Source organism: Maribacter dokdonensis DSW-8, from assembly GCF_001447995.1.
Taxonomy (GTDB): Bacteria; Bacteroidota; Bacteroidia; order Flavobacteriales; family Flavobacteriaceae; genus Maribacter; species Maribacter dokdonensis.
The window spans coordinates 1-57,671 of record NZ_LDPE01000006.1; the positions used below are offsets into that span (position 1 = coordinate 1).

Below are 57,671 nucleotides of genomic sequence, written 5' to 3' on the forward strand. Positions count from 1 at the left end.
AATTTCTGGTGGTAACGCTATTACCTTGAATGTAAATGATGCTGATTCAAATGCATCAAACGAAATTCAAACTATTACGTCTACTGATGGTTCGGTAACGGTTACTCCAAATGGAATCAATTATAACCTATCCGTGCCAACGGCAAACGGTGCAGAAACCATAGTGGAAGCGGCACCGGATACAGATATCAGTGTTACTGGAACTGGTACGTCGGCTGATCCATATTTAATTGCCAATACAAGACCGGATATTTTCTATCCGCCTTCTATTGAGGTAGATGTGGCAACAACGGGTACAGGTAGAACAATTGATTTACATGCGGAGTATTTAGCTCAGTACGGTACACCGGCAGTGGTTAGCGCAGGTGCCCCAACAGCAATACCAACTTATGCGAATAATGAATTGTATTATTATGTAACATATTATGATACAACTGTATTTGCAAATGTTAGTGTGAACGCTACGGGTATAATGACTTACGATGTTATAGCGGCTCCAACAGATTATAATACACTGATCAATGTAGTTTTTGTAGCTCAATAATTAGCTAATTGAAACAAAGATCCCAAATCGATTTGAAAAAAAATTATACATATAGAACTATAATCCTAAGCATTGTTTTTACAATGCTGGGGATTTTTGTCTCAAACGCGCAGTTTTTATTGCAGGCTCCAACAGATAGTGATCAAAATAACTTTCGTTGGTACGAAGCCTCGGATACTGCAACAGTTTTGGGTACAGATTCTTTTTACGAAGTAACCCAACCTGGTATTTACTTTGCAACATACGATGGTACTTTATGTGGTTCTAATGCAACGGGTTATTTTATTGTAACGGATTGTAATAATCCTGAGAATGAAGTAACCATGGATATTACCAACAATGTATCTACCGGAGCTACGGTAAATTGGAGTCCGGCTATTACGGGAGATCAATTAAGGCCAATGGTAATTGCAACCGATGCTGTTGTAAAATATACGGCGATGGTAACCAAGGCGGGCAATACGTTCAACCTCCCTAATTTTACTGTGGTTTGTTTACCACAAGCAGCAGACTTAGAAGACGATTTTGTAACCACTGATGAAGAAGTACCTGTAGTTATAGATATTTATGGTAATGATGCCGATTTACCCGATGTTGGTGCTTTAACAGCGACCGATCCTTCTAATGGTTCGGTAACCATTGATGATGGTGGTACACCCAATGATCCTTTAGATGATATTGTAACCTACACTCCATATACAGATTTTAATGGTACAGATAGTTTTGACTATACCATTTGTAATGCTTATGGAGATTGTAGCACAGCTACAGTAACCATTGAAGTTTTACCGGTTTTAGATACCAACGATGATTCCATTGCAATTGATATAAATGCAATTACTGCCATAGATACATGGCAATTGAACGATAATGATTTGCCAACAGATGGTTCGTTCAGTGTTACACAACCCACCAATGGTTCTGTTACCGTTGATGATAATGGTACGCCAAATGACCCATCAGATGATATTCCTACGTATTTTCCTAACAATAATTACTTAGGTACAGATGCTTTTGACTATACGGTTTGTGATACTGTTGGTAACTGTAGTACATCAACCATTACAATTATGATAAATCCATTAGGTGTAGATATGGATAGTGATGATGATGGTATTGTAGATAGCTTTGAAGATTTAAATTTAGATGGTGATAACGATCCATCTACCAACCCGACCGATACGGACGGAGACGGATTCCCAGATTATTTGGATATCGATGCAGATGGTGATGGTATACCCGATAATGTTGAAGCTCAGGCAACTGCTGAATACATACCACCATCAGGGATCGATGCGAATACCAATGGTTTAGATGATGCCTATGAAGCTAATGGTTTAACTGGAATATTCCCAGTAGATACAGATGGAGATAACCTGCCGGATTATTTAGATGAGGATAGTGACAATGATAATGTACCGGATGCCATAGAAGGTCATGACTATGACCATGATGGTATTCCAGATGTTGTAGCAATTGGATCTGATAAGGATAATGACGGTTTAGATGATGGATATGAAGGAGCAATTTCTGTAGATGCCGATGTCAACGATGAAATTGATGACCCGTATGCACAACTTCCTAATACCGATAGTGATGAAGAATCAGATTATAGGGATACGGATGATGACGATGATGGTATTGAGACTCGTGATGAAGATTTAAATCTAAACGGGGATTATGCAGATGATGATACGGACGGTGATGGTATTCCAAATTACTTGGATTCAGATTTAGGTCAATTAGAAGAAGAAATTGAAGTTTTCAACGTTATTACACCTAACGGTGATGGTATTCATGATGTTTTAAGAATAAACGGATTGGAAAATTATCCTAATAACACCTTGAAAATCTATAACAGATGGGGAGTATCGGTTTATATGACCAAGGCATATAATACAGAAGGTAATGTCTTTGATGGTACTTCTGAAGGAAGGGTAACAGTAGATGTTGATCGTAAATTACCGGTAGGTACATATTTCTATATACTGGATTATGAACTGCCTAATGGAGAAACCGAAACATTGTCTGGTTACATATATATAAATAGATAAGAACAATGCTTAAAGATTTTATATACAATAATAAAGTACAACTACTAAAACGGGTTTTCACCATAGTGATGCTTGGTCTTGGGGTATTTTGTTACGGCCAGCAAGACGCGCAGTACACACAGTATATGTATAATACCATTAGTGTGAATCCTGCATACGCCGGCTCTAGAGGGCATATAAGTATAGGTGCTTTACATAGATCTCAATGGGTGGGCTTAGATGGTGCACCAACTACACAGACTTTTAATGCACATTCCCCAATTGGATATAGAGGTGTAGGCTTAGGACTATCTATTGTTAATGATGAAATAGGACCTACGTCAGAAACTAATTTTGATATCGATTTTTCATACACCGTATGGACTTCAACCGAGGGTAGATTAAGTTTTGGTTTAAAAGCAAGTGCTAACTTGTTGGATATTAGGTTTTCAGAATTAAATCAATATACTACAGATCCTACTTTACAGCAAGATATAGATAATAGGCTTTCGCCAAATATTGGAGCGGGGGTGTACTATCATACAAATAGGTTCTATGCGGGTTTGTCCGTACCAAGATTTCTAGAGACCACACACTTTCAAGGGTCTAATTTATCTACGGCAAAAGAACAAATGAACCTTTATTTGATTACCGGTTATGTTTATGATTTAAACGAATTTTTAAAATTTAAGCCAGCACTGCTTGCCAAAGTGGTAAGAGGAGCACCTTTACAAGTAGATTTATCGGCGAACTTCATGTTGAACGATAAATTTATTTTAGGAGCGGCCTATAGATGGGATGCCGCCTTTAGTGGTATGGCTGGGTTTAATGTATCAAACAAATTTTTAATTGGTATAGCATACGATAAAGAAACAACAGAACTTGGTAATACAGCTTTTAACGATGGATCCTTTGAAGTTATTTTCAGATATGATTTCATAACTACCAAGAACAATTTAAAATCTCCTCGTTTCTTCTAGTATTTTCTTTTTATACATCATTACGTAAAATAAGTTAAACGCCTTATTTTTACGTTATGAAGGAAGAACAGGTAATTCTCGTAAATCAAGATAACGAACAAATTGGTACCATGCCCAAAATGGAAGCCCATGAAAAGGCGGTGTTGCATAGGGCATTTTCAGTATTTATTGTCAATGACAACGGAGATATCATGTTGCAACAAAGAGCGGCATCAAAATATCATTCTCCGTTACTGTGGACCAATACATGTTGTAGCCATCAGCGCGTTGGTGAATCTAATATTGAAGCCGGCAAAAGAAGGTTGCAGGAAGAAATGGGATTTCAGGCTGAATTGAAAGAATTATTTTCTTTTATATACAAAGCTCCTTTTGATAATGGATTAACGGAACATGAATATGATCATGTAATGTTGGGTAGTTTTAATTCAGAACCTAACATAAATCCTGATGAAGTAGAAGCCTGGAAATGGATGTCACCGGAAGCTGTAAAAGAGGATATTTCTAAAAATCCCAACGATTATACAGCGTGGTTTAAGATTATCTTCGATAAGTTTTACGAACATTTATTTAATACGCCGGCGAAATGATGAAGGTTAAGGTAAGTAGAAAAGCACATTTTAATGCTGCCCATAGATTATATAGGAAAGATTGGGATGATAATAAAAACACTGAAATTTTCGGTAAATGTAATAACCCTAATTTTCATGGTCATAACTATGAAATGGTTGTGAGCGTAACAGGTGAAATAGATCCAGAAACAGGTTTTGTAATGGATATGAAGGTGTTAAAAGATTTGATCAAAGTTGAGATTGAAGATTATTTAGATCACAAAAACCTTAATATTGAGGTAGAAGAGTTTAAAAGCTTAAATCCTACGGCTGAGAATATTGCAGTAGTTATTTGGAAAAGATTGCGTTCGCATATTCAAAAAAGTCATGAGCTTGAAGTTGTTCTTTATGAAACACCAAGAAACTATGTTACATTTTCTGGATAAATTTAAAATGTAAGAAAAACCTTAATTTTTCGTTATTAGTTTAATTTAGTAGACCAACAAAAAAACAATCAATGATACATCCATTAAAATTTAAGCCTATTTTAAAAGAAAGGCTATGGGGAGGCACCAAATTAAAAGAGGTGTTTGGAAAACCAATAGAGAGTGATATTACTGGTGAAAGCTGGGAATTATCTACCGTGCCAGGAGATATTTCGGTGGTGGCCAATGGAAGTTTAGAAGGTAAATCGCTTCAAGAATTAATAGATTCCAATGGCGAGGAGTTGTTAGGGAAAAGCGTCTTTGAGCGTTTTGGAAAGGAATTTCCCATTTTAATAAAATTCATTGATGCAAAACAAGACCTATCTATTCAATTGCACCCAAATGATGCCTTGGCAAAAGAACGTCATAACTCTTTTGGAAAGACAGAGATGTGGTATATTATGGATGCAGATCCTAAGGCAGAGCTTATAGTTGGTTTCAATAAAGATGTTACCAAAGAAGAATATGCTGAAAGTGTTGCTAATGATACCCTACTTGATCTTCTTAATTATGAGCAAGTTAAAGAAGGGGATACATTCTTTATCAATACCGGAAAAATTCATGCTATAGGGGCAGGGGTAATGTTGGCAGAGATTCAGCAAACTTCAGATGTTACCTATCGTGTTTTTGATTTTAATAGAAAAGACAAAGATGGAAACCTTAGGGAGTTACATACAGACTTGGCATTAGATGCTGTAGACTATGAAAAGAAAGACGATTTTAAAGTTTCTTATAGCCAGGAAAAGAATGAAGTAAATACCATGGTAGATTGCCCATATTTTAAAACGAACTTTATTGAGCTTACTGAAAACTTGGAATTGGATACGGTAAATAGAGATTCGTTTACCATTTTTATGTGTGTTGGCGGTGAAGCTAAGATCAGTACTGCAGAAGGTGAAGTAGCTATTAAGAGTGGTGAAACGGCACTATTACCAGCATCTACACAGAAAATTTCATTACAATCTACAGGAGCTAAATTGTTAGAGGTTACTATTTAAGCTGTAATTAACAATACGGCAAACCAAAAATTGTACTTTTGTAAAAAATAATTAGAGATGGCAAGTATTAAAAATTTAAAGAAAGATATTAATAATGTTCTTGGTGACATTATAGAAGGTGTTTATATAGTAGAGGCAACCAACGGTACTACGCATTCAAAAGAGGGTACTGCCATTATTGATGAGGCAATAGCAACATTTGATGAATTGGTGGCTAAAGTCAATAAGAATGATGTTGAGAACAAAAAAGCACATTTCAAAGAAGTAAGAAGTGATTTGGAAACAAAAGCAACTAAATTGGTAGAAGACCTAAACAAGTTGGCTTAATTCAAAATTCCTTTAGAAATAAAAAAGCATCCTAATCATTAGGATGCTTTTTTAGTTATACCAATTTGGTAATTGTATTAATTCTTTCCAAGTAGTGCAGCTAGCTCTTTACCATATTTAGATGCTGCCACCTCTGGTGATAGCACACTATATATAGAATCTAAATATTTCTTGTTGGCATCTGGTATTTCCTTAAGTGCAACATAAGGCGCAATAAAGGATGATTTGTTGTTAAGAGCAAAATTAATGGCAAAAGCATAGCCGCGTTGTAAATTTCTATTGCTGATATTTTCTAGGGAATCAATACTCACAGCACTTACGTCACCCTTTGCTTGCGCGGCATTCATCATAATTTCAATATTTCTCTTATTAATGCCAGACATGGTCTCTCTGTATTCTTCAAGTCTTTTTTGAGTTTCAGAGCCGGTAATTTTAGCTGTGGTATCAAATGTATTCCAATCGGAATTTATGGTCATCGTACCTGGTTCCGCAAAGAAAGTAATACGGTCATTGATATCGTTATTATCTTTCTTATCTAAATACAGATAAAATATTTCAGGACTGGATAATTTGGTTTTGAAAGAGAAATTTCCATCTCCGTTAATGGCAACCGAATCTACAGTAATTAAAACTGAATCTGGTACATGTTGCAGGTAAAGCGTACCTTTTTTTAAACCTTTTATTTTACCGTTTACAATTAGAGTTTCTTTTGTGTCATCACCACAAGAGCTCAACGCCAATAGTGCAGTAATTACGAATAATATTTTCTTCATTCTTCTGATTTAGGGCGCAAATATCTATAAAATTTGATAATTAAGAACGCCAACTTTTTAATTTGTTAGTAACTAAGGTCTGTTTATAAGCTTGAAGCCACTTCCATCAAATATGCACATAGCAATGCGCCACCTGTACCTACAACGTAGCCTAAAACGGCCAATAGTACTCCTACCGAGGTCAATGAAGGGTGAAATTCAGCAGCTACAACAGGTGCAGAAGCAGCGCCACCAACATTCGCCTGACTACCTACAGCTAGAAAGAAATACGGAGCTTTTATCAATTTAGCCACTAATATCATTAATCCTGCGTGAATGCTGATCCAAATAAAACCAACGGCGATCAATCCTGGATTTTCAAGAACTTTGCCAAGGTCCATTTTCATACCAATAGTGGCAACCAAAATATAAATGAACATTCCACCAATTTTGCTGGCACCCGCCCCTTCATAATTTTTAGCTTTGGTGAAAGAAAGTGCTATACCTAAACCAGTAGCGATTACCACCATCCAGAAAAAACTAGAACCTAAGAAGGATAAAAAACTCTTTTGGTCGCTTACTACATCAAAACTAGTGGTTAAATATGTGCTCATGTAATCACCAAAAAAATGAGCGATACCTACTGCTGTAAATGCCAAGGCAAGCATGATCATATAATCGTTCAAGGTAGGTACACGGGTAATTTTCTCCGTAAACTCGGTCACCTTTATTTTTAAGGTTTCAATAGCAGAAGTATCTGCTTTTAACCATGTATCAATTCTTTTGGTTTTACCAACTCCCAATAATACAATGGCCATCCAAACATTGGCTACCACAATATCAATTAATACCATGCCACCATATTTTTCAGGGTTATATTGAAAAATTTCTAGCATGGCAGCTTGGTTGGCACCACCACCGATCCAACTACCGGCAATTGTAGATAGTCCCCTCCAGATAGCATCAAAATCGTTACCGCCTACTGTATCGGGTGAAAAGATAGATACAATAAGAATAGCAATGGGACCACCGATAATAATACCTGCACTACCGGTCAAAAACATAATAATTGCCTTAGAGCCTAAGTTGCTAATAGCTTTAATATCTATACTTAAGGTCATAAGTACCAAGGCAGCCGGTAAAAGATATCTACTTGCCATAAAGTATAAATTGGAGATTTCATCGGAAACTATGCCGGTACTTGTCAGTATTGCAGGTAATAAATAGCACATAAGAACAGCCGGTACTATGGAATAGAACTTGCTCCAGAAGCCCGTTTTTTTATTTGATGTGTAAAAGATGAAACCTAAGCATAGTGCTAAAAGTCCAAAAACTACAGTGTCATTTGTTATTATGGGCTGGGCAATTAAGTGTGGCATATACATATAAGTAAGTTGCTAGTTTCAAATATAGTTAATTCACTAAGTTTTCTGCAATGTAATGCGCTACACCATCTTGGGTGTTTTCTAAAGTTATATAAGTTGAAATAGCTTTTACTTCTTCTCTTGCATTTGCTACAGCAACACCGCAGCCTACATTTGAAAGCATATCTATATCATTATAATTATCGCCAAATGCGATTACATCTTGCAATGTTTCATGGTCTTTTAATAGCAGCTGTATAGCAGATAGTTTTGAAACTTCTTTTGGGGCAATCTCAATTAAAGTATCGTTAGAACGGTAAAGATTCAGTAATGCACCCAATTTTTCATTAAGAATAGGCATTAATTCATCTGCACTTTCTTTAGTACACATAAGCATAATTTTGTGAGCACCTATTTTTCGTTCATTCCAATCGCTTAAAGTAGTATCGGTATCTTGAAAAGTAGGGGTAGATTTAGTGTATTTAATTTCTTTTTCTACACGTACCGATGTTCTTGGAACGTACCATTCATTTTTATAATATAGTCCTAAGTCTGCATTAAGCCCTTTACACAACAAATAAATTTGGTTTAAAACGGAAATAGGTATGAATACAGATGTAATTTCAGTATTGCCAGATAGTACCAAAGCGCCATTATAACATATTATAGGCTGTTCTTTAATACCTAAATCTTCTTGAATGTAATACATAGCACTGGGCATTCTTGCGGACACTAGTATTATGTTGGTTTCATGTTTAATTTTATTGATCTGTTCAATAAGATATTTAGAAACGTCACTTTTAGAATATAGCATTGTACCATCTAAATCTGAGCATAGGAATTTGAATTTCATTTTAAATATTTAACCAGTAGGTAAGTTTTAAGTTGATAGAACGATATTTGGGTTCAAACGAATTGACAAAATAATTGTCATTATACACTATAAATAAATCTGACAATGGAGCAAAACGCCATTGCAACCTAGAGTTAAAACCTAAATTATCTCTTTGGTTACTATATTGTACCAGCGTAGACCAAAATATAGACTTGCTAAAGGTAACATCTATTTTAGGACTAATTAGCCAAATATCTGTACTTGAATAGGGTTCCGGTAACGATATTTTATCATAGTTCATGGCCAATGACAAAAAAACTTTGGGTTGAAATCTTAAAAACATTTCAGCTCCCAAAGAAAATCTATCTCCATTAAAAAAGCTTCCTAATGTAGGTTCAATGCTATAAGCAAATCTTTTTCTGCTGTCAGATTGGTATTCCAATGAAATAAAATTATAATGATAGCCAAGCATTCCGGGTAGTGGTATGGCATCATCTAAGTTGGTTGGGTCAAAATCTTCGAATAAATAGGTGTAGGAATGGGTGTATGATACATTTATTTCTGATTGGTCATTAAATTTAGATTCCCAAGCCCCCATAAGGTCATAGTCTGTATGTAAAAAATCATTTTCTGGACTCCAGGTCAACACTGGGAAAAATTGAAAACTGTGACTCTGTAAAGCACTGTTTTCCGGCCAAAAGACACGCTCAAACATTGTGGCTGTCTTAAAAATATCTGTTCTACGAATAAAACCAAGATCAGACCTAAAGTCTTCACCTATATAAACTAAGTCCTCAAAAAAATTCCAGTTTCTAGAATTGTATTGCATAAATGCTCCTGACGAAAGATTTGCCTTGCCTGCATCATGTGCAAATGATTTATGTAGATAGAATTTACCATTCCATATATTGTTATCCGATATTAAGTTATAATCAATACCGGCAACCCTATTATAGCGATCTTCATCATCTTGAAAATCATAGTCCTTAAACGTTTGTCTATTGATAAAGAACATTCCAATATTGGAACGTCCAAAAACATTTTGCTGAAGCGCCAACATGGTGTTGTTGTTCGAAGCTATATTTTCTTCAATATCTTCAGCGGTCTGTAGATTTAGAAAACCCAATCTAAGCCCTTTATTGATCTTGCCGCTTAAACGTACACCGCCAATTATTTTATTTTCTATAGTATTGTCTGCAGTATCTTTGGCTATACCTATACGTCTCGAGAAGAACGGATTTGCATCTCTACCACCACCAAAGCTGCCAAAAAGGTCACTGTTGTCAATAAAGAACTGTCTTTTTTCGGGCAGGGAAACTTCAAATCTGGTGAGGTTCGTAATCTGGTCGTCTACCTCTACTTGAGAAAAATCGGGATTTACCGTTACATCTAAATTCATACTATTGCCAATGGCAATTTTGGCATCTCCACCTACATTAAGTTTTGTATTGGCTTCATCCAATTCAAAGTCCTTTTGTGACCCCATATTTATATACGGAATAACAGCAAGTGGCGTACGGAATTTACCCAATGGTTGTTCAAAAATCATATCACCCATAAAGGTGAGACCGTAAATATTCTGATTTTGGGGAATATTTGTCCAAGTACTGTTCTCGTTAGATTGTGTATCAAATCTATAACTATTAAAACGCCATTTTGTTTCTCCTTCTTTAAATTTGAAGGCAGTTAATGGTATTACCATTTCAGAAGTGTAGTAATCTTCATATATTTTAGAATCTCCCCGCCATTTCACATCCCAAGAAATAGTAAATCCGTTAAGGTTTAGTCCACCACCTGAAACTAGACCTTCTCGTCTTACACCGTAAGGGTTTATACCGAATAGAAAAGCATTGTTTCCATCATTGAAAGTATCAAAGAGCAAGGTAATGTTATCACTGTTGCCAGCTCTAAAATCTCGTTTTAGCGATTGTATTGAATAATCTTGGCCAGCTGTGTAAATGGTTATTCCAACGTAAAGATTCTTGTCGTCATAAAGCATTTTAATTTCTGATTGCTTTTTAGATTGTACAGAATCTGTTGGGAAGTATTGCCAAAATTTATCCGCTTTGTCTGCCTCTATCCATACGGGTTCATCAAGAATACCATCGGGAGTTATGTTGGCGGTTATTTTTTTTACAACAAATGATTTGTTGTTGGTTTGGGCATTTAAAAGTACGCAAAAAAGTATAAGCACTAGAGTACTTAGGTATTTGGTCATTTTGGTAAAAGTTTGGTAGTCAACCAAATTTAAGTTTTTGTTTGTTAAATAAGTTGTATATCTATAATAAAAACACAAAAAATGTAACTAAAACCCAATTTTAATACCTAAATGATTTTAACCTTTAAACTTTTTACTCTTCTTTTTATTGGGATTCTTAAATAGACGTTTGAAAAAACCATCGCGCTTTATTGGGTCGCAATTTAAAGCTTCTTGTACCGTAACAGTCGGTTTTGGAAAGGTCGGTTTTGTATATGTATTAAATTGCTTGTCCTTATTCAATTCTTTCATCCAAAGTCCAAACAAGGGTAGGGCGGCATTGGCACCTTGTCCAATGCTTGTATTGCTAAAACCAATTTCGTGTTGATCTAGGCCTACCCAAGTAACATGTACAAGTTTAGGGGTAAGGGCAACAAACCAAGCATCTTTATTATTCTGTGTTGTTCCGGTTTTACCGGCAATATCATTTTTGAGTCCATAGGTGCTTCTAAGTCTTGCTGCAGTTCCAGAATTAACGGTAGATTTCATCATTTCTATCATTATCTGTCCGGTTTCTTTTGAAAATGCTGACTTTTCGTTTAATTCAGAATTAAATTCAACTAAAACCGAGTCTCTATGATTAGAAATACTTTTGATCAGGTTTGGCTCAATGTGTTTTCCGTTATTGGCATAGCTGGTATAGGCCTGTGCTAAATCAATGATTTTTATTTCTCCTGTTCCAAGCGCAATAGAAGCTTCTTTAGGCAGTTCACTGTTAATGCCCATATTTTTTGCCATGAGAAGAACGTTGTCAATTCCTGCCTTTTCCAGAACTTTTACGGCAATAGTATTAATAGAGTTGCTAAGCCCTTCTTCCATAGAGTAGTTAAGGTAAGCTTCATCCTTATCACCAGAATTGGAAGGAGACCAGCCTTTTAAATTATCATATGCTATTTCTTCGGAAGAGAAATAGGTACAGGGTGAAATGCCTTGGTCTACTGCAGTGGTATACACAATGGGTTTAAAAGTAGACCCTACCTGGCGTTTACTTTGAGAAATATGATCATACTTATATTGCTCAAAATTAATACCACCAACCCATACCAAGATGTCACCATTTGTGGGGTCTACCGCAAGTGAACCGGTATTTAAGAATTTGGTATAGTGTTGAATACTATCCATAGTACTTGCCATTTGTTCTTCGTCACCTTGCCAAGATTTAAAAATTCTTTTTTGCTTGTCTTTAGATAGGCTATCAATAATCTGCTTATGAGTTAATCCGGATTTTTGTAATCTTTTATAGGTAGAAGTTCGCCTGGCAATTTTTTCCATCAACTTTTTATCCTTTAACCATGGTGCATTGGTACCGTAGCTTTTTTCAAAACTATTTTGAAGCTTAGACATATGTTCTACCATTACATCTTCAGCTAATTGTTGCATCTTGTAATTAAGTGTAGTGTAAATTTTGAGTCCAGAGGTATAGATATTATAATCTGTTCCACTTTCATTCTGTTCAGCGATCCAACGCAACATTTTTCTACGAACTTCTTCCCTAAAGTAGGGTGCAATGCCAGCGTTGTAATCAAATTCCCTATAATCTAGATCAAGGTCTTCTTGAGAAAATTTTGTAACCTGTTCTTCCGTAATAAAATCATTGTTGTACATGGCACGTAATACCAAATTACGTCTGCCCAAACTTTTTTCTGGAAAAATTCTAGGGTTGTAGCCATACGTAGCTTTTAACATACCCACCAAAGTGGCCGCTTGTGGAGCAGAAATATCCTTGGTTCTGGTATTAAAGAATTTAAGTGCAGCGCTTTCTATGCCAAATGTATTATCACCAAATGAAACGGTATTAAGGTAATTGGTCAGTATTTCTTTTTTAGAATAAGTTTTCTCCAATCGTTTGGCAATGATCATTTCCTTGACCTTATTGACAACTATATTTGTTTTATTTCTTTCTTTTCTTGGGTACAGGTTTTTCGCTAATTGTTGGGTTAACGTGCTGCCCCCGCCAGATGAATTATCTCCTAAAAGTATAGTTTTAAAACCTACCCGAACAAGACTTCTAATATCAATACCAGAGTGCTCATAAAAACGTTCGTCTTCAATGGCGACTAAGGCATGAATTAAATGCTCAGGAAAATCCTCATACGCCACCGGTTGCCTATCATATAAATAATATTTACCGATCAATACACTATCTGCGGTAAATACTTCTGATGCCATTTGATATTGAAAATTGGAAAGCTCCTTTTTTGAAGGAATTTTTCCCCATAACCCAATATTTATACTACCGATAAAAAGCATAAACAATGCAAAAAGACAGAGAATACCTAAGCCTATAATTTTAAGTAATCCTTTTTTTCTATTTGTGCTGCTACGTTTCTTCTTCATCATTTATGCAAGTTCTGATATAAATTTAATCTTACCAAGTTTTAACAATACCTTAAATTCTGATGCACTATTTTTGGGCAAAATTTAGACGATGAAGTATATCTTTTTTTTATTGGTACTAGCAGCCAATGTTACATTTGCAAATGATATGTATTGGTCAAAAACCGGGCATAGGGTAGTAGGTGAAGTTGCAGAGCAGCATTTGACTAAAAAAGCAAAGAGGGCGATCAATGATTTATTGGAAGGTGAAAGTTTGGCTGCTGTTGCAAATTTTGCAGATGAAATAAAATCTGATCGTGCCTATCGCAAATTTAGCGCATGGCATTATGTAAACATTCCTTTTGGGAAAACTTATGATGAAATAGAAAAGAACGAATATGGTGATTTGGTACAAGGGGTGAAAACCTGTTTGGAAATCATTAAGGACAAGAATAGTAGTAAGGAAGACAAGGCATTTTATCTTAAGTTTTTGGTTCATCTTATTGGTGATCTACATCAACCTATGCATGTGGGTAGGGCAGAGGATAAAGGAGGTAATGATATACAATTGCAATGGTTTGGCAATGGTACCAATTTGCATAGGGTTTGGGATTCCAATTTGATAGACGAAAATGGAATGAGCTTTACAGAGCTTGCTGTGGAATATCCTAAAATGTCCAAGCAAAAAATTAAGTTTTTGCAAAAAGGATCTTTACTAGATTGGGTTGAAGAATCTCACTTATTGGCAGAGAAAGTATATGCCTCAGTAGAGGTTGGGGAAAAATTAAGCTACCGTTATAGTTATGACTGGTGGCACACCGTAGAAGATCAATTGCAAAAAGGAGGCGTTAGGTTAGCGGCGGTTTTAAATGAAGCTTTTAAATAATTAGCGCTTAGATATTTTATTGCCAGAGATGTTTCGTTGTCTAGAACATCGAAATCTATTCGTATCATCTGTACGAAGTTTGGCGTGTTTTGTAGCACGACCTTGAACACGTTTACGCCACATTCTAAAACTGCTTGGTTTCATTTCGCGACGCATAACTTCAATAGTTTCTTGTTCGCTAATACCAAATTGAAAAGTTATGGCTTCAAAAGGAGTACGGTCTTGCCAAGCCATTTCAATAATACGGTCTAATTCTCTTTCTGTAAATTCTTTATTCATAGCGTGATAAAGGTACTACATGAAATGATAAAGTAGAAACTTGTTCATATTTTGTTGTAGCTCAAAAAAAGTAAACAATAGGATAAAAAAACAAATCCGGATAGTGTATGAAAACACCATCCGGAAGCTATAAAATTTTGATACTATATATAAGGTATAAAACTTACACCAAAACATTCTTTAATTCATTTCTATATTCTGAGGGGTTTTGCCCTGTAAATGCCTTGAACGATTTATTAAAATGAGAAAAGTTGTTGAAACCACATTCAAAACAAACTTCAGTAATGCTTAATGGTTTTTCTGCCAAAAGTTTAGAAGCGTGTACCAAACGGTATTCATTTACAAATTGTACAAAGGTCTTATTGGTGATCTTTTTAAAGTATCTACAGAAAGAGGGTATGGTCATACTGACCATAGATGAAATTTGCTCTAAGGTAATTTCTTCCCTAAAGTTATTCTTGACAAAATTAAAAACGATATTTATCCTGTCATTATCCTTTACATCTGTAGCAAAAGAGAATCCTTCTGCGTTCAACAAACGCATATCGTCAGAGTTGCCCAAGTCGTTCAATATATTAAGTATGGAAAGTAAGCGCTGAAAATCCGTCTGATATTCTAACACTTCCATTTTATCACCAATCTTTCTTTTGGTTTTTCCAGAGAAAGCAATTCCGCCACTGGCGCTGTTAAAAAGCTTTTCAATTTTCTTCATTTCAGGAATCTTAAAGAAATCTGTTCCAAGAAAATCGGTTTTCATTTGCACAACGGTTTCACTGGTGTTACCGGTAAGTGCATCGGTAAACCCGCAATGTGGTAAATTACTACCTATTAATATAAGGTCGCCATTTGTATAATAAGATACGTGACTACCTATTTGTCTCTTTCCTGAGCCACCATTAACATATACCAGTTCAAGTTCTGGGTGGTAATGCCACAGGTTATTTCGGTTAATTCTGTTCTCATCAAACTTTTGGTAAGTAAATGAATGACCAAAATCTGGTTTAATGGCTTCAAATGTAGGTTTATGTTTTACCATGGTAATACTTGTTTGTACTATAAAATTAAACATCAAGTTTTAGATGTTCTTTGCAAAATTAACTAAAATATGTGTAATCTTAACATAGAGGTAATAACGAGTATGTAAGTAGGTTAAAATAGAACATAAATTGGGAAAATATGATGTAGTAAGAGCTTTATAACGGCTGTATGTTTGTAGTGTAAATTATAATGAACCCGTAAAATAATTTATTATGAAAAACCTAGTAAAATTCACAACAGTTGTTGCCTTTATGTTCGCTACAGTAGCAGGCATGGCAAGAGAGCCAAAGTTAAACCTATTATCTGCAGGAAAAGCCAAGAGTGTGGTTTTAACGATGGATGCATCTTCTAATGGTGTACAGGTTAAGTTAATGGATTCTGATTTAAATGTTATTTATTCAGAGAAAATGACACAGGGTCATTTTAGCAAGAAATTAAATTTAAAAGATTTGACAGATGGTGTATACTTCCTATCTGCCGATGATAACATGACAAAATATTCATATACTATTGTTTTAGATAACAATGATGTGAAAATCGTAGAATCTGATGAAGATATCAAGCCTTTCTTTAGAAAGACCGATAACATGATCTTCATGAACTATTTAAACTTAGACAAGTCTAAATTATCTATAAAGATATACGATACAGAAAGTAGAACAGTATTTACACAAGAAGTAGCAGACGAAATGATCGTTGAAAAAGCTTTCAATTTCGCAGATGCTTTCCCAGGTACTTACACTGTAACAGTGAAGTCAGCTGGTAAAACATATACTGAAGAGTTTGTTGTTAATTAAGTTGATTTAAGTTGATTAAGAAGGGGACGGGAGCGTCCCCTTTTTTGTTTTCTATAGTTTTAAGTACGTAAATGCCCAGTACATAAGGGCAAATTGTATTGGTAGTCGCAATAAAAGTGCCCATTTAGGAAAACCGGCACTAGCCTTTTCACTAGACAACATATAAAAGTGAACCAATAAAAATACTGCTAACATCGCTATTAAACCATAAATAGCAAGGTCTTTTGTTTCTTTGAAAAACAACCCTACACCTAAAATAATTTCAGCAATACCACTTAATAAGACTAAAGCTTTATGAAACGGAAGGTACCTGGGCATTATTCTCAGGTATACCTTGGGTTTTATAAAATGTAAGGTACCTGCAATAATATAAATTGCGCCCATTACATATAAATGCCAAGGATATGTCATAAGTGAATAAAGTTATGCTTTTGTATTAGCTGAAATCCAGTTCATTATTTTTTCTTCTAGAAGTGCTAATGGAACACAGCCAACTTCAAGAACTTTTTCATGAAAAACCTTGATGTCAAAATCTTTACCAAGGTTGGCTTCAGCTTTTGCCCTAAGTTCTAAAATTTTAAGCTGCCCTATTTTATAGGACAAGGCTTGACCAGGGTTTGCCATATATCTTTCAATCTCTGCAGTAATACTAGCTTCGGATTCAGCCTCGTTATCCAAAGAATATTGAATTGCTTTTTCCCTAGACCACCCTTTAGAGTGTAGACCGGTATCTACCACCAAACGAACGGCACGATGCATTTCTGCACCAAGCATCCCAAAATATTGGTAAGGGTCTGTGTAAAGTCCTAATTCTTTACCTAAAGATTCGGTATATAATGCCCAGCCTTCGCCGTATGCACTGTACCATAACGTTTTTCTAAATTGAGGCAAGCTCTCATTTTCTTGGGTCAGCGAAATCTGAAAGTGATGACCAGGTATGGCTTCATGTAAAAACAGATCTTCATCAGAATACGTATTGTAAAAAGTAACATCTGGTATGGGAACATAGAAAATACCTGGTCTTGTGCCATCTAAAGACCCGGGATTGTATTCTGCGCTGGCAGATGCTTCTCTGAAAGCCTCTGTTCGTCTAACCTCGAACGGAGTTTTCGGTTGTTTACTGAACAAGGCATTTACCTTGGGCATCATTTTTTTATGAATGTCGTTAAAATTATCAATAACCTGTTGGGGGTCTGTAAATGGCATTAACTCTTTTTTAGTGCGAACTTCATTAAAAAATGCTTTTAGATCCCCTTTAAAGCCAACTTGTTTTTTAACGTTTTCCATTTCTGCACTAATTCTGGCAACCTCTTTTAACCCAATTTCATGAATTTCATCTGCCGTTAAATTAGTGGTAGTGTATAATTTAATTTGGTGCGCATAAAAAGCATCTCCATTGGGTATACCTTGTATACCACTGGTTTCTCTGCCGGCATTTAGATATTCGGTTGCCATAAAATCATGCAATTCTTTGTAGGCAGGAATAATTTTGTTGTTAATGATTTTCGTATAGGTATCCGTCAACCTTAATTGATCTGATTCGCTAAAGTCAGCTGGAAAGTTCTTAATTGGAGAATAGAACAAATTGTTTTCTAACTTGGCATCTGCAACACTGGCTAACTGCGGTAAAACTTTTTTGATAAGTGATTTTGGCAGAACATTTTTAGCCTTTATACCCTCTTGCATTTTAGTTTTTGCAGATTGAAGCCATACCACATAATCTTCTAAACGCTTGCTCCAGTTTACGTAGTCGTCGGTTGTTTTAAATGGCTGTGCACTTGTACCACCTGCTAATTGCCCCATCATAAGATTCATTGACCACATTTGATCAATAGGCGTATAATTTTCAAAAGCAAGACCTTCTAAGTTTACCTTACACTCCCATTTAAGAATTGCTTTGGACATTTGCTCACTTTCAGAAAGTTTTGCGTCTTCAAATTTTTCAGCTCTTTCTAAATACGTTTGGTAATAGTTTACCAATTCCTTCTTAAACGAATCAGAAAGAAAATTAGGTAGGGTGTCATTATATCTATTATCACCTTGAAAAGTGGCGTTCAGCGGATTCAGTTTTAATCCGTCGTCATAATAATGAGCCAATAAAGTTATGAAGCCAACATTATGAACGGTAGGATTTGTAGAAACCTCTCCATTAGTTTTTAATTGGGCTTGGGTATAAAGCCCAGTTATTAAGGCAAATGCAATTATTATGTTTTTCATTAAGATGGGTATTAAAAATTAAGATAAGTACTTTTTGAACCTATCTTTCTTGTACTGTGGTACAGATTCGTTGTTCATGAACAGTTCAAGTAAATCTCTTGATTTAACTTTTGAGAACATTAGTTCATAAAATTGCTGAATGGTTAAAGTGTTTTTAGATTGCTCAACTAAAATTATTTCATCACCTTTTGTTACGCTACCTTCCTTTAAGATTTTAACGTAAGTGCCCGGGTGGTTATGGTCAATAAATTCTTTCAGTATTTTTTGTGATCCAAATCTAACTCCTAGTTTATAACAAGGTTCACGTGGTTGGGTAATTTGTACAATAGCCTCGCCAATTTTGTAAATATCTCCAACACGTACTTTAGATTCATCTAAGCCGTCTACGGTTAGGTTTTCACCGAACATGCCCCAGTCCCATTTCAAATCCGGGTAGCGGCTTTTCCAATAATCATAGTAATCGGCAGAAAAAAGGTAGCACGCTTTATTGGAACCGCCATGATGTACACGGTCAATAACCGTATCGTTCTTAACATCATTTTCAGTTAAAAATAACGATGTAGATGTTGGGTATTTAAAGATGCCGGTTTGCTCAGTGGCACCGTTCCATTCAAAAGTAACCGGGTCTCCTAAATTTGTAGAAATCACCTTCATGCGGTGAAGATAAAAAAAGCACCAATAAATATGGTAATAGGTTTACTTAAAGTTGACCAAACAGTTATTAAATTGGTTAAAAACAGGTTCTGTGAATCGTTAATCAACGATTTTAATACTTAAATTTTACAAATTTCTAAATTCAATAATAAGCTATAGTCTTAATTGGTTAATATGGTATCAGCTGCTATTCTGTTATTTTGAGTATTAGATGATGAAATGTTCTCTGGAAAGTACCAGAAGGGAATGTTAACTAATACTTTTTCAATAGTCTTAGATTCTGAATCCAATTTATTTTCTTTTGTTGGTCCGGTAATAGTCAAAATGTGTTTTCCTTCATCTAAGTTTTTAATATTTAAATAAGTTTCAAAACCCATTCTGTCTTTTGCATTTGTGCTGATGATAAAATCACTTTTAAATAAGTTGGAATCTATTCGTATTGTGTAGATTTCGTTAACAGTTTCAAGATACTTTTTTAGATTTAATGAATCTTTAGTTCCGACAGCATCATTGTAGCCACTTTTAAAATCAATGGTTAATGAAGATTGAAATCCTCTCCTGTCTTTTTCAGGCTTTAATTTTTTGTTTCGATCATAAATGAAATCCTCCATTTCTTTATTATGTAATAGAAATAATTGGAGATAATTTGTTTCAATTAATTTTGAAGGTAAGGAAGCAATATTTATAAAACTGCCTTCTTCTTTAGATAGATCATTATAGTGTTCATTTAGTATTTGATATTGAGAAGAATTATTTCTTTTACTTAAATAATTCGAATTTTCATATTCTAATGAAGCGAGCGTGACAATAATTATATAAATGGGAAGTAAAATAAAACTTAAGCGTTTACCCAATTTATTGTCTAAAAAATTATAAGCTAATGGACGATATAAAAATGATAAAGTAAGTTTACTGAACACCCAATAGATAGGGAAATATAATGTTGATGTCCATTTTTTCTTTTTTAAAAACCCTTGACCTAAAAAGTCAATAAAAACTATTATAGATGAAAGAAAAAATGGAATTATGAATGTAATAATTATAGTTCGTATTGCCCATTTTGGAAGAAAAGTAAGAAGTTCGAAACTTTGAATAATTAAAACGAAACTAATGGTTACTGTAAAAAAACCGATAACATAAAATATCATTAAAAATGAAGCTGCAAAAATGATACTGCAATAGGCTTCGAGGCTGGCTATGTAACGGTCAAATGATCCAACTTTTTTCTTTAAATACGAAGTAAATTTTTCTGAATAATTAAGTGTTGAATAATTAATGTCTCCGGATACATATCTTAAACCTATGGCACCTATCCATAAACCTCTTAAAAGTACGTGGATAATTAAATTAAAGGTAAAAATCTGGCAACATATAAGTAGAATTGCCCAAAATTGTCCAAATTCATCTGCTCCCGCAATTACGCTTTCCGATGCTTTTAACTCTAAGGGTTCGTTTGCTGCAAACAGACCATAAATTGCAAAACCAGAGATAATCAATTCTAATTGCCAACTTTCTTGTTGTAACTTATCCAGTAATTTTTTGAAATTGACGCTTCGGTAGTTAGTGCTCATTTAATTCTTAGTTTCTTTACTGAAAGATAACAACATTTAACAAAAAAGCCACTACAAAAAATGTAGTGGCTTTTTCAAAATTATAAGAAATGGAAATTACTTCACCATCTCATAACTACGTTTAATAAACTCTGTTAATGCCTTACCTTTAAGTAAGCCTTTGGACAACTTTGCCAAGTCAAGTGATTGGTTGATCAATCGCTCTTTTTTCTTCGCTGTTTTTGTATTTAAAAACTCGCTGACCAATGGGTGATTGGTATTGACGATAAGGTTATACATATCTGGCATAGCTCCCATACCGAACATACCACCGCCACCGCCGGTCTGTTGCATTTCTTTCATACGGCGCATAAACTCAGGTTCTGTAATGGTGAACGGAGAAGCGTCACTATCCATTGCTTCCAATTGAACGGTGAAGCTTTTATCTGTAATAGCTTCTTCCAATTCTTTTTTCAAAGTCTCTTTTTCTTCATCTGAAAGTTTAGAGATTTGAGTTTCCTCTTTTTGGATCAACTTATCTATATGGTCTGCATCTACACGAGCAAAAGATATGTTCTCTTTAGAACCTTCAAGTTTTTGCATTAGGTGACCAATAATTGGTGAGTCTAATAGCAATACTTCATAACCTTTAGCTTTTGCTGTTTCAATATAGCTGTGTTGCGCTTCTTTATCGGAAGCATACAGAATTATGGTTTTACCATCTTTATCTGTCTGTGCATCTTTAATTTTTTCCAATAGCTCATCATATGTAAAGTATGAACCGTCTACGGTTGGGTAAAGTGCAAATTTATCTGCTTTGTCAAAGAACTTATCTTCTGACAACATTCCGTATTCAATAACGATTTTGATATCGTTCCATTTAGCTTCAAAATCTTCTCTGTTGTTTTTGAACAAAGAGTTTAGTTTATCGGCAACTTTTCTGGTGATGTAAGAAGATATTTTCTTAACGGCACCATCTGCCTGTAAATAAGAACGAGAAACGTTTAACGGAATATCTGGAGAGTCTATAACTCCACGTAACATAGTCAAGAATTCAGGAACAATACCTTCAACGTTATCTGTTACGAAAACTTGATTTTGGTATAACTGAATTTTGTCTTTCTGTACATTAAGATCATTTGTTAATTTAGGGAAATAAAGAATACCCGTTAAGTTAAAAGGATAGTCAACATTTAAATGAATGTTGAATAATGGCTCCTCAAATTGCATTGGGTACAATTCTCTGTAGAATTCTTGGTAATCTTTTGCTTCTAAATCAGCCGGTTGTTTTGTCCAAGCTGGGTTAGGGTTGTTAATGATATTATCTACTTCTTGGGTAGGAGCTGGGTCATCTTCTTTTGCATCTTCCGGTTTCGGTAAAGTTTCCGTTTTCATTCCAAATTTAATTGGAATAGGCATAAACTTGTTGTACTTGCTTAACAAACCGCTGATTTTGCTGTCTTCAAGAAACTCGGTTGAGTCTTCTGCGATATGAAGAATTATTTCTGTTCCACGGGTTTCTTTTTCTGCCGGTTCCATTACAAACTCTGGAGAACCGTCACATGACCAATGTACCGCAGGTTCGTCTTTGTAACTTTTTGTAATGATCTCTACTTTATGAGCTACCATAAATGCAGAATAGAATCCTAGACCAAAATGACCAATAATTCCAGAATCTTTTGCAGTATCTTCATACTTGTTCAAAAACTCCTCTGCGCCTGAAAATGCTACTTCGTTAATGTATTTTTTAACCTCATCTTCTGTCATACCAAGACCTTGGTCAATGATATGAAGTTTTTTACCTTCTTTGTCCGCCTTAATTTCAATGATGGGATTACCATACTCTACTTTGGCTTCTCCAATAGAGGTCAAATGCTTTAATTTTAAAGTTGCATCTGTTGCGTTAGAAACGAGTTCTCTTAGAAAAATTTCATGATCACTGTACAAGAATTTCTTGATCAGTGGAAAAATGTTGTCTACCGACACATTAATTTTACCTGTTGCCATTTTTTTATATGTTTTATGCCACATTCATCGTGGCCATTGTTAAATGTTTGCTTCACGGGTAAGGACAAAAAAAATACCATAGTAGGTAAGAGTGACAAACTGACAGTTGAAGGGTCGTAAAAGTTTAACAAATATTTTTGTTTAATTTTTAATTAAAAAAGTTAAACATAATGTATATTTGTTCTGTGATTGGGAATAATTGCTATGAAAAAGTTTTTCAAACACAATCACGCGTTGATTATTTATTGGTTAGGTTGTTAAGAACGTGTTACTGCTAGGTGGCACGTTCTTATTACAAAAACCAACATGAACTATTTTCTACTGTTCATTTTTTCTGCCATTTTTAAATAAAAAGATATGTGCGCTAAAGCTAAAAAGGTTACTAAAGAAGTTATAATAGCCAAGTTTATGGATTATGTTTTGGAGCATGAACATTTGCCAAAAACGGTCTATAAGTTCTGTAAGGTCAATGCAATTGAAGAAGCGGATTTTTATTTGTATTTCGGTTCTATTGAGGCTTTGAAGAAGGGAGTTTGGAATTCCTTTTTTGAAAATACAATCAATGTCATAGAAAAAAATGCAGATTATCAATCATATGCCAATAGAGATAAAATGCTTACGTTCTTCTACACTTTTTTTGAGGTTTTGACCTTGAATAGAAGTTATGTATTGTACATCATGGAACGTGCAGAGAGTCCTTTGAAAAATCTAGCCCAATTAAAGGATCTTAGAAAAAATGTAAAAGATTACGCCAAACGTCTTATTATAGAAGGAAATGAGCAAAAGACTAGTAAGATAACAAAGCATAATCCACACTTGTTTTCAGAAGGGGCTTGGTTGCAGACCTTATTTTTAATGAATTTTTGGAAATCGGATGATTCTGCAGCTTTTGAAAAAACAGATGTAGCCATTGAGAAATCTGTTAATACAATTTTTGACGTTTTCGATAATACACCATTAGAGAATATCCTAGATTTTGGAAAATTTCTTTATAAAGAAAAATTTGCCTAATGTAATCTAAAGGTCATGAAAACACTTGATAAAATACCTACCGGGAAGATAGAAAGAGCAAGTAAACTGGTAAAGACAGGCGCTAAAATAGGAGGTAACTATGCTAAATATTTTGGTAAAAAAATCATCAATCCAGAAACTACCAAAGATGAGTTGAACGAAGACAATGCGGCAGATATTTATGATGGGTTAAAATCTTTAAAAGGTAGTGCCCTAAAGGTAGCTCAAATGCTGAGCATGGAAAAGAATTTATTGCCTAATGCCTATGTTGAGAAGTTTTCATTATCACAATTTTCAGTTCCCCCTTTATCTGCACCTCTGGTTAGAAAAACCTTTAAAAAATATTTAGGTAAGTTTCCTGAAGAGGTTTTTGACTCTTTTGAAAAAGATTCTATAAATGCAGCAAGTATTGGTCAGGTCCATAAAGCTACAAAAGACGGTAAGACCTTGGCGGTAAAAATTCAATATCCAGGTGTTGCACAAAGTATAAGTAGCGACCTAGCTATCGTTAAGCCTATTGCCATTCGTATGTTTAATTTACAGGGTAAGGATTCGGATAAATATTTTAAGGAAGTTGAACATAAACTTGTAGAGGAAACAGATTATATTTTAGAAGTTGCTCAAAGCAAGGAAATAACTGAAGCTTGCAGGGTAATTCCCAATATAAATTTTCCAAATTACTATACTGATTTATCTAGTGAGCGTATTATCACTATGGATTGGATGAGCGGTAAGCATTTGAGCGAGTTTACCAAGACCAATTTTGAACCAGAGACAGGTGATAAGTTGGGGCAGGCTCTTTGGGATTTTTATATGTATCAGATCCATGCTTTACGAAAAGTGCATGCAGACCCGCACCCGGGCAATTTTTTGGTCAGTGAAGACAATGAACTAATTGCTATAGACTTCGGATGCATAAAAGAGGTGCCAGATGCTTTTTATGTTCCTTATTTTGAATTGGCTGATCCAAAAAATATTTCCGACGATAAAATATTTACTGAAAAATTGTATCAACTTGAAATTTTGATGCCTACGGATACTCAACAAGAAATAACGTTTTTCAATTCTATATTCCACCAACTCTTAAGTTTGTTTACATCACCCTTTCATAAAAAAGATTTTGATTTTGGTGATGAGGTTTTTTGGGCTAAGATTGCAGATTTGGGCGAGCAGTTTTCATCGGATAAGCAAATAAGAAAGATGAATGGTAATAGAGGGTCCAAACACTTTTTGTATATGAACAGAACTTTTTTTGGTCTGTATAATTTACTTCATGATCTAAAGGCGAATATTAAGGTCGATAACTATAAAAAGTACCTTTAAGTAGGTAACAGTCATAACAAGTGTTGGTTATATTTTTAATGTGATTTCTTAATAGTTGTTTATATTGCAACACTAATTCAACCTGAACGATCAGGATTAAAAAATTACTATGTATAATTCTAAAATAATTGGCTTAGGTCATTATGTACCTGAAAATGTAGTGACAAATGACGATTTGTCTAAGGTGATGGATACAAATGATGCTTGGATCCAAGAAAGAACCGGTATAAAGGAAAGAAGACATGTAGTTAAGGGTGATGGCGATACTACAACTACAATGGGTGTTAAGGCGGCCAAAATAGCTATTGAAAGAGCTGGTATTGATAAGGATGATATAGATTTTATAGTGTTTGCCACTTTAAGTCCTGATTATTATTTTCCTGGACCGGGAGTTTTGGTACAAAGAGATTTAGGGATCAAGACCGTTGGGGCATTAGATGTTCGTAACCAATGCTCTGGGTTCGTATATGCGGTTTCCATAGCAGACCAGTATATAAAAACGGGCATGTACAAAAACGTACTTGTTATAGGTTCAGAGCTGCACTCCCATGGTTTAGATATGACAACGCGGGGTAGAAGTGTTTCCGTAATTTTTGGAGATGGAGCAGGAGCGGCTGTACTTACAAGAGAAGAAGATACTACAAAAGGTATATTATCTACACATTTGCATTCAGAAGGTCAACATGCGGAAGAACTTTCATTGATCGCTCCGGGTATGGGTAATAGATGGGTAACCGATATTATGGAAGATAGCAATCCTAATGATGAATCTTACTTTCCCTACATGAACGGGCAGTTTGTATTTAAAAACGCAGTGGTTCGTTTTAGTGAAGTTATAGTGGAAGGTTTAGAGAAGAATAAATTAAATGCTACCGATATTGATTTGTTGGTACCGCACCAGGCAAATTTGAGAATATCTCAGTTTATTCAAAAGAAATTTCAGTTAACAGATGATCAAGTGTTCAATAACATCATGAAATACGGTAACACCACAGCGGCATCAATTCCAATTGCCCTTACAGAGGCATGGGAAGCTGGTAAGGTAAAAAGTGGTGATCTTGTTGTCTTGGCTGCATTCGGCAGTGGATTTACCTGGGGTAGTGTAATCATAAGATGGTAAAAAATAAAGCACCCATGGTTTTGCCATGGGTGCTATATAGTTTTACTCAATAAGAAAAAACCAACCAATCTTCTATATTAAATATCACTATACATAATAATAGACGTATTTAATGTCTAATTGTTACGAACGGTCATGTACTATATTATCCCGGTGCGATAAAAATAAATTCTTTTGAGATAAGGTATAAAAGAAGAAACCCGGACATTCCAAAATGAATTGGAAGCCGGGCTTCAAATGCTGATAGGCTATACTAAACACTAACCATTAACTATAAACATATAGCGTTACCAACAAAATCTTTGTGCTCGTAAGAGTATTTAACTCTACTAATAGACGAAATATTGCCTAATTAGTTACTTATTAAGTGCATTTTTAACATTTTTTTATTATGAAAAAGACCCTAGTTTTCGGAGCCTCCTTAAAACCAAATCGATATAGCAATTTAGCAATACATAGACTGGTAGATTCGGGGGTGGAAACCTTTGCCTTTGGTTTAAGGGAAGGTAAGGTTTCAGGAGTCAATATCAGTAATAAGTTAGACAAAATTAATGATATTCATACAATAACCCTATATATAAACCCAAAAAGACAAGAAGAATATTATAATAGCATTGTATCGTTAGCGCCTAAACGGGTTATTTTTAATCCTGGTACAGAAAACCCAGAGTTTTATAACATATTGAGAAATAATAATATAGAACCTGAAGTTGCCTGTACTTTAGTACTGTTAAGTACCGGGCAATATTAGGCAATGTCACCTATATCGGGAGATGTATTTTTCTTACGAATAAACCATAATCCTACAAAGGTAAGTAGTCCATTTAACGGCAAAAGTTCGTAGCCAAATACGTATCCGCCTAAATACGATGCTGGTAACTTAGCCAAAAGTAAAATAATAGAGACGCAAACAAGTGCAACGATCCATACATATTTGTCTTTCACTTGGTGCTTTGTGAAAATTCCAAAAGAAAACAAGCCTAACAGAGGTCCATAGGTATATGATGCTACAGTTAGTAAGCCATCAATAACATTTCTATCTAAAATATATTTAAAGGAAATTACCACGATGATTAGAAGTATGCTCATTCCAATATGGGTAATTCTACGTGTTTTTTTAGCTACTGATTCCGGTTTTTTTTCGGTATTAAGAAAATCTACACAAAAAGAAGTGGTCAAAGAGGTAAGTGCGCTATCTGCACTACTATATGCTGCTGCAATTAAACCGAGCATAAAGGTTACGGCTACTGTTATGCCAAGACCACTGTTCAGTGCAATCTCGGGGAACAATAGGTCGGACTTTGGTGCACCATCCATAAGTGGTAAGGCTATATTATGAGCATCGGCATAGATGAATAATAAAGCACCCAAAAGCATAAATACAAAAGTGACGACTACAAGCACAACACTGAAACTTACCATGTTTTTTTGTGCTTCCCCCAAATTTCTACAAGTAAGGTTCTTTTGCATCATATCTTGATCAAGTCCTGTCATACATATCGTAATGAACATACCACCAAGAAAAGATTTAACTAAATGATTTTTAGATGAAAGGTCATCGGTAAAGAAAGTTTTGCTGTATTGCCCTAATTCTTGAGAATTTAAAAATTCAATAAAGGTCCAGTCCATTTTATCAAGAATAAAATATATGGAGAGTCCCACAGAAATCAACATGAATAGGGTTTGTAAGGTATCTGTCCAGACAATTGTTTTAATTCCCCCTTTAAAAGTATAGATCCAGATGAGTAGAATAGATAAAATTACAGTAATCTCAAAAGGAACGTTCCATGCATCAAAAACAAATTGTTGTAAAACTATTGCAACCAAAAATAGACGGAAAGCCGCACCAAGTACTCTAGAAATAAAGAAAGAAATGGCGCCAACCTTATAGCTCACAAAACCAAATCTATTATCTAGATATTCGTAAATAGAAGTTACATTCTGTTTATAATAAATTGGTAGTAATACAAATGCGGTAACCAGATAGCCTAAAAAGTACCCGAGTACAACCTGCATATAACTAAACTGAGAAGCATCTACCCAACCTGGAACAGAAATAAAGGTAACCCCGGATAATGATGCTCCTACCATACCAAAAGCAACCAAGTACCATGGAGATTGTTTACCGGCTTTAAAAAAATCTTCGTTAGAATCGTTTTTGCCGGTAAAATAAGATATGACCAGCAGTAAAACGAAATAACCGGAAATGAGCAATAGAATATGAGAGGCATTCATAAATTGAAATTTGTCGGCAAATTACAAAAAGTTAAATGACCATTTATATGTTGTGATAAACTGTAAAAGAAGTGGAGCTCTGTAGACTTGAAAAGGTACTCATCGGTAGCGATGATACGGTTTTATGTTAAATTTTAAGAAAACTATACGATACCCTTAATAAGTTTAATCGTAAATTTATACCCATATTTAACTATGGAATTCTCTTCTAAATTATTGGAAAATGCGGTTTATGAAGTCTCGCAGTTACCAGGTATAGGTAAGCGTACAGCTTTACGGCTGGTGCTTCATCTTTTAAAGCAACCAGAACAGCGTACAAGCAATTTGGCTACCTCATTATTGGATTTAAGAAGCAAAATTCAATTTTGTGAAAATTGCCATAATATTTCTGATACGGTGTTGTGTGAAATTTGTGCCAACCCGAAAAGAGATGACGCGTTGGTGTGTGTGGTAGAGGATATTAGGGATGTAATGGCTATAGAAAATACCGGTCAATTTAGAGGCAAGTACCATGTTCTAGGAGGTAAGATTTCGCCAATGGAAGGTATTGGGCCACAAAATTTGAAAATAGGGACCCTGGTAGATAAAGTGAAGAATGGCGTAATAAAGGAGTTGATTTTTGCGTTGAGTTCTACAATGGAGGGCGATACCACCAATTTTTATATTTTTAGACAAATTGAGGGTTTTGAAATTAAAACCTCTACAATAGCAAGAGGTATAGCCGTTGGTGATGAGTTAGAATATGCAGATGAGGTTACCTTAGGGAGAAGTATTTTGAACAGAGTGCCCTTTGAAGGGTCGCTTCGGCAAGATTAACTCTTGATTTTTAGTTAAGTATCAATAAAAAGGTATTTATTTTATTATTTTTGTAAAAATTACAAACAAAACAAGCTTTAAATTATCGATATGTCAAAATTTGAATTGAAACTACCACGAATGGGAGAGAGTGTTGCAGAAGCAACATTGACATCATGGTTGAAGGAGGTAGGTGATACGATTGAAATGGACGAGCCCATTTTCGAAATTGCTACGGATAAAGTGGATAGTGAAGTACCTAGTGAGGTAGATGGTGTTTTAATTGAAAAATGTTTCAATGTGGATGATGTTGTTGAAGTTGGGCAAACGGTAGCAATAATACAGGTAGGTGGCGATGTTGAAATAGAAGAACCTGAGCAAAAGGATAAAGAAGTTGAAACGGAAGAACCTGTGTTACAAGAAATGGTATCTGCAGCAGAATCTGCCGTTATGCATGCCAGGGCCCAAACATCTGTAGCGCAATTGAACGGAACTTCAGATCGCTTTTATTCTCCATTGGTAAAGAATATAGCAAGACAAGAAGGTATTTCTTTTGATGAGTTGGAGACGATTACAGGAACCGGAAAAGACGGCAGGGTAACCAAAGACGATATTTTAAACTACGTTAAAAAGGGAGAAAGTAAGCCTGTAGAAAGAATTTCTACACCAGAAAGAGCAGCTGTTCAAGAAAGGGTAGCGGTATCACAAAAAGTGGCAGCACCAGAAAAGGTATCTACACCGGTAGAAGAAAAAGTAACGGCACCACCAGCTCCGGAAAAGATAGCTCCCGCTACAGCATCTACGCAAGCCCCCACTTCTGAAAAACCTAAAACACAGGTTTCTCGAGGAGATGAGGTTATACCAATGTCAAGAATGGGGAAATTGATTGCCAAACATATGACTGACAGTGTTTCCACATCTGCACATGTTCAAAGTTTTATAGAGGTAGATGTAACTAATATTGTTACTTGGAGAAATAAAATAAAGGACGCGTTCTTTAAAAGGGAAGGCGAGAAGTTTACCTATACACCTATTTTTATGGAAGCTGTGGCCAAGGCTTTGAAGAAATATCCTATGATGAATATTTCTGTTGATGGCGATAGCGTGATAAAAAAGAAAAATATTAATATAGGTATGGCAGCTGCTTTACCGGATGGCAATTTGATCGTACCTGTAATTAAAAATGCAGATCAATTAAATTTATTAGGTATAGCTAAAGTTGTAAATGATTTGGCAGACCGATCCAGAAACAATGCCCTAAAACCAGATGAGGTGCAAGGTGGTACCTATACGGTTACCAATGTTGGTACGTTTGGTAGTGTTTTTGGAACTCCCATTATTAATCAGCCACAAGTAGGTATATTGGCATTGGGTGCTATAAGAAAAATTCCTTCGGTAATAGAAACGGCGGAAGGAGATGTAATAGCGGTGCGTAGTAAAATGTACTTATCCCATAGTTATGACCATAGAGTGGTCAATGGGGCTTTAGGTAGTATGTTCGCCAAGGCGGTAGCAGATTATCTTGAAAATTGGGATTTGAATAGAGAAGTATAGAAATAATTAATTACTAGTTAATAACACCTTGCTATATGGTATAGCAAGGTGTTTTTTGTTATAATGCTGATTGTTTAGGTGTTATGTCTATAAATAAAATTAATCAATACTAAATTTATGTGCCTAAAAAACGAAAAGGTATCTTTGTTAAAAGTAGAACTTGTATGGAATTAAAGCTTACCAGACCAATTTGTTTCTTTGATTTGGAAACAACAGGGGTAAATGTAGCAAAAGATCGTATTGTTGAGATTGCAATATTAAAAGTATACCCTAACGGAAATAAGGAGAGTAAAACTTGGCTTGTAAATCCTGAGATGACAATACCTGAAGAGGTAGTTGCCGTTCATGGAATAACAAATGAGAAGGTTGCCAATGAGCCAACCTTTAAAGAACTATCTAAGGAAATTTATAAAATGATCAAGGATAGTGATTTGGGAGGTTTTAATTCAGATAGGTTTGATATTCCCTTGTTAGCGGAAGAATTGTTGCGGGCAGATATTGATTTTGATATGAAAAACACGGTATCTGTAGATGTGCAGACCATTTTTCATAAAATGGAAAAGCGTACTTTGGAAGCTGCATATAAATTCTATTGTGACAAAGAACTTACCGATGCGCATAGTGCGGCAGCCGATACCAATGCCACTTACGAAGTTTTGCTTTCTCAATTGGACAGGTATCCGGATTTGGAAAATAACGTTAAAAAACTATCGGAATTTTCTAGAAGAAAACAATCGGTTGATTTTGCAGGTTTTATTGCTTTGGATGAAGATGGTGAAGAGGTATTTGCTTTTGGTAAACACAAAGGGAAAAAAGTACATGCGGTATTGGAGAATGAACCTGGTTATTTTGGATGGATGTTAAATGCCGATTTTCCATTGTACACCAAAAAAATACTTACTCAGATTAAATTGAGCAAATTAAACAACAAGTTGAGTTGATCATGCGTACTCTATTAATAATTTTTTTATTGATTTTTGGTACTGTTCATGCTCAAGAGGTTTTGGTTGAAGGGCATGTTTTAGATGAGAAGACAAAAACACCCGTACCTTATGCCAATGTGAGTTTTTTAAAAACACTTAAAGGAACTTCAAGTGATGAAGACGGCTATTTTTATATAGACGTACCGGAATCTTACTTGGAGCGTGAGGTGCATATTTCGGCACTTGGTTTTAAGGACACCATAATACCGGCTAAAATTATTTCTCAAAAAAAGAAGATTCATCTTAAAGAAGAAACTTTTGAGCTTGAGGAAGTGGTTGTGTCGCAAAGCTTGGGAGATTCTCAGGTATTGAACCCGGTGAGCTCATATAGTATAAAAAGTGGATTTTCATCGGCAGAGACTCCTTGGGTATTGGCATTGTATTTTCCAAATATAGGAGCTTCTAAAAAATTTATTGAGAAAATAACCATTCACGTACAGCAGAATAGTAAATTTAAAAGAGCATCATCTAAATTTAGGCTTAGGGTGTATGATGTAGATAAGAAAACGCAGAAACCAAACCATGATTTAATACGTAAAAGTATAATTCTGGAGAGTTCTAAAACTGAGGATTTTGTATCTATAGATTTATCTAGTATGAACATCAAAATGCCAGATGAGGGTATTTATATTGGGTTAGAATGGTTGTTCTTGCCTTATAATTGGTATACAAATACCTATAAACATGCTATCACCAACAAAAAAGTTGTTGAAGATAGATTTGCACCTACCTTTGCTGCAGTATATCAGAAAAACCAAAATTTTAAGACCATGGTTTATGGTATGGGAGAGTGGAGTGATTTTGCAATTAAGGCGCCAGGTAATAATGAGAATTTAATACCTGCGGTAAGTTTAAAATTGTCGAAGAAAAGATAGATTGAAATGAAGATTATTTGTATCGGTAGAAATTATACGGCCCATATCAATGAGTTGGAAAATGAAAGACCAGAAGAGCCTGTTGTTTTCATAAAGCCAGATTCATCGGTGTTGCCAAAACAACAAGATTTTTATATTCCGGAATTCTCAAATGATGTACATTATGAAGTTGAGGTTTTGGTGAAGATCAAGAAAGTAGGAAAACATATTAGTAAAGAATTTGCACCCACCTATTACGATGAAATTGGTTTAGGTATAGATTTTACGGCAAGAGATTTACAATCTAAACTAAAGGAAAAAGGCTTGCCATGGGAGAAAGCCAAAGGTTTTGATGGTGCAGCGGTAATAGGGGAGTGGTTACCAAAAACCGATTTTGAAAATATCAACGACTTAAAATTTACGTTGGTAAAGAACAATGAGGTGGTGCAAAAAGGCAATACCAGTTTAATGCTTTGGAAGATCGATGAGATTATAGCTTACGTGTCAACATTCTTTATGTTGAAAAAAGGAGATATTATTTTTACAGGAACTCCGGCCGGTGTTGGCAAAATAAGTCCAAATGACTATCTTTCGGGGAGTTTGGAAGATAAAGAACTTTTTACCTTAAAAATTAAATAATGATTTATAACCTTGATAAGATTAATGAGATGGCAGAAGGAGATCAGGATTTTATAAATTCTGTTATTTCTGTTTTTTTGGAAGAAGTGCCCGAAGATTTAGAGGCTTTAGAGAATGCCTTGCAAGCTAAAGACCATGATCAAGTATATAAATTGGCCCATAAAATTAAACCTAACGTAGATTTGTTGGGTATGGAGCAAACACGTGCCATAGCCTTAGAGATTGAGACCCTTGGTAAACAAGAGGCGAATATGGCTGAGATCGAGACAAAATTTCCATTGCTTAAGACAGATATTAATCAAGTAGTGGCAGAACTAAAAAATGACTTTCAGTTATAATGCTCGCTGAAATTATTACCATTGGCGATGAGATTCTCATTGGCCAAGTTGTAGATACCAATTCCGCTTTTATAGGAAAAGAACTCAATAAAATTGGTATTTCGGTTTATCAGATAACATCTATACAAGATGAACGGGTTCATATGTTGAATGCTTTTAAAGAAGCATCTGAGCGCGTTGATGTTGTAATTGTTACCGGCGGTCTGGGACCCACCAAAGATGACATTACCAAACACACTTTGTGTGAGTTTTTTAATGATGAACTTGTAGAGAATGCGCAGGTTCTAGCTCATGTAGAGGAGCTTTTTGCAAAATACATCAGCAATACCCCCATTTCCGATATTAATAGAATGCAAGCTTTAGTGCCTAGTAAGGCAGAGGTATTGCATAATGCAAATGGCACAGCTCCAGGAATGTTGATGAGAAAAGGAGAGGTAACATTTGTTTCGTTGCCAGGTGTACCTTTTGAGATGAAGCATTTATTGAAATCTTCGGTAATACCAAAGTTAGTAAACTATTACAAGCGACCACATATAATGCATAGAACAATAGTAACCTATGGTATGGGAGAAAGTGCTATTGCAAAACGAATAGAAGCATGGGAAAATGCATTGCCTTCTAATATAAAGTTGGCATATTTACCCAGTTTAGGTAAAGTTAGGCTTCGTTTATCTGGTAAATCGGTCGACTATGACGAGTTGGTAACCGCAATGAATCTACAGAGTGAAAACCTGTTTCCGTTGATTGAGGATATTGTTTATGGTTTAGAAGATGATCAAAGTCTAGAAGAAATAGTAGCTAAATTATTGATTGATAAAAATTTTACGCTTTCTACGGCTGAAAGTTTTACGGGTGGTATGATCGCAGAGAAACTAACTTCGTTACCTGGGGCATCTGGCTATTTTAAGGGGAGTGTGGTCAGCTATGCTACCGAAACTAAAATTAATGTGCTAAAAGTACCGGTCAAATTAGTAGAAGACTATTCTGTGGTAAGTGCAGAGGTTGCCGTTGCCATGGCAAAAGGTGCCAAAAAATTGATGAAAACTGATTTTGCAATTGCAACAACAGGCAATGCAGGACCTACAAAAGGAGACTCAAAAGCAGATGTTGGAACAGTATTTATTGCAATTGATGGTCCTACGTCACAATTTGTGCAAAAATTTCAAATGGGAAGCACTCGTGAACGGGTTGTGGAAAAGTCTGTAAATAAGGCATTTGAGCTGCTTCAAAAAGAAATTTTAAAAATGTGAACTTTATTGTTGTTGGAACGATAAAAAAGATATAAATTTGCACCCTGTTTAAAAGAAAAAGTCAGCACGATGTCAAAAGTTTGTGAAATTACGGGAAAGAAGGCGATGTTTGGAAACAATGTTTCGTTTTCAATTAATAAGACGAGAAGAAGATTTGATGTAAATCTATCTAAGAAGCGTTTTTACATTCCAGAAGAAGACCGTTGGATTACACTTAAAGTTTCTACAAGAGCTTTAAAGAGTATCAATAAGAAAGGAATATCTGCTGTTTTAAAAGAAGCAAAAGCAAAAGGATTCGTAATTAAGTAATCTGGAAAATAGAGCGTTAAGATGGCAAAGAAAGGCAATAGAATACAAGTTATATTAGAGTGCACTGAGCACAAAGAATCTGGTCAACCAGGTACTTCAAGATATATTACTACAAAGAACAAGAAAAATACTCCTGAGAGATTGGAAATTAAAAAATTCAATCCTATTCTTAAGAGAATGACCGTTCATAAAGAAATTAAATAGATTTTCATATTAGGAAATCACAAAAAATTATAAGTCATGGCTAAGAAGACCGTAGCAAGTTTACAGACAAGTTCTAAAAGATTGACAAAGGCTATAAAAATGGTTAAGTCACCAAAATCAGGTGCTTACGTTTTTGTTGAGCAAGTAATGCCACCAGAATTGGTAGATGCTTGGATCGCCAAGAAATAAGAATTATAACTTTTAGTAGTTATTGAGCCCCTTTCCTACGAAAGGGGCTTTTTAATTTTTATATTTGAATAACCATATGATGAACAATGAGCTTATTTAAAAAAATATTTTCTTCCCAGAAAAAAGAAACCTTGGATAAAGGTTTGGAAAAAACGAAAACCAGCTTTTTTTCTAAATTAGGTAAAGCGGTTGCCGGTAAGTCAAAAGTAGATGATGATGTGTTGGATAATCTTGAAGAAGTATTAGTGTCTTCAGATGTAGGGGTAGACACAACTTTAAAGATTATTGAAAGAATTGAAGCTAGGGTAGCACGTGATAAATATGTGGGTACAGACGAGCTGAATTCAATTTTAAGAAGTGAGATTGCAGCACTTTTGTCCGAAACCAATGATGGTGACATATCTGATATGCAAATTCCTAAAGATAAAAAGCCATATGTAATTATGGTAGTAGGTGTCAACGGAGTTGGTAAAACTACAACCATTGGTAAATTAGCACATAGATTTAAAAACCAAGGTTTAAAAGTTGTATTAGGTGCGGCAGATACCTTTAGGGCAGCAGCTATTGATCAATTGCAGGTTTGGGCAGATCGTGTAGATGTTCCTATTGTAAAACAACAAATGGGCAGTGACCCTGCATCCGTAGCTTTTGATACGCTAAGTTCTGCAGTTACTCAAGATGCAGACGTAGTAATTATCGATACCGCTGGGCGTTTACATAACAAGGTAAATTTAATGAACGAGTTGACCAAGGTAAAACGCGTTATGCAAAAAGTTGTAGAAGATACACCGCATGAAGTCTTGTTGGTCCTTGATGGTTCTACAGGTCAAAATGCGTTTGAACAGGCAAAGCAGTTTACGAAGGCTACAGAAGTAACGGCATTGGCCATTACCAAATTAGATGGTACTGCAAAAGGTGGTGTGGTCATCGGAATTTCTGATCAATTTAAGATTCCTGTAAAATATATTGGAGTGGGTGAAGGTATTGAAGATTTACAGGCATTTAATAAGTACGAATTTGTAGATTCATTCTTTAAGATTTAAAATTGAGATACGGCTGGTTCATTTTTCCTCTTTTATTATGTAATCTGAGCTGGGGGCAAATGAACCACCCAAAAGCTAGTCCCTTCGCCAGGATTGAGCAAGAAGTAGGGCTCTCAAAAATTACCGTAGAGTATTCGCGGCCATCTGCCAAGGGTCGTACATTATTTGGTAACCAACCTAATGGAGCACCAGGCTTAGTGCCTTATGGGCGTATTTGGCGGGTAGGGGCAAATGAGTCAACCAAAATTACGTTTAGTACCAACGTAATAATCGGTGATAATTCTTTGGAAAAGGGTACTTATGCCCTTTATGCATTTCCAAATGAGAACAAATGGGAAATCGTATTCCATAAAAATCTAACGCATTGGGGAGATGGTAGAAAGAACTACGACCCCAATGAAGATGCACTTCGTATTGCATTATTGCCAACCGAAGTGAAAGTTTTTCAAGAAAGTTTTCTGATTTCATTCGATGATATCGATCACAACGGAACATTGATGAATTGGAATTGGGGAACAACACAAATATCTATACCCATTCATTTTGATACCAAGGCTATCATGAAAGTTCAAATAGCGAATAAACTTTCAAATGCTCCTAGTGCCCAAACGTATTATGAAATTGCTAGATATTATCAGGAGCAAAATATACATACAAATGAGGCAAAAGAGTATGTTGAAAGGGCTATTGAATTAGGTGGCGATACTTATTATTTTCATAGAGTACGCTCATTAATATTGGCTGATCTAAAAATGTTTGATGAAGCAATCACAGCAGCAAAAATTTCTATGAAATTGGCGGAGAAGGAGGGGAAAGATGAATTTGTTCGCCTCAATCAAGATAATATTGCACATTGGAAAGCGCTTAGCATAATTAAACAATAATAATATGAAAAAACTCCTTTTGTTAATGGTCATCATTTTTTTGGGTGCCTGTAAAACTGAACAGGATACAAAAGAAAGGCGTGAAATTGTTCTTTGGACTCCCTATGACGATTCATTAGAAGTAGCTGGTAATGCCGATCATGATAATACTCGTATGCGGTACAAATTGATTCAATCTAAAGTGCTTGATAAAAATGAAGTGTTTAGGCCGCTATATAAAGAGGTTTCTAATCTGACGGAAGAAAAATACAAACTACTGCTACCTATGATTTTGGAGCAAGATATTTTTGTAATTCGAAATCATATCAAAGAAGGGAGATTAACTTATGAGGATTTGGTTCTGTTTTATTTATACCGTATTTATAAATATGAATTGGATAATACCACAACGTTAAATACCGTAATTGCTCTTAATGAAGATGTTGTTCAGCAAGCTCGTGAGTTGGACGAGCAAAATGAAAAAGGAGTTGCCACCCAAATACAACATCCAATCTATGGCATGCCCATATTGTTAAAGGATAATATTAATACCGTAGGAATGAAAACAACGGCCGGTTCAATTGCTCTTATGGACAATAAAACGGAAGATTCATTTATAGTACGGCAACTTAAAAAGAATGGTGCTTTAATTTTGGGTAAGGTAAATTTAAGCGAATGGGCTTATTTTTTATGTTCAGGTTGCCCAGTAGGGTATAGCGCATATGGTGGTCAAACTTTGAACCCCTATGGTCGTAGAATATTTGAAACAGGCGGTTCCAGTTCTGGTAGTGGAACTGCAGTTGCGGCAAACTATGCAGTTGCGGCCGTTGGTACAGAGACATCAGGGTCTATATTGTCACCTAGTAGTCAAAATTCTGTTGTGGGCTTAAAACCAACCATAGGTTTATTAAGTAGGTCAGGATTAGTTCCTATATCCAGTACTTTGGACACTCCCGGTCCAATGACCAAAAATGTAAAGGACAATGCTATTTTATTATCGGCTATGTTGGGTTATGATGAGGTGGATAGTGCATCTATGGAAGATAACTATCCGGGCATTTTATCCGCAGGCCTTAATCCTGAACCTCTAAATGAAATTAGGTTAGGAGCCATTAAAGAGCTAATGGAATCTGATAGTATCTATAGAAAAACTATAGATAAACTAAAAAAAGAAGGTGCTACAATTATAGAAATAGTACCTCCGGAAGTAAGTATGGACGGATTCTTAAGTATATTAAATATTGACATGCGAAATGATTTACCCTCTTATTTAAGGAATTATACGGATCCTAACTTAGTGAAGATAAAATCTCTTGAAGATGCAGTAGCATTCAACAATAATGATTCTTTAGTAAGAATCCCTTATGGTCAAGCGCTATTTAATGGCATAGTTTCAGATACCACAACTAGCTCAGAATTAGAGGAAATAAAACTGAATTTAGAAAAAAATGGACGAACGTTTTTTAATTCAGCTATGGATAAGAATAGGTTAGATGCAATACTTTCTATTAATAATTATCATGCAGGTTATGCTGCTGTTGCAAAATATCCAGCGCTTACAGTGCCTATGGGTTATAAACCATCTGGAGAACCAATTAGTCTAACTTTTATAGGCAAACAATTCACTGAAGCCAAATTGCTTAGAATTGGTAAAGCATATGAAGAAAAATTTCCTGTCAGGATCATGCCTACAGACTACAGAAATTAATATTGTTTTAGGTGTCATGAAAAGAAGGGGATTTATAAAGAACACTTTTCGATGGGGAGGGGGATTAGGGTTGTTGGTCGGTTTATATAGTTGGCAAATAGAGCCTTTTTGGCTGAAATATGTTCATTTAAAAATGCCATTAAAAAACTTACCTGATGCCCTTGTAGGTAAAACACTGATGCAGATTAGTGATATACATATCGGTAATTCGTTCGATTATCAATATATCATAGATTCGTTTGAGGAAGCACAAAAATTGAATCCTGATTTTGTAGTCTATACTGGAGATTATGTAACCTATGAAAATAACGAACAGATTGATCAGTTGAATGAGGTGCTACAATATGTGGTAAAGGGTACTTTAGGTACTATAGGTATTCTAGGTAATCATGATTATGGTATCGACTTTGTCGAAGAACCTGTGGCAAAGACCATCACTGAAAGTTTAAGGGCAGTAGGCGTCACCATGTTGAGAAATGATGCTATTGAAATAGACGGACTCAATTTTTTGGGAATGGATGATTTTTGGGGAAGTAATTTCTATCCCTTGAAAGCTACCGCTAAATATAGACCTGAAATGGCGAATATCACTTTATGTCACAATCCTGATGTATGCGATTTACCTGTTTGGAACAATTTTAAGGGGTGGATATTATCTGGTCATACCCACGGTGGGCAAGTAAAACCACCATTTTTACCCGCTCCATTACTTCCAGTGAAAAATAAAAATTACGATGCAGGTATTAAAAAATTGGGAAAAGGAAAAACGCTTTATATAAACAGTGCCATAGGATGTCTTCGCCAAGTACGCTTAAATGTAAGACCAGAGATTACGGTTTTTGAGCTTACAAAAGAAGTTTAGGGTATCCTGTAGCTAATCAATAGTTTGTATTACAGTCTCGGAAGGTAATCTAAATTTACCTATTAAATTGGGTTGTGTACTATCTTCCTTATGCCTGTAGCCAATTGCAACCGAAAATAAAACTTTATGATCTTTGAGTTTTAGAATTTCCTTGTATTTTTCAGGTTCAATACCTTCCATGGGTGTAGAGTCTATTTCCATAGCTGCACAGGCTGCCAAAAAGAAACCTAATGTTATGTATACTTGATGGGTAAGCCAATTAATGGTTTTTTCGTGCGGTTGTGGTTTTACAAATTGTTTATAGAACCTCACAGAACCTTCATTTAGATTTTCTTCAACTCTTCTTTCAAATTCTAGCAAGTTGTCCATAACGCTAAATACAACTAAATGACTAGCATCCTTAATTTTGGAAGCATTAAAATAAGATGCTTCGGCTAAATCATCTTTTATTTGTTCATTTGATACAAAAGTAAATAACCATGGTTGGCTATTAATTGAAGAAGGACTTAGTTTGAGTATATCCTTTAAATCTTGAATATCTGAATTTGATATCTTACGGGTTGCATCATATTTTTTAGTTGTGTACCTATTTTCTGCAAATTGCTTAAAGTCCATTGTATCTAAATTGATTTATTTCTAGTTTTATAACTTAGAATAGTAGTTTTTATTCTAATATACAAGGTTAATTTTCTATTACTGCATTTATCAATTCCCATAATTCGTTGTCAAAACTAGAAGGTCCTAAAAGTTCTTCATTGCTAGCTCCGCCCATACGTACTATAACCATATCTAAGCTTGGTACCATATATAACTTTTGATCGTTTAAGCCAAGTCCTGCGATAAGGTCGTCTGGAGCATTAGGTATTAAGCTACCTGTAAATTCGTCTTCTGAACTTGGTAGTCTAAAGCTGCTTTTACCGTTTAACCAATAGAGGTAGCCGTAAGCAAGGTTATGGTTTTGAGACGAATTGGTCATGGCATTAAAATATTCTTGGTCGGAAAGAATAGAGGTGCCATCCCAATTACCTTGGTTAAGGTTTAAAATTCCGAAGCGGGCCATACTTCTTGCGGTACTGAAAAATACGTTGTTGTATCCTATTTTAAGGAACAAACCTTGCATACCAATAGGTTCTTTGATTTTTTCGGAGAAATATGAATTGAAATCTCTTTCTGTAGCGTTAGCAATTACATCATCTAACATAGTATACGGTCCGTTATGGTAGTACCAAAATGTATTTGGGTCATTTAAAAAGTTTAAGCATTCTGGGTCAGTACAGAAAATATCTTCAACCGTATAATCTAGACCGGTTGTCATTGTCAATTGGTTCTTAATAGTAATATTCTGTTCTTGGTTTAAGGGCATATTTGTCCATCCCTCACCTAAATAGGTAGATGTGGGTTCCAATATATTTAAGAAACCTTCTTCTTGGGCAATACCTGTTAACATTGCAGTTAAATTTTTTCCAGCGGAATTCCATGCATGATTGTCGTCAGATTTAAAATCACCAAAGTATTTTTCTATGACAATTCTTCCGTCCTTTATTATAATGAAAGCATCTGTATTGTTATTTTCTAAAAAGAAGTATAAGTTACTGACTTCATCTTCATTCCATCCTAATGTTTCCATAGAAAGGGTTTCCCACTCGTTTGTTCTGGAAATAGGTGGAAAATATGTTTCGGTAGGTACTGGTGTTACAGCAGGTGGCGTTCCACTTTTTCCTGTTTCAGTAGATGGTTCAGAATCACTTGAACATGAAACAAAAACAGATAGTAGGGCAATTAGGCTGAAATATTGGGAGAATTTCATTTTAAATTTAAGTTTTGGGCGTTAATAAACCGTAATCAACTAAAGATTACAAGTAAATTTGTCCATATCTAACGTTTTTAAATACCCAAATCGTATTTTTGCACCCCAATTAAAATTATGAGGACAAAATCTCTTAAGAGGAACAAAATCAACGTAGTAACGCTAGGTTGTTCAAAAAATGTTTATGATTCTGAAGTACTCATGGGCCAATTAAAGGCTAACGACAAAGAAGTTGTGCATGAAGAAGAAGGGAACATCGTAGTAATTAACACATGCGGCTTTATTGCTAATGCCAAAGAAGAGAGTGTTAATACCATTTTAGAATATGTTCAAAAGAAAGAAGAAGGTGCGGTTGATAAAGTTTTTGTAACCGGTTGCTTAAGTGAACGCTATAAGCCAGATTTGCAAAAAGAGATACCAAATGTAGATGAGTATTTTGGCACTAGTGAATTGCCAGGGTTATTAAAAGCGCTAGGAGCAGATTATAAGCATGAGTTAATAGGTGAGCGTTTGACCACTACACCAAAAAACTATGCTTATTTGAAAATAGCCGAAGGTTGTGATAGACCTTGTTCATTTTGCGCTATTCCATTAATGCGTGGTAAACATAAAAGTACACCAATTGAAGAATTGGTGACAGAAGCTGAAAAACTTGCCGGCAAAGGGGTAAAAGAACTTATTTTGATAGCTCAAGATTTAACTTACTACGGTCTTGACCTTTATAAGAAAAGAAATCTTGCCGAATTATTAGAGGCATTAGTGAAAGTTGAAGGTATTGAATGGATACGTTTGCATTATGCATTTCCGGCAGGTTTTCCAATGGATGTACTTGATGTAATGAATAGGGAACCAAAAGTCTGTAACTATTTGGATATCCCATTACAACATATATCTGATAGTATTTTAAAAAGTATGCGTCGTGGTACTACGGAGGCTAAAACGACCAAGTTGTTAAAAGAATTTAGGGAGGCGGTACCTGAAATGACCATTAGGACCACCTTAATCGTAGGATATCCAGGAGAGACCGAAGAAGATTTTGAAATTCTTAAAAATTGGGTAATTGCCATGCGTTTTGAGCGTTTGGGGTGTTTTACATATAGCCATGAAGAAAATACACATGCCTATAGTTTGGTTGATGATGTGCCTGAAGAAGTAAAGCAAGAACGTGCAAATATCATCATGGAAATACAATCTCAAATTTCTTGGGAATTGAACCAACATAAAGTAGGTGAAACATTTAGATGCATAATTGATCGTAAAGAAGGAAATTACTTTATCGGAAGAACTGAGTTTGATTCACCGGATGTGGATAATGAAGTGTTGATCGATGCTACTAAACATTATGTGAAACAGGGAGAATTTGTAAATGTGAAAATTACAGAGGCCGCAGATTTTGATTTATACGGTGAGCCTGTTTAAAAAAAAATCCCAATTTTAGTTGGGATTTTTTTTTACCTAAAAAGTGATGTTTACAAATGGGATTATTGGGCTAGAATAAACACTTTCGTCATCATCATATAACACATTAAATTTGGCACCAATAGAGATTTTATTATTAATGTTGTAGCCTGCGCCAACAAATAATGCGGATTCCCAAAAATCATCTTTAATTTCACCAGTAGGTGTTTCTTGTTTTGTATTCACTTTTAATTGGGCAAACTCCAACAAGCTCATTAATTTTTTAGATAGATTGTATTGTCCAATAACGTTAGCACCAAAGGTTGTAGTTTTTTGAACATTTTTAATGGAATTATAACTTCCTTGAACTCCCACGCCTAAACTAAAATTATCGCTTACATTATATATTAAGTTAGGTGACAAGCTAATATTGGTGCCTCCTAAAAAATTGAGTCCAAAGCCACATCCAAATTTTAGGCGTGGATCAACAGTGACCAAACTATCAACTGTTTGTAGTTGCTCTGTTGTTGTGCTATCTAAGGAAACAGGAGTGTTCATTGTAGCTGAACTATCTATTACCGAGATATTGGTTACTTGTGAAGATACTTGTGCGTAAATAGCAAAAAAGACCAATGACAAGGCATTGGTTAAGACAGATTTTTTCATTTTTAAATTTTGGTTATGTGTTATATAGAGTTTAAATATAAATCATTTAATATTAAACTCGTTTAGCCAAAATTAGCATAAAAATAAAAATTATGTTCGTAACTATAATTTTGGTATCGTATTAACTAATTGATTAAAAGATAATTATGTTCAAAGTTCTTTCTTCATCATGCCTATAGTGAAATAACCGAGCAGAATTATTATAAGTCCTGTTATTCCCCAAAGCCACCACTTATTTTCAAAAAGAGGAGCAGTAGTTATAGATTCTTTTTTTTGTATATCTATTGTCTTTCCTAAATTTAAATTAGTAATATTTTGAGGTAAAATTATTTTTGTCTTGGCAATGTCGTAATTTGGAGATTTGTCTGTATTTTTTCCATACACCATAAAGTAATTGGCAGGCGCGGTAAAGCGTGTTGTTAAGGTGTGTATAAAACCTCTTAGTGTTACACTGGAAATGTTCAGGGGTTGATTGTCATAGTTTAATATAATGATACGTACTTTTTTTGCTAGTATACTAGGAAGTTCAAAGTTGTTATCTTCCATTGAAGAAAGTGTTTTGGTGGTCAGAGGTCTATAATTATAATACCAGCCTTTTTCCGATTTAACACTATCTGCTAAATATTGTAATGATATGGATCTATTATAGTCAAAATTATCATCTACTGTGACAGTTAAAAAATCTAATGGTACCTTGGTGCTTAGTTCCACATCAACAATAGTATTCTTTTCTTGTTCTTTTACTTGAAATGATTGTACCTGATAATTTCGATATGCGGCTTCCTTTTTTGCCTTTTTAAGAATTTTCACCGTAGCTAATTTTGGCTCTACTTCACTCTTGATCAATAAGCGATAATACCTATAGCTGGTATCGGAAAATTTTAGAGTTGTAAAGGCGTAATTGGTCTGGTCATTGTTTATGGATAGAATGCGATAATCTTCCAAAATGGTGAACCATTGTTTTTGATGCTGACTACCCTCTAAAGTTATTTCCCAGTTGAAATTTTGGTCTTTTAAATCTAGTATAATCTCATTGATGGTTTCTTTATTTGGCAATTCATAGGTGAAGTAATATCCTTTTGTATTATGAACCCGATTCAAAAGATTAAAAGAAATTTCGTCGTTGGCCTGGGTTGCCTTTGAAGTCTTGTGTATATAAGGCGCTTCAATAGTATCTGTTGCGGTTATGCCATAAATTCTAATATCGCTTAAGTTGGCATTCAAATCTTTAAATACGGAATTTGGTATTTCAATGTTGTGCCATAAGCTATCTATCCCTTTTAGTTCTATTTTTTTAGCATAGGAATGCATTTGCGCAAAAGAAAATGATGTTATTATAAAGGCAAAGAATGTTAAGTGATAATTATTTGACTTCATCTGAAATAATGTGTTTGTATTTATTGTAAAGAAATGAAATGATCAATAATAAAACTCCAAGGGAAACGAATACTATAGTCTTAGCAATAGTATTCAATGAAGAAATATCATAGAAAAACAATTTGATCAATGTTAATGAAAATAGTACGATAGCACCTACACGCAGGTATTTTTTCTTTTTCCAAATTCCTAGTGCAATAAGAAGTAGTGCATAAACGCCCCATAAAATGCTTAGACCTAGTTTGTATGATTGATTAGATCCTGCTAGATCCATCCAATTTAGCAACTCGCTACTAAGAATCCAGATGATAGAAATGTGCAGTAAAATTTCAAAGGGTATTTTGTAGTTGATTTTTAGATATTCCTTTTGGGCTACTTTGTAAATAGCAAAAAGTAAGAAAGCAAAAAATGCAAATGAAATATAACGTATGTATATATTATATATTCCAATTTTATAAAACTCGGCGAGTTCCTGGGTTATATAGTTTTCGCGTAATTCGCTAAGTATGTAAAGACCACTCGTTAAAAAAGTAAATGTCGTTAAAAGAGCAGCAATCAAAGATACAATACCTAGGGTTTTGTTTTTTAACTTGAAGTTGTTTATCAAACCTAATGCGGTGATAAATACCATAGTGTAAATTATAAGCCAAACAGATTCAAGATCAACAATATTGTAATTGTATTCAGGGTAGTTGCCAATGGAATTCTCGATATTAATTTTAGAGGCTTGAAAAGTATTGTTCCAATAGTGTTCAATTTCAAAATATAAAGCTAAATATAGCGTACCAAGAAACAAGGCAGGTATACATATTTTCATACAATTCTGTACAAAAGATGGTTTTGTTGATGGAGTTTTTAATTGAAGCCAGGTCATGAATCCGTATGCGGAAATACAAATTAAAGAGGTTAAAAAGGTAGTGTTTAATATGGGGCTCCATACATCAGAAGTATTTCTCCAATGATATCCCTGTTCCCAATCCATCATTAAACTAACCATGGTCAGAGCCACCATGATAAAAGAAAGATACTCATAGAAAGTTACCTTTTTTGTTCGTCCTATCCAGAATAAAAGGGCAGCTTCTAATGCCCAAATCAAGGTTACCCAGTTGCCATCTAATTGAACAGGAACAGCAATGGTGATAAACGAAAGAACAAAGCCAGAAGTCATGAAAAATAACTTTCTGTCTGCCAATTTTCTTTTAAAAATTATTACCGTGATAATAAAATGAATCAACGCATTAAAAACCGTAAATAGACCCAGATAAGACTCACCGCCCTCATAATTATAAAGCCATGCAATACCAAAACCGTAAAATATAAAGGAGTTGAGTAAGATTAATACAATGTCGCCAACCTTAAACACCTCGGTTTTAACTAGTTTAAAAGCTAAAAATGTAATGTAAAATATAGTAAAGAAAGTAGCTAAAAAGGTAAAGCCTAAAATAAAATTATTATGGTAATCATCACTTTCAAAAAAGAACCAATAGCTATATATAAGCCAAGTAAAAGTAAAGGAAACGTAGTAGAGTGCTTTCCAATATTTTTTAAATGAAATCGCCAATAAGCCCACATTAATTAAGGAGATGTAGCTAAATAAAGCAGTTATGTTGCCAGAATCCTTACTCAGTAAGAACGGCACTGCGTAGGCCCCTACAAGACCAATATGTGCAATTACCTGTTTATTGTAATTTAATGCTGCTACAACACCAAAAACGGTACATAGGAGCATTATAGCAAAGGCTATTAGTTGTGGAAAGAGCGCATAAAGATCATATGCGGCAAATGTTATAAAGTACAGTATTGCGAGCGCACCACTGACCAAAACGGCACTATAGCTCTCGTATTTTGCTTTTAATTTAATACCAAATCCAATTAAACCTAAACCTACTAAATAACCAAGTATAATTCTTGTTAGCGGACTAATTAAATTATTTTCTATAGAGTATTTTGCACCTATGACAACGCCAATTACCGTAATCAATATTCCAATTTTATTGATGAGGTTTTCACCAATAAATTTTTCGAGATTTGATTTTTTCTTGGGTAGAGTTGATTTCGTTTTAGGTGGATCTACCGGTTTATTAGAGTTAGGGTCAATTGTCTGTTTAATTTGAACGGGGTTTTCGGTAATTTCCGGTTCTATCAATTTGGAAGTTTCAACAATAGGCTTGGATATAGGTTCTTCTTGAAACTTTTTATTAGAATCTTCAGTAAACTTTAAGGCTTGGGTATTTCTTAATATTTGAATATCCCTTCGTATTTCATTTACTTCAATATTAAAATCTTGCTGCTTTTTTAAAAGAATTTCTAATTTTTGCAGCAAGATATTTATTTGGTCTTGGTCGTTAGCCATAAGCATTGGTTTACGCCCCAATAAATTAGGGTCTTCTAATGTAAACGTAAAAGAAGCAGATTTGTTGGAAGATTTGCCAAATTCCTTTACCAAATAAAATATCCCTTAAACGAGATAAACTGTTTAAGGGATATTGGTAATTACCAATTGATCAAGAACATTGGTTAATCAAAATTATTTTTCAAAATACAGGTAGATATACATAGCTGCACCAAAATTAGATGCATCTGTAGAAACCAAACGCCAACCATCTTTTGCGTAGCTATCTAATTTTTCTTGAATTTCTTTGTTGGAATTATCTACAATATGGTATTTGTCAAACGTAAGTTTCGAATAATAAATAAGTGTTTCAACTTTGTATTGTTTCATAATATTTTATTTAACCATGAATAGGGCGTTTGCAAAAAACAGCTTACCATTTTCCCAGAAGCCTCTAAAAAGTGGATTGTCTATCATATAAATAATTTGACCACGCCCCATTTCTTCTGTACCGAAGATTAAAGTTTCCGCAATTTTTTTCTTTGCTTCGCTACCGGCAAAACCGGACACAGGTTCGTTGTTACCTTCGCTCAAATACACTGCGCTGCCATTTTCTAGGTAATTGTAAGAACGGGCACCTAATTTAAGGGTAAAATAAGTGTCATCGTAACCATAAGCTAACGGATTTGTGTTATCTACCGTGGCCTTGAAAATTGCTCCGGTAATAGCAGATTTTATTTGTTCTCTTTCAGAAATTTCAAATGATCCTATTGTAGTAGATGAGTCTTTTTCAATCTCTTTTACAGATAATTTAAAATCTTTGTCAGATGAGGTAATTCCATCAATTGCACCGCCCATGGCAATTAATTTTCCACCACGTTTTACCCAGTCCTTTATTTTTTCCTTGTTATAGGAGTTTAGAAAACTATTATACCCACGTCCGTCAGGTAAAATTAAAATATCATAATTGCTAAGGTCAATACGGTCAAAATAATCATGTCCCAATACAGAAATAGGGTAATTAAGTTGTTGTTCAAAAAAGTTCCAAATTTCACCAAAACGCAAAGTAGACGTTGGCTCACCAGAAAGAACGGCGATATTTAATTTCTGAATTACATCTACATAACCAGAGCCGAAATCTTTTCCGCTCTCAACAAAACCTGTATTTGTAGAAATGACATTCTTTGAATTGTTTTCTGAAGCTGAAATAAGGATGTCATTGAAATTCTTAAGGTGCTTATTGTCACTTTTAGTAATAATCAATGTGCCTCTTTCATGGGAAATACCATCTAATGTAAATGGCTTATGGGCAAAACGTACTCGAACTTTGTTACGCAGTAATTCTGCTAGAAATTGAGCATCTTTCATACTGTTCCAATCAGCTAAGTAAGCATAACTGTCCGGTTTTAAAACACCGTATTTAGTACCACTATGAAGAGGTGCGGATTTAGCTACACTGGTTTCTGAAGCTATCGCGTCTAAACCATAGGCATAGGGTAAAGACCATGCGGTGATATCATAGGTAACCGAGTCGCTTAACTTTGCGGTGGGCTCGAACAGTACTTTTACCAAGGTGCTTTTTGGTTGGTTTGTAGAAATGACCAAACTTTTATTAGTACTTTTAATTGAGCCAGATTTACCGGTGGCATAGTTGTACCCTTTAAAGGTACTATTGGTACCTGCTTGAAATTCAATTTCATGTTTACTCAATAAATCTGCTAAAGCCTCTATTTTATCGGGGTTACCGTTCATCACATAAGTGTTGTATTTAAAATTTTTGTCACGGTAAAATTTCTTGAACTCATCATTCAATTTAGTAACATTTTTTGAGGCCACTTCAACGGTAGATAAGCCGGTGGTATGATGATGTGCAATTCTATCTTTTAAGGTAAGCGTATCTCCAATACTCGTGATAATGCCAAGTCCGGCACGTCCACTACCACCTTGTTCGTAAGTCATTCCAATTCCACCATTATATGTCGGGTAAGTATCGCCATAGCTTGGGTATAAAAGATCAAAGACTTCTTTAGTAAAATAGAACCATCCATTAGCATCAAAATATTTTGCATGATTCTTGCCAATGGTTTCTTGAAATTCTCTTTGAAAATCTGTAATAACTTCATGAAAAGGTTCAGCTGCAGGAGCAAAGTAATAGGGGTTGTCAACACCTTGCTCATGAAAATCAACATGAACATGGGGTAGCCATTGGTTAAATTGTTTTAGGCGCTGCTGACTCTCAACTTGTGTCAACCATGCCCAGTCTCTATTAAGGTCAAACATATAATGGTTGCTTCTACCGCTCCACCAATTTTCATGATGCTCCTTGCTTTGAGGGTCAACTTGATTTGGCGAGTTTTTAAATTGATTGTACCAGTTTACGTAACGATCTCGTCCATCTGGATTAATACATGGATCAATTAATACAACTATATTTTCCAAATATGCTTTCTTACTTGTGAAAAGGTCGTAAATGGTTTGCATAGATGCTTCTGTGCTAACACTTTCATTGCCATGTACATTGTAGCTCAACCAAACAATAGCTTTGTCCGGAGAACCTTCTCCATGTATACCTTTCATATGCTCTTCCCTAATTTGATCTAGGTTTTGCATGTTTTCTTCAGTAGAAATGGTTGCCAATAACAAAGGTCTTCGTTCATTGGTTTTTCCATATTCAATAAGTTTCATGCGCTTAGGTTCGGCCTTTGCCAAATATTGATAGTAATCTACTACCTCATGGTGTCTTGTAAATTGAGTGCCAAGTTCGTAGCCTAAAAACTCTGAGGGCGATTTTAATTGAGCTAGCCCTAAAAACGGAATAAATAGTAATGCAATGCGTAAAGTTAGTTTCATATAGGTTTGTTTGTGTTCTGAGTCAGCCAAATCTATTAAAATAAATGCAAATTGTACCTTATCTAATCTGTAATTCACCGAGTAAACAGGTATTTAACAGTACCGGTAATTAACTTATATTTAGGAAATGTAAAACGAAAGGGTTTTATATTTACCAAGATTTTAATTTTTCTATGGATATTGACTGTTTGCCCTTAGTAAAAACGGGCTATTTTTCGAAATTAATTTGCGATTATGTTGCCGCAGATACTAAGCTTAAACCATTGTATAATCGTTTTCCGAATATAGATGGGTTCAAAGGGCAAATAGAAGAAAAGGGTAAACAATTTACCCAATCGCAAAGAAGTGTATTGTTTAGCTCGTTGATAGAACAGTATAAAGGAATCAACGTTTCTAAGCAAACCAATGTTAATATTGAGCTTTTAAAGGAGAAAAATACATTTACGGTAGTTACTGGCCACCAGTTGAATTTATTTACAGGTCCGCTTTACTTTCTTTATAAGATTATTTCTACCATAAACCTTACCAAAGAATTAAAAAAAGAATTTCCGGATCAAAACTTTGTACCGATCTATTGGATGGCCACTGAGGATCATGATTTCGATGAAATCAATTATTTTAATTTCAAAGGACTAAAATTTCAGTGGAACAAAGAGGCTTCTGGAGCTGTAGGTCATTTGCCTACGGAAGGATTGGAAGAGGTTTTTGCCCTTTATTCTAAAACTATTGGTGATAGTAAAAATGCCCAAGTATTAAAAGAATTATTTGAAAGTGCCTATTTAAAGAATGATACCCTGACCGATGCAACTCGCTTTTTAGCGAACGAAATTTTTAAAGACTACGGTTTGGTAATTGTTGATGGTGATGATGTTGAGTTGAAGAAATTGCTTGTACCATACATGAAAAAAGATATTTTTGAGCAAACAGCTTTTAAGAAAGTATCTGAAACTATAGAGGAAATTACCCAAATATCTTCTGATTACCCTGTACAAGTAAACCCACGTGAAATCAATTATTTCTATTTAAAAGATGGTATTAGGGAAAGGCTAGTGGAAAGTAAGGGAAAATATGCCGTTAATGATACTGCCATAACTTTTACGAATGAGGAGTTGGTGAGTGAAATGGAAAATTTTCCAGAAAGATTTTCTCCCAATGTTATTGCCAGGCCTTTATACCAAGAGGTTATTTTACCCAACCTTTGTTATATAGGCGGCGGCGGAGAAATTGCATATTGGTTAGAATTGAAGGCTTCATTTGACGCCATGCAAGTAACGTTTCCTATTTTATTGGTCAGAAATTCAGCTTTGATCATTACCGAGAAACACGCCGATAAATTAGAGCGAATGAATATTTCCAAGTCAGATGTATTCTTGAGCCAGAATAGCTTGATCAATAAAAAAATTCGTGAAATCTCTAATATTGATATTGATTTTGCTCCACAGAAAAAATTGTTGGAAGAGCAATTTAAAGAAATGTATGCGCTTGCAGAAAAAACAGATAAGTCGTTTTTAGGCGCGGTAAAGGCTCAAGAGGTAAAACAGAAAAAAGGCTTGGATGCCTTGGAAAAAAGGTTGCTCCAAGCGCAAAAAAGAAAATTGAAAGACCATGTAGTTCGCATGACCGAACTGCAGAATGAAATTTTTCCGAATCAATCTTTACAAGAAAGACAATTAAATTTTTCTGAGTTTTATTTAGCATATGGTGAAGCATTGTTACCAATGCTATTTAAGGCGTTAGAACCTTTGAGTTTAAATTTTACGGTCATCACCCAAAAGTAAATAATGGGTAAAGGCAAAGCGCTACATAAGATAAACGTACTTGCTATATTATCCTTTATTGCCATTACGGCAATTACTTTTTTCAAAAGTGCGTTAGAATTAGAAGACGCGGAGCAGGCTTATTATTCTCAGTGGTTACGTTGGGGTTATGATGATCAGCCACCCTTTTATACGTGGTTACAGTATGGTTTTAATACTGTTTTTGGTGTGGGCAAATTGGCATTCTCTTTACTTAGGGCTGTCTTGTTTGCAGGAACATTGTTATTACTTTACAGATTTTCAGGATTACGTATTAAGGAGGCGGATACATCTAAATTGGCTGTTCTGGCATTGGTTTTAATACCTGTATATATAGATTTTACTTTTCGTAGACTCTCGCATACAAGTTTACTTTGTTTATGTGTAGTTGCCTCTTATTATAGTATACAGCTATTGTTAGCGCGTAAATCTATTTTAAATTATCTTTTGCTTGGATTGGTTTTAGGTGTAGGTATAATGTCTAAATACAATTATGCATTCTTTCTGGTGACTTTTGCCATGGTCACTTTGTGGGATAAAGAATTGAGAGCTATCGTTTTCAACCCAAAAATACTATTGTCGGTTTTAGTGTCCGTTCTATTGGTTGGTCCTCATGTATATTGGTTATTGGGTCCAGATGAATATCAATCTTTTCTAACCTCTAGTATAGAAGAAAAAATAGGAAAAGAACAAGCTCAATCGGGTTTTTCAATGCTACCCTTTATTGTCTATTTAAAAGGCTTGTTTGCTTTGATGTTTCCTGTTATCGCCATAATCAGTATAGGCTACTTCTCTAAAAATTTAAGTTTTAATAAACTTGGAATCAATTGGTTTTTTAAAATGTTAATTACGCAATTACTGGTATTGGGTTTGTTTTTTCTCATTTTTCAAAGTCAGAAAGTGGAGACCAGATGGTTGCTGCCACTTTTTATTCCTTTTGTAGTTCTACTGCTGGAAATTGTTGATTTAAAGAATAGTAAGAAATTAGTTACTGTTGGGTATTGGGTTTTTATATTGGTTATAGGTATACAAACCATAAGAACACCAATAGAAAAGGTGATGAAAATACCTTCATCTGTACATTTTGGTTTTGAGCCAGTTGCCAGTAAGTTGAGCAAGAATTATAATACTTATCATTGGGTGCTACCTAATGTTACTTATGCCGGTAATGTGCGTTTACTACATCCAGAGCAAACCATACTTTCTGCAGATGATTATTCGTTAACCGCATTGGAATTGCAGCATGAGGGGGAAGTTGAAATAACGATCGGCCCATCTGTGGAAAAACAGACCACACCTGTAGATAGTCTCATTGGTTTTGGGAAAGAAAAAGAAAATCTATATTTCTATATCAATTAAGGAACTAGGAATTCCCCCTTCCACATGTCATCGGTCTTTGAGAAAAGAGCCCTAATATGGTTAGGTCTTTTAAGTTTTAGATATTCAATTTTAGTTGGAAAAATATCGATTATGGTGAAATGGTTTTTGTCTTCTACATATTCCACATGGTCAGGATTCTTAATTGCTCTGCCCGGGCTAGTTTCTGTGATGTAATCTTTTCTGCTATTGGGCTGAATATTTTGCCAAGTTGATTTTAATCTTTCGGTATTTGTTACTATTTCAGCAGTACCTTCAACTTTTAACTGCATCATTTTTTCAGGATGGTATAAAAGCAAACTAACTTGGTTATTTACATGAATATGATTTATTTTTTGGGTTCGGCTATCGGTATAAATAGTTAAACGTAAATTTTCGGTCACCTCACGTAGTACTACGGTACGCAGTCTTGCAATAGATTCATTGCCGGTAGTTGCCATTGTAATGAATCTAAATGGGTGCCCTCTTTCAATTACACTTTTTTTGATCTCAATACATAACTCTTCAAAAAATGAACCTGTCATTGTGGTAATTTATTTAATAGTAAAAATAAATGAAAAATAGGGTAGGGTAATGGTTTAGTTAGTTGTTATAAAGATAATAGCTATGAAAAAGAAATTGAAAAGGTTCAATTTTTAGCTTTTGGTTTAATTTGGTTTTTGATTTATTTAAAAGCTCGGGGTGGTTTCCGAGCTTTTTTTTTTTTTGGATTCTTTGTAAGGTATTAAAAATACGTGCGACCAATGTGCAGAATACTGATTGCTATGAAAAAGAAATTTTAAAGTATTCGGTTTGATAATTGGTTGATTAAAAAGCCCGGGTGATTACCGGGCTTTTATATGTTTAAATGATTGATAAGAGAAGTAAATTGCTCTTAACCAGATCGGTAAAAAGAATCGATTAAAGCACTACTATCATTTAACTTTATATTCTAAACGCATAGTTATTGATGCGGTCTTATTTTTAGAAGAGGTGTTATAGGCACCGCCCCAACTATAGTCTTCTCCAGAATTTTGACCGGTTATTTGAAAAACACCCATATTGGCAGAGACCAGGTCACCTAAATTACTACCTGCATTTTCGGCAATTTTCTCTGCACGTATTCTGGCATCCTCTGTTGCTTTGGAAATCATCTCAATTTTAAGGTCTGCCAATTTTGTATAATAGTACCTTGGGGGCAGTGAGTTAAACTGAACACCTTTATTTAAAAGTTCGGTAATTTCTCTAGAAACACCTTCTATTAAAGCTACATCTTCAGATTCTATTTTTAAAGTTTGTACAAGTTGGTAACCTTTAAAAATATTGCCAACGTAATTTCCATTTTCATATTGGTTGTCTCGCATTTCTGTAGTTTGAACACTATTAAAAATAATGCTCTTAGTATCAATGCCCTTAGATGTTAAATATTCTCGAACAATTTCCTTGTCTTGGTTTAATTGGTCGAAAGCTGTTTTTAAAACAGTGCTATTGGTAGAAAATTGACCTTCCCATACAATGAGGTCAGAGGTGAAATTTTCATTGCCCAAGCCTGTAACCGATATCATTTGGGGCGGGTTTGCCCTTTGTATATAAGCGTTGCCTAAAAAATATGCAGCAATGACAATTGCCGCTCCAAAAATAATTGCACTAATGTGTTTCATGAAAAATATTTAAATCGAGTCTAAATATATAAAAAGATACTTTTCAAGAACGGTCAATTTGCTATTTTTGCCCATGCAAAATAAAGTCCTAATACTAGATTTTGGTTCTCAGTACACCCAATTGATTGGAAGACGCGTACGTGAACTAAACATTTTCTCCGAGATTAAACCTTATAATAAATTACCAAAAGACCTTTCTGAGTATAAAGCGGTAATACTTTCTGGATCGCCCTTATCGGTTAGGGGTGAAGATGCCGTTCACCCAGATCTGTCTGAAATTAGAGGTAAAAAACCATTATTGGGCGTTTGTTATGGCGCGCAGTATTTGGCACACTTTAATGGTGGTAGTGTAGAAAAATCGAATACACGGGAATATGGTCGTGCAAACCTTAGCTTTGTTAAGGAGAACGAACCATTTTTTGATAAAGTAGATGCAGGTAGCCAAGTGTGGATGAGCCATGCCGATACCATTAAGCATTTACCAGAAAATACAACTCTATTGGCAAGTACGCATGATGTTGAAAATGCCGCTTTCAAATTTGAAGGCGAAGAAACATATGCTATTCAGTTTCACCCAGAAGTGTATCATTCAACAGATGGAAAACAGGTGCTGGAAAACTTTTTAGTGCATATTGCCGGGATGGAACAGACTTGGACGCCAGATGCCTTTGTTGATAAAACAGTAGCTGAATTAAAGGCGAAAATAGGCGATGAAAAAGTAATCTTAGGACTATCCGGTGGTGTAGATTCTTCTGTTGCAGCTGTTTTATTACATAAGGCAATAGGTAAAAACCTGCACTGTATATTTGTAAATAACGGACTTTTAAGAAAGAACGAGTTTACCGATGTACTTAAGCAGTATGAGGGAATGGGCTTAAATGTAAAAGGTGTAGATGCTTCGGCACGCTTTTTGGGTGATTTAGCAGGAGAAAGCGATCCAGAAACTAAGAGAAAAACAATAGGTAGGGTTTTTATTGAGGTTTTTGATGATGAATCTCATTTGGTAGAAAACGCAAAGTGGTTGGCACAAGGTACTATTTATCCAGATGTTATAGAATCGGTTTCGGCAACTGGCGGACCTTCACAAACAATAAAGAGTCATCATAATGTAGGTGGTTTGCCAGATTTTATGAAATTAAAAGTGGTAGAACCTTTAAAGATGTTATTTAAGGATGAGGTAAGAAGAGTAGGTGCTAGCTTGGGCATAGATAAAGCTTTGTTGGGTAGGCATCCTTTTCCAGGTCCTGGTCTGGCAATTCGTATTCTTGGAGATATCACTCCAGAAAAAGTGGCTATTTTGCAAGAGGTGGATGCTATCTTTATTGACGGGTTGAAAAAATGGGGACTATACGATAAGGTGTGGCAAGCCGGTGCTATGTTATTGCCCGTTAACAGCGTAGGTGTAATGGGAGATGAACGTACCTATGAAAAATGCGTGGCACTTAGGGCCGTGGAAAGTACAGATGGTATGACCGCCGATTGGGTGAACTTACCTTATGAATTTCTACAAAAAACATCAAATGATATCATTAATAAAGTCCCTGGCGTTAATCGTGTCGTATATGATATAAGTTCTAAACCGCCAGCAACAATTGAATGGGAATAGTATGAAATATATATTTAATCAAGTTTACATTATTTGGGCATTTTGCGTATTGGTCTCTTGCACTGCAATGGCTCAGAAATTTAATACACATGAGGTTAAAAGAGGAGAGACCTTAGAAAGTATTTCTAAATTATATGGGGTTTCTACTGAAAGTATTTTGCAGTACAATAAAGAGATAAAAACCGGTCAGGATTTAAGACCTAATACTATATTGGTAGTACCAAGTGCAAAAGTTGCGACTAAGCCGGCAAACACTCCTACCAAAAATATTACAGAGATTGCACAAGATGCAGAAAATTCTAGAGAGCCAATAGGCTATACAGAGCACCGTGTTAAGAAAAGGGAAACCATTTTTGGCATTACCCAAATGTATAATATTACCGAGGATGAATTAAAAAAATATAATCCGGTTTTATATGCCTCGCCCCTTCAGAAAAAGATGGATCTGCGTATTCCTAAATATGCCGCTCCAAAAGTTGAAGATGTGGGTATGAACGATGAAGATTTTGAAAAATACATTGTTGCCGCAAAGGAAACCAGATGGAGTATAGCACATAAATATGGCATTACCATAGATAGCATGTTGGTTTTAAATCCTGGGCTATCAAAGTCGGACAATTATTTATCTGAAGGTTATGAATTGGTTATGCCTAAAATAGCCGGTAGTACGGTAAA

At 35.0% G+C, this 57,671-nt stretch carries 54 protein-coding genes (1 of these 54 running past the window's edge); 32 read left to right on the plus strand and 22 right to left on the minus strand.

The window, feature by feature from the left end; all coding sequences use genetic code 11:
* From I600_RS19345 to I600_RS16490, 7 genes are all read left to right on the plus strand, one after another.
* Positions 1 to 544: hypothetical protein (locus I600_RS19345; protein WP_058105667.1), on the plus strand; the 544-nt coding region annotated here is incomplete at its 5' end.
* Between the two features lie 83 nt (positions 545 to 627).
* Entirely contained in the window at positions 628 to 2,598 is a 1,971-nt protein-coding gene (locus I600_RS16465) for a T9SS type B sorting domain-containing protein (protein WP_058105668.1), read from the plus strand.
* A gap of 5 nt (positions 2,599 to 2,603) precedes the next feature.
* Entirely contained in the window at positions 2,604 to 3,557 is a 954-nt protein-coding gene (locus I600_RS16470) for a PorP/SprF family type IX secretion system membrane protein (RefSeq protein WP_058105669.1), read from the plus strand.
* A 56-nt stretch (positions 3,558 to 3,613) separates the two neighbouring features.
* Positions 3,614 to 4,144, plus strand: a complete 531-nt coding sequence (gene idi, locus I600_RS16475) for an isopentenyl-diphosphate Delta-isomerase (protein ID WP_058105670.1) — start codon at positions 3,614 to 3,616, stop codon at positions 4,142 to 4,144.
* Complete coding sequence (locus I600_RS16480; protein ID WP_058105791.1) at positions 4,144 to 4,551, plus strand: 6-pyruvoyl trahydropterin synthase family protein; 408 nt, start codon at positions 4,144 to 4,146, stop codon at positions 4,549 to 4,551. Before idi ends, I600_RS16480 begins: the two co-directional genes overlap by 1 nt.
* A 74-nt stretch (positions 4,552 to 4,625) precedes the next feature.
* Entirely contained in the window at positions 4,626 to 5,588 is a 963-nt protein-coding gene (locus I600_RS16485) for a type I phosphomannose isomerase catalytic subunit (RefSeq protein WP_058105792.1), read from the plus strand.
* A gap of 57 nt (positions 5,589 to 5,645) precedes the next feature.
* Positions 5,646 to 5,915, plus strand: coding sequence for a hypothetical protein (locus I600_RS16490; protein ID WP_058105671.1), 270 nt, complete (start codon positions 5,646 to 5,648; stop codon positions 5,913 to 5,915).
* Positions 5,916 to 5,992: 77 nt separating this feature from the next.
* Here I600_RS16490 and I600_RS16495 read toward each other — a convergent pair whose 3' ends face one another.
* The 5 genes from I600_RS16495 to I600_RS16515 all read right to left on the minus strand — a co-directional run bounded on the left by I600_RS16495 (position 5,993) and on the right by I600_RS16515 (position 13,463).
* The gene (locus I600_RS16495) at positions 5,993 to 6,688 is read right to left on the minus strand and encodes a DUF4369 domain-containing protein (RefSeq protein ID WP_058105672.1); all 696 of its coding nucleotides are present in this window, start codon (positions 6,686 to 6,688) and stop codon (positions 5,993 to 5,995) included.
* An 83-nt stretch (positions 6,689 to 6,771) separates the two neighbouring features.
* Positions 6,772 to 8,046 carry a DUF819 family protein gene (locus I600_RS16500; protein WP_058105793.1) on the minus strand — a complete coding sequence of 425 codons (1,275 nt, stop codon included), beginning with the start codon at positions 8,044 to 8,046 and terminating at the stop codon, positions 6,772 to 6,774.
* A gap of 34 nt (positions 8,047 to 8,080) precedes the next feature.
* Positions 8,081 to 8,884, minus strand: coding sequence for a Cof-type HAD-IIB family hydrolase (locus I600_RS16505; RefSeq protein ID WP_058105673.1), 804 nt, complete (start codon positions 8,882 to 8,884; stop codon positions 8,081 to 8,083).
* 1 nt (position 8,885) lies between these two features.
* The gene (locus I600_RS16510) at positions 8,886 to 11,084 is read right to left on the minus strand and encodes a DUF5916 domain-containing protein (protein ID WP_058105674.1); all 2,199 of its coding nucleotides are present in this window, start codon (positions 11,082 to 11,084) and stop codon (positions 8,886 to 8,888) included.
* A 117-nt stretch (positions 11,085 to 11,201) separates the two neighbouring features.
* On the minus strand, positions 11,202 to 13,463 hold the full coding sequence (locus I600_RS16515) for a transglycosylase domain-containing protein (protein ID WP_058105675.1): 2,262 nt from the start codon (positions 13,461 to 13,463) through the stop codon (positions 11,202 to 11,204).
* Positions 13,464 to 13,551: 88 nt separating this feature from the next.
* On the opposite strand from I600_RS16515, the gene I600_RS16520 reads away from it, so the two are divergent.
* On the plus strand, positions 13,552 to 14,325 hold the full coding sequence (locus I600_RS16520; RefSeq protein WP_058105676.1) for a S1/P1 nuclease: 774 nt from the start codon (positions 13,552 to 13,554) through the stop codon (positions 14,323 to 14,325).
* Here the strand turns inward: I600_RS16520 and I600_RS16525 are convergent, their stop codons facing one another.
* Positions 14,326 to 14,604 carry a TIGR03643 family protein gene (locus I600_RS16525; protein WP_058105677.1) on the minus strand — a complete coding sequence of 93 codons (279 nt, stop codon included), beginning with the start codon at positions 14,602 to 14,604 and terminating at the stop codon, positions 14,326 to 14,328.
* 163 nt (positions 14,605 to 14,767) lie between these two features.
* Positions 14,768 to 15,640 carry an AraC family transcriptional regulator gene (locus I600_RS16530; RefSeq protein ID WP_058105794.1) on the minus strand — a complete coding sequence of 291 codons (873 nt, stop codon included), beginning with the start codon at positions 15,638 to 15,640 and terminating at the stop codon, positions 14,768 to 14,770.
* A 214-nt stretch (positions 15,641 to 15,854) separates the two neighbouring features.
* On the opposite strand from I600_RS16530, the gene I600_RS16535 reads away from it, so the two are divergent.
* Positions 15,855 to 16,439, plus strand: a complete 585-nt coding sequence (locus tag I600_RS16535; RefSeq protein ID WP_058105678.1) for a hypothetical protein — start codon at positions 15,855 to 15,857, stop codon at positions 16,437 to 16,439.
* A gap of 51 nt (positions 16,440 to 16,490) precedes the next feature.
* Here I600_RS16535 and I600_RS16540 read toward each other — a convergent pair whose 3' ends face one another.
* From I600_RS16540 to htpG, 5 genes are all read right to left on the minus strand, one after another.
* Complete coding sequence (locus I600_RS16540) at positions 16,491 to 16,850, minus strand: DoxX family protein (protein WP_058105679.1); 360 nt, start codon at positions 16,848 to 16,850, stop codon at positions 16,491 to 16,493.
* 12 nt (positions 16,851 to 16,862) lie between these two features.
* Positions 16,863 to 18,656: a DUF885 domain-containing protein gene (locus I600_RS16545; RefSeq protein ID WP_058105680.1), complete on the minus strand. Its 1,794-nt coding sequence runs from the start codon at positions 18,654 to 18,656 to the stop codon at positions 16,863 to 16,865.
* A gap of 18 nt (positions 18,657 to 18,674) precedes the next feature.
* Entirely contained in the window at positions 18,675 to 19,310 is a 636-nt protein-coding gene (locus tag I600_RS16550) for an MOSC domain-containing protein (protein ID WP_058105681.1), read from the minus strand.
* A gap of 161 nt (positions 19,311 to 19,471) precedes the next feature.
* Positions 19,472 to 20,881, minus strand: a complete 1,410-nt coding sequence (locus tag I600_RS16555; protein ID WP_058105682.1) for a hypothetical protein — start codon at positions 20,879 to 20,881, stop codon at positions 19,472 to 19,474.
* A 96-nt stretch (positions 20,882 to 20,977) separates the two neighbouring features.
* Positions 20,978 to 22,867, minus strand: a complete 1,890-nt coding sequence (htpG, locus tag I600_RS16560; RefSeq protein ID WP_058105795.1) for a molecular chaperone HtpG — start codon at positions 22,865 to 22,867, stop codon at positions 20,978 to 20,980.
* 357 nt (positions 22,868 to 23,224) lie between these two features.
* Here htpG and I600_RS16565 point away from each other — a divergent pair, with 357 nt between their 5' ends.
* The 4 genes from I600_RS16565 to I600_RS16580 all read left to right on the plus strand — a co-directional run bounded on the left by I600_RS16565 (position 23,225) and on the right by I600_RS16580 (position 27,072).
* A complete protein-coding gene (locus I600_RS16565; RefSeq protein WP_058105683.1) occupies positions 23,225 to 23,878 on the plus strand; it encodes a TetR family transcriptional regulator C-terminal domain-containing protein in 654 nt (217 codons plus the stop codon).
* Positions 23,879 to 23,893: 15 nt separating this feature from the next.
* Entirely contained in the window at positions 23,894 to 25,201 is a 1,308-nt protein-coding gene (locus I600_RS16570) for an ABC1 kinase family protein (protein ID WP_058105684.1), read from the plus strand.
* A 109-nt stretch (positions 25,202 to 25,310) separates the two neighbouring features.
* On the plus strand, positions 25,311 to 26,321 hold the full coding sequence (locus I600_RS16575; protein ID WP_058105685.1) for a 3-oxoacyl-ACP synthase III family protein: 1,011 nt from the start codon (positions 25,311 to 25,313) through the stop codon (positions 26,319 to 26,321).
* 391 nt (positions 26,322 to 26,712) lie between these two features.
* A complete protein-coding gene (locus I600_RS16580) occupies positions 26,713 to 27,072 on the plus strand; it encodes a CoA-binding protein (RefSeq protein WP_058105686.1) in 360 nt (119 codons plus the stop codon).
* Here I600_RS16580 and I600_RS16585 read toward each other — a convergent pair.
* A complete protein-coding gene (locus tag I600_RS16585) occupies positions 27,069 to 28,556 on the minus strand; it encodes a sodium:solute symporter (protein WP_058105687.1) in 1,488 nt (495 codons plus the stop codon). The two genes, I600_RS16580 and I600_RS16585, sit on opposite strands and share 4 nt — an antisense overlap.
* Positions 28,557 to 28,751: 195 nt before the next feature.
* Here I600_RS16585 and recR point away from each other — a divergent pair, with 195 nt between their 5' ends.
* The 14 genes from recR (at position 28,752) to I600_RS16650 (ending at position 40,147) form a co-directional block, all read left to right on the plus strand.
* Positions 28,752 to 29,372, plus strand: coding sequence for a recombination mediator RecR (recR, locus tag I600_RS16590; protein WP_058105688.1), 621 nt, complete (start codon positions 28,752 to 28,754; stop codon positions 29,370 to 29,372).
* A 90-nt stretch (positions 29,373 to 29,462) separates the two neighbouring features.
* Positions 29,463 to 30,905, plus strand: a complete 1,443-nt coding sequence (locus I600_RS16595; RefSeq protein ID WP_058105689.1) for a 2-oxo acid dehydrogenase subunit E2 — start codon at positions 29,463 to 29,465, stop codon at positions 30,903 to 30,905.
* Between the two features lie 164 nt (positions 30,906 to 31,069).
* Positions 31,070 to 31,846, plus strand: coding sequence for a 3'-5' exonuclease (locus tag I600_RS16600; RefSeq protein WP_058105690.1), 777 nt, complete (start codon positions 31,070 to 31,072; stop codon positions 31,844 to 31,846).
* Between the two features lie 2 nt (positions 31,847 to 31,848).
* Positions 31,849 to 32,763, plus strand: a complete 915-nt coding sequence (locus I600_RS16605) for a carboxypeptidase-like regulatory domain-containing protein (RefSeq protein ID WP_058105691.1) — start codon at positions 31,849 to 31,851, stop codon at positions 32,761 to 32,763.
* A gap of 6 nt (positions 32,764 to 32,769) precedes the next feature.
* Entirely contained in the window at positions 32,770 to 33,381 is a 612-nt protein-coding gene (locus I600_RS16610; protein ID WP_058105692.1) for a fumarylacetoacetate hydrolase family protein, read from the plus strand.
* On the plus strand, positions 33,381 to 33,719 hold the full coding sequence (locus I600_RS16615; RefSeq protein ID WP_058105693.1) for an Hpt domain-containing protein: 339 nt from the start codon (positions 33,381 to 33,383) through the stop codon (positions 33,717 to 33,719). Before I600_RS16610 ends, I600_RS16615 begins: the two co-directional genes overlap by 1 nt.
* On the plus strand, positions 33,719 to 34,969 hold the full coding sequence (locus tag I600_RS16620) for a competence/damage-inducible protein A (RefSeq protein ID WP_058105694.1): 1,251 nt from the start codon (positions 33,719 to 33,721) through the stop codon (positions 34,967 to 34,969). Before I600_RS16615 ends, I600_RS16620 begins: the two co-directional genes overlap by 1 nt.
* Positions 34,970 to 35,038: 69 nt before the next feature.
* Positions 35,039 to 35,278, plus strand: a complete 240-nt coding sequence (rpmB, locus tag I600_RS16625; RefSeq protein WP_036155860.1) for a 50S ribosomal protein L28 — start codon at positions 35,039 to 35,041, stop codon at positions 35,276 to 35,278.
* A gap of 21 nt (positions 35,279 to 35,299) precedes the next feature.
* Positions 35,300 to 35,482, plus strand: coding sequence for a 50S ribosomal protein L33 (gene rpmG / locus I600_RS16630; RefSeq protein WP_058105695.1), 183 nt, complete (start codon positions 35,300 to 35,302; stop codon positions 35,480 to 35,482).
* Positions 35,483 to 35,518: 36 nt separating this feature from the next.
* Positions 35,519 to 35,671: a DUF4295 domain-containing protein gene (locus I600_RS19035; RefSeq protein ID WP_071340023.1), complete on the plus strand. Its 153-nt coding sequence runs from the start codon at positions 35,519 to 35,521 to the stop codon at positions 35,669 to 35,671.
* Between the two features lie 86 nt (positions 35,672 to 35,757).
* Positions 35,758 to 36,714 carry a signal recognition particle-docking protein FtsY gene (gene ftsY / locus I600_RS16635; RefSeq protein WP_058105696.1) on the plus strand — a complete coding sequence of 319 codons (957 nt, stop codon included), beginning with the start codon at positions 35,758 to 35,760 and terminating at the stop codon, positions 36,712 to 36,714.
* 59 nt (positions 36,715 to 36,773) lie between these two features.
* The gene (locus tag I600_RS16640; protein WP_058105697.1) at positions 36,774 to 37,598 is read left to right on the plus strand and encodes a DUF2911 domain-containing protein; all 825 of its coding nucleotides are present in this window, start codon (positions 36,774 to 36,776) and stop codon (positions 37,596 to 37,598) included.
* Positions 37,599 to 37,602: 4 nt separating this feature from the next.
* Positions 37,603 to 39,285 (plus strand): amidase family protein, encoded by a 1,683-nt coding sequence (locus tag I600_RS16645; RefSeq protein ID WP_058105698.1) that lies wholly within the window; start codon positions 37,603 to 37,605, stop codon positions 39,283 to 39,285.
* A gap of 16 nt (positions 39,286 to 39,301) precedes the next feature.
* Positions 39,302 to 40,147: a metallophosphoesterase gene (locus I600_RS16650; RefSeq protein WP_058105699.1), complete on the plus strand. Its 846-nt coding sequence runs from the start codon at positions 39,302 to 39,304 to the stop codon at positions 40,145 to 40,147.
* A gap of 12 nt (positions 40,148 to 40,159) precedes the next feature.
* Here I600_RS16650 and I600_RS16655 read toward each other — a convergent pair whose 3' ends face one another.
* Both I600_RS16655 and I600_RS16660 read right to left on the minus strand, forming a co-directional pair.
* Positions 40,160 to 40,762: a nitroreductase family protein gene (locus I600_RS16655; RefSeq protein ID WP_058105700.1), complete on the minus strand. Its 603-nt coding sequence runs from the start codon at positions 40,760 to 40,762 to the stop codon at positions 40,160 to 40,162.
* Positions 40,763 to 40,829: 67 nt separating this feature from the next.
* On the minus strand, positions 40,830 to 41,954 hold the full coding sequence (locus I600_RS16660; RefSeq protein ID WP_058105701.1) for a serine hydrolase domain-containing protein: 1,125 nt from the start codon (positions 41,952 to 41,954) through the stop codon (positions 40,830 to 40,832).
* A gap of 117 nt (positions 41,955 to 42,071) precedes the next feature.
* Here I600_RS16660 and rimO point away from each other — a divergent pair, with 117 nt between their 5' ends.
* Positions 42,072 to 43,373, plus strand: a complete 1,302-nt coding sequence (gene rimO / locus I600_RS16665; protein WP_058105702.1) for a 30S ribosomal protein S12 methylthiotransferase RimO — start codon at positions 42,072 to 42,074, stop codon at positions 43,371 to 43,373.
* A gap of 36 nt (positions 43,374 to 43,409) precedes the next feature.
* Here rimO and I600_RS16670 read toward each other — a convergent pair whose 3' ends face one another.
* The 5 genes from I600_RS16670 to I600_RS16690 form a co-directional block, all read right to left on the minus strand.
* Positions 43,410 to 44,018: a hypothetical protein gene (locus I600_RS16670; RefSeq protein WP_058105703.1), complete on the minus strand. Its 609-nt coding sequence runs from the start codon at positions 44,016 to 44,018 to the stop codon at positions 43,410 to 43,412.
* A 150-nt stretch (positions 44,019 to 44,168) separates the two neighbouring features.
* Positions 44,169 to 45,395, minus strand: a complete 1,227-nt coding sequence (locus tag I600_RS16675) for a DUF3999 family protein (RefSeq protein ID WP_058105704.1) — start codon at positions 45,393 to 45,395, stop codon at positions 44,169 to 44,171.
* Entirely contained in the window at positions 45,382 to 47,841 is a 2,460-nt protein-coding gene (locus tag I600_RS16680; protein ID WP_245188909.1) for a DUF2339 domain-containing protein, read from the minus strand. Before I600_RS16680 ends, I600_RS16675 begins: the two co-directional genes overlap by 14 nt.
* Positions 47,842 to 47,922: 81 nt before the next feature.
* Positions 47,923 to 48,117: a DUF4177 domain-containing protein gene (locus I600_RS16685; protein WP_058105705.1), complete on the minus strand. Its 195-nt coding sequence runs from the start codon at positions 48,115 to 48,117 to the stop codon at positions 47,923 to 47,925.
* Between the two features lie 6 nt (positions 48,118 to 48,123).
* Positions 48,124 to 50,577, minus strand: a complete 2,454-nt coding sequence (locus tag I600_RS16690) for a M14 family metallopeptidase (protein WP_058105797.1) — start codon at positions 50,575 to 50,577, stop codon at positions 48,124 to 48,126.
* Between the two features lie 173 nt (positions 50,578 to 50,750).
* Here I600_RS16690 and bshC point away from each other — a divergent pair, with 173 nt between their 5' ends.
* Complete coding sequence (gene bshC / locus I600_RS16695; protein WP_058105706.1) at positions 50,751 to 52,355, plus strand: bacillithiol biosynthesis cysteine-adding enzyme BshC; 1,605 nt, start codon at positions 50,751 to 50,753, stop codon at positions 52,353 to 52,355.
* 3 nt (positions 52,356 to 52,358) lie between these two features.
* Entirely contained in the window at positions 52,359 to 53,732 is a 1,374-nt protein-coding gene (locus I600_RS16700; protein WP_058105707.1) for a glycosyltransferase family 39 protein, read from the plus strand.
* Here I600_RS16700 and I600_RS16705 read toward each other — a convergent pair.
* Positions 53,729 to 54,274, minus strand: coding sequence for a pyridoxamine 5'-phosphate oxidase family protein (locus tag I600_RS16705; protein ID WP_058105708.1), 546 nt, complete (start codon positions 54,272 to 54,274; stop codon positions 53,729 to 53,731). The genes I600_RS16700 and I600_RS16705 overlap by 4 nt on opposite strands.
* 390 nt (positions 54,275 to 54,664) lie before the next feature.
* On the minus strand, positions 54,665 to 55,390 hold the full coding sequence (locus I600_RS16710) for an SIMPL domain-containing protein (protein ID WP_058105709.1): 726 nt from the start codon (positions 55,388 to 55,390) through the stop codon (positions 54,665 to 54,667).
* A 73-nt stretch (positions 55,391 to 55,463) separates the two neighbouring features.
* Here I600_RS16710 and guaA point away from each other — a divergent pair, with 73 nt between their 5' ends.
* Positions 55,464 to 56,996, plus strand: a complete 1,533-nt coding sequence (gene guaA / locus I600_RS16715) for a glutamine-hydrolyzing GMP synthase (protein WP_058105710.1) — start codon at positions 55,464 to 55,466, stop codon at positions 56,994 to 56,996.
* Position 56,997: 1 nt separating this feature from the next.
* On the plus strand, positions 56,998 to 57,671 hold the start of the coding sequence (locus tag I600_RS16720; RefSeq protein ID WP_058105711.1) for a LysM peptidoglycan-binding domain-containing protein. It continues 1,513 nt past the right edge of the window; the window shows 674 of its 2,187 coding nt (coding positions 1–674); it begins with the start codon at positions 56,998 to 57,000; its stop codon lies off the right edge, out of view.

Excerpts from the sequence above, each read along its gene's own strand:
- I600_RS16675 (WP_058105704.1), bottom strand. The coding sequence starts at position 45,395 with ATGAAGTCAAATAATTATCACTTAACATTCTTTGCCTTTATAATAACA.
- rpmG (WP_058105695.1), top strand. The coding sequence starts at position 35,300 with ATGGCAAAGAAAGGCAATAGAATACAAGTTATATTAGAGTGCACTGAG.
- I600_RS16585 (WP_058105687.1), bottom strand. The coding sequence starts at position 28,556 with ATGAATGCCTCTCATATTCTATTGCTCATTTCCGGTTATTTCGTTTTA.
- I600_RS16710 (WP_058105709.1), bottom strand. The coding sequence starts at position 55,390 with ATGAAACACATTAGTGCAATTATTTTTGGAGCGGCAATTGTCATTGCT.
- I600_RS16480 (WP_058105791.1), top strand. The coding sequence starts at position 4,144 with ATGAAGGTTAAGGTAAGTAGAAAAGCACATTTTAATGCTGCCCATAGA.
- I600_RS16505 (WP_058105673.1), bottom strand. The coding sequence starts at position 8,884 with ATGAAATTCAAATTCCTATGCTCAGATTTAGATGGTACAATGCTATAT.
- recR (WP_058105688.1), top strand. The coding sequence starts at position 28,752 with ATGGAATTCTCTTCTAAATTATTGGAAAATGCGGTTTATGAAGTCTCG.
- I600_RS16670 (WP_058105703.1), bottom strand. The coding sequence starts at position 44,018 with ATGAAAAAATCTGTCTTAACCAATGCCTTGTCATTGGTCTTTTTTGCT.
- I600_RS16510 (WP_058105674.1), bottom strand. The coding sequence starts at position 11,084 with ATGACCAAATACCTAAGTACTCTAGTGCTTATACTTTTTTGCGTACTT.
- rpmB (WP_036155860.1), top strand. The coding sequence starts at position 35,039 with ATGTCAAAAGTTTGTGAAATTACGGGAAAGAAGGCGATGTTTGGAAAC.
- I600_RS19035 (WP_071340023.1), top strand. The coding sequence starts at position 35,519 with ATGGCTAAGAAGACCGTAGCAAGTTTACAGACAAGTTCTAAAAGATTG.
- I600_RS16575 (WP_058105685.1), top strand. The coding sequence starts at position 25,311 with ATGTATAATTCTAAAATAATTGGCTTAGGTCATTATGTACCTGAAAAT.
- I600_RS16515 (WP_058105675.1), bottom strand. The coding sequence starts at position 13,463 with ATGATGAAGAAGAAACGTAGCAGCACAAATAGAAAAAAAGGATTACTT.
- I600_RS16545 (WP_058105680.1), bottom strand. The coding sequence starts at position 18,656 with ATGAAAAACATAATAATTGCATTTGCCTTAATAACTGGGCTTTATACC.
- I600_RS16660 (WP_058105701.1), bottom strand. The coding sequence starts at position 41,954 with ATGAAATTCTCCCAATATTTCAGCCTAATTGCCCTACTATCTGTTTTT.
- I600_RS16610 (WP_058105692.1), top strand. The coding sequence starts at position 32,770 with ATGAAGATTATTTGTATCGGTAGAAATTATACGGCCCATATCAATGAG.
- bshC (WP_058105706.1), top strand. The coding sequence starts at position 50,751 with ATGGATATTGACTGTTTGCCCTTAGTAAAAACGGGCTATTTTTCGAAA.
- I600_RS16620 (WP_058105694.1), top strand. The coding sequence starts at position 33,719 with ATGCTCGCTGAAATTATTACCATTGGCGATGAGATTCTCATTGGCCAA.
- I600_RS16535 (WP_058105678.1), top strand. The coding sequence starts at position 15,855 with ATGAAAAACCTAGTAAAATTCACAACAGTTGTTGCCTTTATGTTCGCT.
- I600_RS16555 (WP_058105682.1), bottom strand. The coding sequence starts at position 20,881 with ATGAGCACTAACTACCGAAGCGTCAATTTCAAAAAATTACTGGATAAG.
- I600_RS16465 (WP_058105668.1), top strand. The coding sequence starts at position 628 with ATGCTGGGGATTTTTGTCTCAAACGCGCAGTTTTTATTGCAGGCTCCA.
- I600_RS16685 (WP_058105705.1), bottom strand. The coding sequence starts at position 48,117 with ATGAAACAATACAAAGTTGAAACACTTATTTATTATTCGAAACTTACG.
- I600_RS16500 (WP_058105793.1), bottom strand. The coding sequence starts at position 8,046 with ATGCCACACTTAATTGCCCAGCCCATAATAACAAATGACACTGTAGTT.
- I600_RS16520 (WP_058105676.1), top strand. The coding sequence starts at position 13,552 with ATGAAGTATATCTTTTTTTTATTGGTACTAGCAGCCAATGTTACATTT.
- I600_RS16645 (WP_058105698.1), top strand. The coding sequence starts at position 37,603 with ATGAAAAAACTCCTTTTGTTAATGGTCATCATTTTTTTGGGTGCCTGT.
- I600_RS16600 (WP_058105690.1), top strand. The coding sequence starts at position 31,070 with ATGGAATTAAAGCTTACCAGACCAATTTGTTTCTTTGATTTGGAAACA.
- I600_RS16690 (WP_058105797.1), bottom strand. The coding sequence starts at position 50,577 with ATGAAACTAACTTTACGCATTGCATTACTATTTATTCCGTTTTTAGGG.
- rimO (WP_058105702.1), top strand. The coding sequence starts at position 42,072 with ATGAGGACAAAATCTCTTAAGAGGAACAAAATCAACGTAGTAACGCTA.
- I600_RS16580 (WP_058105686.1), top strand. The coding sequence starts at position 26,713 with ATGAAAAAGACCCTAGTTTTCGGAGCCTCCTTAAAACCAAATCGATAT.
- ftsY (WP_058105696.1), top strand. The coding sequence starts at position 35,758 with ATGAGCTTATTTAAAAAAATATTTTCTTCCCAGAAAAAAGAAACCTTG.
- I600_RS16550 (WP_058105681.1), bottom strand. The coding sequence starts at position 19,310 with ATGAAGGTGATTTCTACAAATTTAGGAGACCCGGTTACTTTTGAATGG.
- I600_RS16565 (WP_058105683.1), top strand. The coding sequence starts at position 23,225 with ATGTGCGCTAAAGCTAAAAAGGTTACTAAAGAAGTTATAATAGCCAAG.
- I600_RS16605 (WP_058105691.1), top strand. The coding sequence starts at position 31,849 with ATGCGTACTCTATTAATAATTTTTTTATTGATTTTTGGTACTGTTCAT.
- I600_RS16495 (WP_058105672.1), bottom strand. The coding sequence starts at position 6,688 with ATGAAGAAAATATTATTCGTAATTACTGCACTATTGGCGTTGAGCTCT.
- I600_RS16640 (WP_058105697.1), top strand. The coding sequence starts at position 36,774 with ATGAACCACCCAAAAGCTAGTCCCTTCGCCAGGATTGAGCAAGAAGTA.
- I600_RS16700 (WP_058105707.1), top strand. The coding sequence starts at position 52,359 with ATGGGTAAAGGCAAAGCGCTACATAAGATAAACGTACTTGCTATATTA.
- I600_RS16540 (WP_058105679.1), bottom strand. The coding sequence starts at position 16,850 with ATGACATATCCTTGGCATTTATATGTAATGGGCGCAATTTATATTATT.
- I600_RS16705 (WP_058105708.1), bottom strand. The coding sequence starts at position 54,274 with ATGACAGGTTCATTTTTTGAAGAGTTATGTATTGAGATCAAAAAAAGT.
- I600_RS16650 (WP_058105699.1), top strand. The coding sequence starts at position 39,302 with ATGAAAAGAAGGGGATTTATAAAGAACACTTTTCGATGGGGAGGGGGA.
- I600_RS16470 (WP_058105669.1), top strand. The coding sequence starts at position 2,604 with ATGCTTAAAGATTTTATATACAATAATAAAGTACAACTACTAAAACGG.
- I600_RS16530 (WP_058105794.1), bottom strand. The coding sequence starts at position 15,640 with ATGGTAAAACATAAACCTACATTTGAAGCCATTAAACCAGATTTTGGT.
- guaA (WP_058105710.1), top strand. The coding sequence starts at position 55,464 with ATGCAAAATAAAGTCCTAATACTAGATTTTGGTTCTCAGTACACCCAA.
- idi (WP_058105670.1), top strand. The coding sequence starts at position 3,614 with ATGAAGGAAGAACAGGTAATTCTCGTAAATCAAGATAACGAACAAATT.
- I600_RS16615 (WP_058105693.1), top strand. The coding sequence starts at position 33,381 with ATGATTTATAACCTTGATAAGATTAATGAGATGGCAGAAGGAGATCAG.
- I600_RS16570 (WP_058105684.1), top strand. The coding sequence starts at position 23,894 with ATGAAAACACTTGATAAAATACCTACCGGGAAGATAGAAAGAGCAAGT.
- I600_RS16490 (WP_058105671.1), top strand. The coding sequence starts at position 5,646 with ATGGCAAGTATTAAAAATTTAAAGAAAGATATTAATAATGTTCTTGGT.
- I600_RS16525 (WP_058105677.1), bottom strand. The coding sequence starts at position 14,604 with ATGAATAAAGAATTTACAGAAAGAGAATTAGACCGTATTATTGAAATG.
- I600_RS16655 (WP_058105700.1), bottom strand. The coding sequence starts at position 40,762 with ATGGACTTTAAGCAATTTGCAGAAAATAGGTACACAACTAAAAAATAT.
- I600_RS16595 (WP_058105689.1), top strand. The coding sequence starts at position 29,463 with ATGTCAAAATTTGAATTGAAACTACCACGAATGGGAGAGAGTGTTGCA.
- htpG (WP_058105795.1), bottom strand. The coding sequence starts at position 22,867 with ATGGCAACAGGTAAAATTAATGTGTCGGTAGACAACATTTTTCCACTG.